Raw genomic sequence first — 53670 nt, 5'->3', positions numbered from 1 at the left:
CCTTCGGATCGCTGATCTCGCCGCGACCATCCATGTCGCTCTCCCGTGCATCATCTCAGCCCCGGACAACGACGGTCTGGAGCTTCAGTCGAAGTGAAAAGGTCGCGCATCCTAGCAATGCGATTGACAGCTGTATTTAGTCGTGATGAACTTTTGATAGAAAAATTTAGAAGCACTAAAGCCCACTCCTGTCCCTTTGCCGGGGATCTCGGGGCGCGGGAGACGGTGCCGCGTGCGACAACGGAGAGTGGTCATGGCGGACGACACCGGGAAGTTCGGCGTTGGGGCACTGCATCTCGGCAATCCGAATCGCCGTCAGATATTCCAGCTCGGCGCGGGCGCCGCGGCGGGATGGACGCTTTCAGGCAACGCATTCGCGCAGACCGAACGCCCGACCAATCCGCCCGACAAGCCGCGCGGGCAGGTGATCGCGGCGCTGTCGCAGGAGCCGACGGTCTTTCATCCCCTGATGCCGGGCATCGAAGTCGATCAGGGCATCTGGTGGCAGGTGTTCTCGCCGCTCTGGTTCATCGATCCCGACGGCCAGTTCGTTCCCGACCTCGCCCGCGAAGTCCCGACCCTCGAGAACGGCGGCCTGTCGGCCGACGGCCTGACCTGGAAGATCAAGCTCCGCAGCGACGTGAAATGGCACGACGGCACGCCGTTCACGGCCGACGACGTCAAGTTCTCGCTCGAGCTGATCAACAATCCCGATTTCCGCGCGCGCAGCCGCGTCGGCCATAGCCTCGTGAAAGACATCAAGGTCGTCGCGCCCGACGAGATTCACTGGCGCATGGAAGCTCCCTATTCGCCCTACATGTCGATCCTGGGATCGCTGACCTTTATCGTGCCCAAGCACATCCTGGAGAAGGTGACCGATCCGAACGCCTCGCCGTTCCACAACGCGCCCGTCGGCACCGGACCGTTCCGCTGGGGCGAGCGCGTGCCGGGCGACCACATTCAGTTGAATGCTCACACCGGCTATCACGGCAAGGGGCCGTACGTCGAACGCGTGGTGTTCAAATACATTCCCGATCTCACCGTCCTCTACACCCAGTTCCGCACCGGCCAGGTCGACTACACCGGCCTGCAAGGCATTCTGCCAAACTTCGTGCAGGAGGCGAAGACGCTGAAGGGCCGCAAGATCTTCGTCTCCTCGACGTCGTCGGTGGAGCACATCGCGCCCAATCTGGAGTTCGGCGCGTTGGCGGACCGCACCGTGCGCGAGGCGCTGTATCTCGCGATCAACAAGCAGGCGATTATCGACGCGCTGAACTACGGCTTGCCGAGGCAGACCGAAAGCTTCGTGCCGCAACAGGCCTGGTCGTTCCAGAAGGGACTGCCGCAGCACAAATACGATCCAGCCAAGGCCAACACGCTGCTCGATGCGGCCGGTTGGGTTCGCGGCGCCGGCGGGGTGCGCGAGAAAGGCGGCGTCAAGCTCGAATTCACCAATTCAACGACGTCGGGCAATGCGGTGCGCGAGCAGACCCAGCAGTTGCTGATCCAGGACTGGCGCGCAATCGGTGCCGCGATGCGCGTCAACAACATGCCGGCCGCGGTGATCTGGGGCGACTTCTGGCAGCAATCGAAATTCAACTCGGTGATCGTGGGGGTGAATTTCATGCTCGGCAGCGACCCCGATGTGACGCCCCGCTTCGGCTCCGGCGCCATTCCTGCCAAGGGTGGCCGCGGCTACAACACCTATCAGTATCGCAACCCGGAGGCGGATCGACTTCTCGCAGAAGGTGCCAAGCAGTTCGATCTGGCGCAGCGCAAGACGACCTATGGCAATCTGCAGAAGCTCATCCGCGACGACCTCGCGATCCTGCCGCTGTTCCAGGGCTTCATTGCCGAAGGCGTGAAGGAAGGACTCCAGGGTTTCCGCCCCAACATCAACATGTCGATCAACTGCTGGAACATCCGCGAATGGTATTGGGCCTGATGGTTCAGGTGCGCGAGATCGCCTGAGATGGCCGGTTACGTCGCCAATCGCCTGGCGCAGGCGATCATGTTGCTGGTGATCGTGTCCGCGATCGGCTTCGCCATCCTGCATCTGGCGCCGGGCGGCCCGCTCTCGCAATTCGCGGCGTCCGCGCAGATGACGCAGGAGGATCTCGATCGCGTCACCAGGCAGCTCGGCCTCGATCGTTCGCTGCCGATCCAGTATCTCGACTGGTTCGGCCGGATGCTGAGGGGCGATTGGGGCCGCTCGTATCGCGACGGCGAGCCGGTGCTGGCGGTGATCTCCTCGCATCTTGGCGCCACGCTGGAACTGATGGCGACTGCGACCATCATCGCGGTCCTGCTCGGCTGCTGGATCGGTGTGCTCGGTGCGCTGCGCCGCTATTCGCTGTTCGATTCGCTGGCGACCGTCGGCGCCATGATCGCGCTGTCCATCCCGACCTTCTGGTTCGGCCTCGTTACCATCTACGTCTTCTCGGTGAAGCTCGGCTGGCTGCCGGCGGGCAACCGGCAGACCGTCGGCGACGGCTCGCCGCTCGATCTGCTTCATCATCTCATTGCGCCGGCGCTGGTGCTGGCGCTGGTCGAGACCGCGATGTGGGGCCGCTTCATGCGCTCCTCGATGCTCGAAGTCATCAACCAGGACTACATCCGCACCGCGCGCGCCAAGGGCATGCCGGAATGGCGAATCCTTACCGTTCACGCCTTGCGCAACGCGCTGCTGCCGATGATCACGGTGGGCGGCCTTCAGTTTCCGACGCTGCTCGGTGGTGCGCTGGTCGCCGAGACCGTATTCACCTGGCCCGGCATGGGCCGGCTGTTCCTCGATTCCATCGGCTACCGCGACTATCCGGTGGTGATGGGCATCCTGATGTTCTCGGCGATCATGGTGCTGATCGGATCGCTGCTCGCCGACATCCTCTATGCCGTCGTCGATCCGCGCATCCGGGTGGGCTAGGCGATGACGAGCGCAGCCCTCACGACCGTTCAGCTCGCGCCGGGCCTGGCCGCCTGGCGGCGCTTCCGCCGGCACCGGCTCGCGCTCGCGGGCGCGTTGATCATTCTGCTTCTCATCCTCGCTGCGGCATTCGGCCCATACCTCCTGCCGTTCGACGACACCTATATCGACATCATGAAGCGGTTCGCACCGCCGCTGTCGGGCGCGCACATCCTCGGCACCGACGAGCTCGGCCGCGACGTGCTGGCGCGGCTGATGATGGGCGCGCGTGTCTCGCTGTCGATCGGCTTCGTCGCGATGGTGATGGCGATGGCGGTTGGCATCGTCGTCGGCGCCTTCGCCGGCTTCTATGGCGGCGTGGTCGGCGCGGTGCTGATGCGGCTCGTCGATGCGATGCTGTGCTTTCCGACCATCTTCCTGCTGCTTGCGCTCGCGGCGCTCATCGAGCCCGGCTTCGTCACCACCACGGTGCTGATCGCGGCAACCGCCTGGATGTGGGTGGCCCGCGTCGTCGAGGCCCAGGTGCGCTCGCTGCGGGAACGCGAGTTTGCGGTTGCTGCACTCGCGTTCGGCTCGTCGAACCTGCGGATCATGTTCCGCGAGCTCGTACCGAATGCGATTGCGCCGATCGTGGTGGCGGCGACGCTGAACGTCGCCAAGGCAATTCTGCTGGAATCCTATCTCAGCTATCTCGGTTACGGCATCCAGCCGCCGGCCGCGAGCCTCGGCAACATGCTCAACAACGCACAGATCTATCTCACCAGCGCGCCCTGGCTCGCGATTGCGCCGGGCCTTGCAATCACGCTGGCGGTGACGAGCTTCAACTTCCTCGGCGACGGCTTGCGCGACGCGCTCGACCCGCGGATGAACATCCCATGATCTGCAAACTGGCGACGAGCCGAGCTGTCTCGATCGAACTGAATATCTGGAGTGTCCCATGTCCCCGCCGCTCACCCGTATAAACAGTGACGAGCGCCTGCCGGCGCAGGTGGATGTCGTCGTCATCGGCGGCGGCGTCATCGGCGTTTCCGCGGCCTATCATCTCGCGAAGAAGGGCCTCTCCGTCGCCCTGATCGAGAAGGGCCATGTCGGCGGCGAGCAGTCGAGCCGCAATTGGGGCTGGTGCCGCCAGCAGGGTCGCGCGCGTGAGGAGATCCCGCTGGCCCGCGAGGCGCTGCGCCTGTGGGAGGACATGCAGAACGATGCCGGCGTCGATGCCGGCTTCCGCCGCACCGGCGTGCTGTTCCTGACCAAGAGCAAGGATGAGCTCGCGAGTTGGGAGCGATGGGCCGCAACGGCGCGCGAGATGCAGGTGCACTCGACCGTCCTGACGCCGGCCGAGGTCGCCGAGCGTCTGCCCGACAATTCCGAGACATGGGTCGGCGGCCTGCACACGCCCAGCGACGGGCGCGCCGAGCCGTCGATGGCTGTGCCCGCGCTTGCGACCGCCGCGCGAAAACACGGCGTCACCATTCACCAGGGCTGCGCCGCGCGTGGGTTGGAGACGCAAGGCGGACGGGTGAGCGCCGTCGTCACCGAGAATGGTACCATTCGCACGCAATCAGTGCTGCTGTCGGGCGGTGCCTGGTCGTCGCTGTTCTGCCGACGCCACGGCATCGAGCTGCCGATCGGTCTCGTCAACGCCACCGCATGCCGGACCACGCCGGGGCCGGAGATCACCTCCGGCGCGCTCGGCACCGACTTCTATTGCATCCGCCGCCGGCTCGACGGCGGCTTTACGCTGGCGTTGCGCAATCGCGGCACGGTCGAACTGTCGCCCGATCTGTTCCGCTACGCGCGGACCTTCTGGCCGACCTATCGTCATCGCAAGAACGGGTTGAAACTGTCGTTCGGCAAATCCTTCTTCGACCAGCTCATGCGGGGCACGAACTGGAGCTTGGATAAGCCGTCGCCGTTCGAGACCGAGCGGGTGCGCGATCCCGCGCCTGACATGTCGCTGGTCAATGCCGCGCTGGCTTCGCTGATCAAGTCGAACCCTGAATTGAAGGACATCGAGATCGCGGAAGCCTGGGGCGGGACGATCGACTGCACGCCGGATACCATTCCGGTCATCTCGTCGGTCGACGCCATGCCCGGCTTCTTCCTGGCCACCGGCTTCTCCGGCCATGGCTTTGGCATCGGTCCTGCAGCCGGCAAGCTCGCCGCCGACATCGTGACGGGCGCGACGCCGCTGGTCGATCCCGCGGCCTACAGCCACAGGCGCCTGATCGATGGCCGCCGGCTCGCACCGGTCAGCCCGTTCTGAGGGTTTGGTGGCATGACGGTTCTGTACAAAGCCAACATGGTTCGCGGCGCTGAGTGGGCGGGCTTCTTCGCCGAGCGCGCGCCCGATGTGCCGTTCCGGCTCTGGCCCGACATCGGCGATCCCGCCGACGTCCGCTATCTCGTGGCGTGGGTGCCGCCGGACGACATCGCGACGACCTTCCCAAATCTCGAGCTCGTCTTCTCGGTCGGTGCGGGTGTGGACCAGTTCGACGCGTCAAAAGTTCCGCCGCACATTCCGCTGGTTCGCATGCTGGAGCCCGGCATCGCCGAGACTATGGTGGAATACGTCACCATGGCGGTGCTCGCCCTGCATCGTGATCTCCTGCACTTCATCGGCCAGCAGAAGGCGCAGGTCTGGCGCGAGATCCGGATCACGCCGGCCAAACGTCGTCGCGTCGGCGTGATGGGTCTTGGCCTGCTCGGCCAGGCCGTGCTCGAACGCCTCACGGCGTTCGGCTTTCCGCTTCTCGGCTGGAACCGCTCACTCCGCGAGATCGACGGCGTCACCTGTTACGCGGGCATGGAGACGTTGCCGGATTTTCTTGCGCAGACCGACATTCTCGTCTGCCTCCTACCTCTGACCGATCAGACCCGGGGCATCCTGAATGCGGACTTGTTCGCGCGCCTGCCGCGCGGCGCGTCGCTCGTCAACGTCGGGCGTGGCCCGCATCTGGTCGAAGTCGACTTTCTCGCGGCGCTCGACAGCGGCGCATTGTCGGGTGCTGTCCTCGATGTCGCCGAGCCGGAGCCGCTGCCTGCGGGGCATCCTTTCTGGAGCCACCCGCGCATCCTGCTCACGCCGCACAATGCCAGCATGACTACGCCGGATACGGCGGTCGATTTCGTGCTGGACGTGATCGCGCGCCACCGCCGCGGCGAGGAGCTGCCTGGGCGTGTCGATCGTAGTCGTGGCTACTAGGACACCGGCATGAGCGTGGGCGCAAGCGGAGCTGATCAAGTCGCTGCCAACGCGCCGTCGCCGGTGCTGTCGGTTTCCGGCCTGACGACGTCCTTCCTACGTGAGCGGGAATGGAGTCCCGTCGTCCGCGACGTGTCGTTCGATATTGCCTCGGGGGAAACCGTTGCGATCGTCGGCGAGTCAGGTTCGGGCAAGAGCGTCACCGCGCTCTCGATCATGCGGCTCATTCCGAAGGAGAACGGCCGCGTCGAAGGCAGCGTCCGGCTTGCCGGTCGCGACCTGCTGACGCTGCCCGAAGCGAGCATGAAGGATGTTCGTGGCAACGACATCGCCATGATCTTCCAGGAGCCGATGACGAGCCTCAATCCGGTGCTGACCATCGGCTTCCAAATTGCGGAAGCACTGATCCAGCACCGCGGCCTGTCGCGCGCCGCGGCGGAGGTCGAGACCGTCCGCCTGCTCGACCGCGTGCGGATACCTGCGGCGAAATCGCGCTTCCACGAGCATCCGCACCGTTTCTCCGGCGGCATGCGCCAGCGCGTGATGATCGCGATGGCACTGGCCTGCAGGCCGAGGCTGCTGATCGCGGACGAGCCGACCACCGCGCTCGACGTCACGATCCAGGCCCAGATCCTGGAGCTCCTGAAGGAGCTTCAGCAGGAAGAGGAGATGTCGATCCTCTTCATCACCCACGACATGGGCGTGGTGGCCGAGATCGCGGACCGCACCGTGGTGATGTATGGCGGCCAGGCGGTGGAGACCGACCATACATCGCGTATCTTCGCAGCCCCTTCGCATCCTTATACAAGGGCACTGCTCGCGGCCGTGCCACGCCTCGGCTCGATGGATGGGCGGACGCGGCCGATGCGTTTTCCGATCGTGGACAAGCTAACGGGGACCTCGGACGAGCCGGCGGAGACGCCCGATACGGTTTCGATTGCCGAGCGACCGCTGCTCGAAGTCTCCAACCTCACGACGCGCTTTCCAATTCGCTCGGGCCTGTTCGGCAAGATCTCGGGCCGCGTCCATGCGGTCGAGAACGTCTCCTTCACCTTGCGCGCCGGGGAGACGCTTGCGCTGGTCGGCGAATCGGGCTGCGGCAAATCGACGACGGGCCGCTCCATTCTCAAGCTGACGGAGCCGGACAGCGGCACCGTTCTGATCGACGGGCAGGATGTGCTGGCCATGAATGCCCGCACCTTGCGTGACTTTCGCAAGCAGATGCAGATCGTGTTCCAGGATCCGTTCGCGAGCCTCAACCCCCGCATGTCGGTGGGAACGGCGATTGCGGCCCCATTGCTCGCCAACGGGCTCGCCACGGCGTCGCAGGCACGGGAGAAGGTCGCCGACCTGCTAGTTCGCGTTGGTCTCACCGCTGACATGGCCGCGCGCTTTCCGCACGAATTCTCCGGTGGCCAGCGCCAGCGCATCTGCATTGCCCGCGCGCTCGCGCTCGGACCGAAGCTGATCGTCGCGGACGAAGCGGTCTCGGCGCTCGACGTCTCGGTCAAGGCGCAGGTCGTCAATCTGATGCTCGATCTTCAAGCCAGCATGGGGCTTGCCTATCTCTTCATTTCCCATGATATCGCGGTGGTCGAGCGAATGAGCCATCGCGTCGCGGTGATGTATCTCGGCGAGATCGTCGAGACCGGTCCGCGCGCGGCCCTGTTCGGCAATCCGCAGCATCCCTATACGAAGAAGCTGATGGCGGCCGTGCCGGTGCCCGATCCATCGCGCCGCGGCACCAGGCGCGAGGTAGCGAACGACGAGATCAGAAGCCCGGTGCGCGCGCCCGACTACCAGCCGCCCGTTCGGCAATATCGCGAGGTGTCGCCGGGCCATGTCGTCCAGGCCTGGGGCGAGGAATGGTCCAACTGACGTGCGCAGACTGTGAGCGCAAGGCTCTGTCTATCCATCATTTCCAAAATGCACGATGGAATCGCGCAGCAATCTGTCGGGCAGGTCAACGGTGTTGTCCTTCGCCCTGCCGGGCCTGTGACATCACGCTGAAATCACAATGAAATCATCGCGGCGCAATCTGGTGCGAGGGCCGACCGCGCCAGCTTCGTGCTATGCGCTGCAGCTGGACCGTCGGCCGGCGAGCTCCGATAATGCGCGGACATCGGGAAGGCTGGCGAAGACGTGCCTTTACGGATGGATTTACTAAAATGACCCAAGCAGGCGTCTACGGGCAGAGGCTCGGGCAGGGCCTTCGCTCGAAGCAAGCACCGGTTCTGATCACGCGTTCGCTGCACAGCGCCGAGCTCGCGGTCACCGAAGTCCGCAACGACGATCCGACACCGGATATTTCCGGCTCGCTGGCTGCGGAAGATGCCTATCTCCTCAGCCTGAAACTCCGCGACTATCCGGATTGCGAATGCTGGGAGGAGGGCCGCTGTGTCACCAAGGCGGATGTTCGCGCAGGTGCGACCTATCTGTACGACCTCAAGCGCGACCCGCGCTATGTGATCGACAAGCCGTTTCACTCGCTCTTCTTCTATTTGCCGCGCTCGGCGCTCAACGGCATTGCCAGGCAACCGGACGGACCGCGCGTTGGCGAACTCAGCTACGAGCCCGGTGTCGGTCATGACGACGAGGTCGTTCGACATGTCGGTGCCTCGTTGCGGCAAGGGCTGTGTCGGCCCGACGAGACCAACCAGCTTTTCGTCGATCACATGATGCTCGCGCTCACCGCCCATGTCGCCCAGACCTATGGCGGGCTGGAGCCAGCCGCAGAACCAACCCGCGGCGGTCTCGCGCCATGGCAGGTGAAGCGTGCGTGTGACCGGCTCGATTCCGACCTCTCGGGCAAGATCGCGCTACAGCTGATCGCGACCGAGCTTGGCCTGTCAGTCAGCCACTTCTCACGCGCATTCCGGATATCCACGGGCCTGCCGCCGCATCAATGGCTGCTCCAGCAACGCGTCAAGGCGGCCAAGCAACTGATGACAGTCCGCGACCTGCCGTTGTCCGAGATTGCCATCTCGGCCGGATTTGCCAATCAGAGCCATTTCACCCGGGTGTTCTCGTCCATGGTCGGCGTCAGTCCGGGCGCGTGGCGCCGCGAAACGGATGGCGGACGGGAAAAGATCTAGTCAGCGCCGCGTTTCCAGCGAATAGGTGTAGGCCGTGCGGCGCGCGGCGCGCCGCAAAGATCTCGTCCGGCGGATGGCCGATGCCGTCGGCAAGATTGGCCGGATTGAAGATGGAGCCGTCGCAGGCCTCATTGGCCTCGAGGCTGGTGATGACGATGGTCCCGAGCCGCACCTGTTCACGGTTGTCCTCGTCCGGCCATCGCAGGGTCACGTCCATGGTGGGATCGTCGGGGCGGTCGAGCAAGGCCATCACGTTGAAGCGGACGTCGCCGGCTGCGATCCTTCGCGCGAGATCGTCATGCAGGAAATCGACCGACTTTGTCCTGGCTTCGTCTTCGCTCAAGGCGACGTCGCCGCCGACAGGCGCGACCTTGAACTTGATAAAGCGGGTCTCGCCCTTCGCGTTCGTCGCGGGAAAGGCGTGCACGCCCCAATAGGTCGTGCCGGAAAAACTGCCGGGCAGCCGGCGCGCCGCGATGTACTTCGCCTGGTTCAGCGTTTCAGGATTGGCCGCGGAAAAAGCCCGGACCTTCTCGATGTCAGGCTCGCCGTCCGCGCCCGGAATTCGCGCCTCGAGGAAGGCGAGCATCTGGTCGAGCGTCCGTGCAAAATGCACCGGAGCGGTTTCGGTCAGGATGTCGGAGCGATGGGCGTCGTCGCCAAGCCTGAAGCTGAAGCCGCGCAGCACGAGGTTGTTGGTGTCGGTCACCCCGGGATTGCCGCCGCCAACGGAGAAGCGCGCCAGCACGCGCGAGGGCTTGGTGAAGCTCAGCGATCGCGTGATCTCTGCGGCGCGGTCGGACGGGGCATAGGTGCCGCGCACGCATCGGCCCTTGGCGAAGCTCGCACGCACCTTCGGCGGATTGCCTGCGACCGTTTTGAGCGCGTCGACGATCGCGGCCGGAGTGGCGGCAGGGGGTGGCAATTCGGACATGGCTTGGCCTCCGGCGGGAGCGGCATGTCCGTGTTTTAGGTTTGGTGCAGGGTCGGCGTCTTTCCCAAAGCCGCGCTGCCTTGTCCGATCCTGCTGAAGAAATTTGGCGGAGCTTCAGGAGTTCACGTGCACGAAATCCCGCAGCAGCGGGTAGATCTCGTTGTTCCAGCGCTTGCCCGAGAACACGCCGTAATGGCCGACGCCGGCCTGCATGTGGTGCACACGGCGGTAGGCGCGCACGCCGGTGCAGAGGTCTTGCGCGGCCAGCGTCTGGCCGATCGAGCAGATGTCGTCCTTCTCGCCCTCGACCGTCATCAGCCCCATGCGGCTGACGGCCTTGGTGTCCACCGGACGTCCCCGATGCATCAGCTTGCCCTGGGGCAGAAGATGCTCCTGGAAAACGTCGCGCACGGTCTCGATGTAGAATTCCGCGGGCAGGTCCATCACGGCGAAATATTCGTCGTAGAAGGTCTTGATGCTGGCCGCCTTCTCCTTCTCGCCCTTGGCGATGTGATCGGCGAGATCGATGTGCTGCTTGATGTGGCGCTCGAGATTCATCGAGACGAAGGCGGTGAGCTGCACGAAGCCGGGATAGACTTTCCGCAAGGCACCGCGGCACTGCATCGGCACGTAGTTGATCAGGTTCTGCTCGAACCAGTCGATCGGCCTGCTCTTGGCGAATTCGTTGACCCTGGTCGGCAGGATGCGCGTGTCGATCGGCCCGGCCATCAGCGTCAGCGTCGCCGGCCGCGAAGGATGGTTGCCCTCGCACATGATCGCGGCGGCCGCGAGCGCCGAGACCGAGGGCTGGCAGATCGCGACCATATGCGGGCGCGGGCCCAATTGGCCGAGGAAGTCGATGAGATGCTCGGTGTAGTCGTCGAGCCCGAAACGGCCCTCGCTGCGGGGAATGTCGCGCGGATTGTGCCAGTCGGTGATGTAGACATCGTGATCCTGCAGCAGCGTCTTCACGGTGCCGCGCAGCAGCGTCGCGAAATGGCCGGACATCGGGGCCACCAGCAGCATGCGCGGCTGCTCGCCCACGCCCTCCTTCTTGAAACGCAGCAGCGAGCCGAACGGGGTCGCGTAAGCGATCTCCTCGGTCACGGCGACCTCGCGATTGCCGACCATGACGCTGTCGATACCGTAGGCGGGGCGGTGGTAGGTGAGGGTGGAGCGGGAGATCAGCTCCAGCGCGGCCGACAGACGGCCGACGACCTGATCCGACAAGCCCTGCGGCACCAGATTGAGGAATTTGAGCGCGGAGGAGGCCCCCGACCGCCACGGCGCCGTCAGGTCCATATGGTTCTGAAAGGCCTGATAATACATCGACATCATACTGAAACGCCCACCTGTCCCCGTGCTGTTATGCAATATCGAAGCCAAACCCGGGATGGGCCGCTCTCAAGATTGGCACGTCGCTTGCTGCTCTTTTCGCGGGAAGCACAGGCGGTGCGCACTCCCGCAGAGTCCGGGCAGGGTGCGAGTCACAGGCGTGAGGGAAGGCCACATGGCGAAGGCGACACTGACCATCAGCAGCAAGAACTATTCGTCCTGGTCGCTGCGTGGCTGGCTGCTGACGAAATTTTCCGGGCTCGATTTCGAGGAGATCGTCACCGCACCGGACGACGCGTCGGCGCGCGCCGAAATCCTGCTGTTGTCGTCTTCGATCCTGGTACCGTGCCTGCGGCACGACGGCGCGATCGTCTGGGATACGCTGGCGATCGCCGAATATCTCAACGAGGCGATGCCGGATGCCGGGCTGTTGCCCGCGGATCGCGTTCAGCGCGCGCATTGCCGCTCGATCTGTGGCGAAATCCATTCAGGCTTCACCACCTTGCGCGCCTCGCTGCCGGTCAACCTGAAGGGGCACTTCCCCGGCTTCAAGATCTGGTCGCGCGCGCAGGCCGACATCGATCGCGTCTGGGCGATCTGGCGCGACTGCCTGGACAAATCGGGCGGGCCCTTCCTGTTCGGCGAGACCCGCACCATGGCTGATGCGATGTACGCCCCGGTGGTGACGCGCTTCGTGACCTACAACGTCAAGCTCGAGCCGCAACTGCAGGCCTATGCCGATACCATCATGGCCATGCCGGAGATGAAGGAATGGATCGCGGCGGCACGGGATGAGCCGGCCGAGATCGAGGAGCTCGAGGTCGAATATTAGGCAGGCCGGGTGCTATCTGCCTGTTTTGGGAGCGAGCATCCAACCGTCACCCCCGCAGTCATGTCATTGAAGGTGTTAACGTTTGACGCCCGTGGTGGGCCGGGCCCGCTCAGGCGCTGCGCAGATATTGTGTGCGCGCGCTGGCTGGCTCCGACATGTAGCCGTGAACAGGCGCGTACGGGGGCTTACGGCTGATTCGGACGTGATTCGTTCGGGCCGCGTTCCGAAGGTTAAGCCGGGACGCGGCCCCGTTGCATTTTGAGACGGAAATCAGGGCTCAGGCCACGCCCGAATGCTTCATGCGCGGGACGCGCCAGCCGATGACGGTTGCTTCGACTGCGACGCCGGCCGCGTGGTTCTGCCAGCGTCCCTCGACATAGCGGCAGGCGAACGGCAGCTGATAAGTCCCGCTGTGGTCCTCGCACAGCACTTCGACTGCAAGGCCAGGCGGCGGTTCTCCGGCGCCGTCGAATTCCGCCAGTCGTCTGTCGCGCGTTGCCATCAAAAACTCCCCTAAACAAAGCCGCGGAAGGAGCGCCCATTTCCTCCGCGTGCAGATCATCGCTCCCCGTCCGAGGGAACAGCGCAAGCTCAACGCGAGAATGCGGTGCGAGTGTGGTAGCCTCGACAGGCTGCGTGCAAAAAGCGCACATTGCCGTGATTGATTTGACGAGGAACCTGCATGCTGCTTCGAAGCGCCGGCGTCTGTTTCGCGATGTTACTGCTCGCCACGCTGGCGATTGCGCCGGGCCGCGCGCAGGACGTGCCCGGCATCGAGATCTGCACCGTCGAGAAGACCATGGAGCGCCGCACCAGCTGCCTCCAGAGCAACGTCGACTTCCTCCAGAAGACGATCACCAGGCTGAACCTCGATCACCAGCAGAAGCTGGACGCCGCGGCTCGTCAGATCGATGCGTTGAAGACGACCGTGGCCGGCTTGCAGAAGATGCTCGGCGATCTCCAGGCCGCGCAGGCGAAGACCGCTGAGGATGTGAAGAAGAAACAGGATGCGCCGCCGCCGAAGGATGCGGCGAAATAGGCCGCGCTCAGGCGACGCGATATCGCTCCATCACGCTGCGGTCGGGCTCATAACCGAGCCCAGGTCCGGTCGGCACCGCGACATGGCCGGTGGCATCGACATCGGCGCGGCCGCCCCACAGGCAGGCCTCGCGCTTCAGGTAAAACATCTCGACCAACCCGTCGTCGCGCCCCGCCAGGAGATGCAACGTCGCCAGCAGGCCGGGGCCGAAATACGGGGAGTGCGGAACGATCTTGACGCCGACCCGATCTGCGAGCGCCCCAACCTTCAGGAATTCCGTGATGCCGCCGACCTTGGTCACCGACGGCTGGGCGTGGCTGACCGCGCCCGCATCCATTATCTGGCGGAATTGATATTCCGTGCAGGCGTTCTCGCCGGCGGCGACGCCGAGCCCGCCCTTGCTGCGGACCTCGGCGAGCGCCGCAAAATCCTCCGGCGGCCAGACCGGCTCCTCCAGGAACATCGGCTGCGCGTCCCGGCATGTCCTGGCGAACGCGATCGCCTCTTCGCCTGACAGCGGGCAGTTCATGTCGACCATCAGCGGAATGCCGGGTCCGATCGCCGCGCGCGCGGCAAACACCGCCGGCGCCGTGGTCTCGTGCAGCTTGATGGCGCCGTAGCCGAGCGCCAGCGCCTTCTTGCATTCGGCGGCGATGTTGTCGGGCGAGCCAATCCGCAACAGGCTCGCATAGGCCGGAATGGCCGGGCGCCTGGCGTCGCCGAGCAGGCGGTGCAGCGGCACGCCCTTGATCTTGGCGGCAAGGTCCCACAGCGCGATGTCGAGCCCGGAGATCGCGAACATGGTGATGCCGTATCGCCCGAACAGATGCAGATTACGCTGGATCTGCTCCATCACCGCGGGGATGCCGGCGGCATCGGGAACCTCCAGCCCACGCGCCTGCGGTGCGATCATTTCCTCGACGGCACTGCGCGTGGTGCGGGGGCAGACATAGGCGAAGGCATCGCCCCAGCCGGTCAACCCGGCGTCGGTGGTGACCTCGACCATCACCATGTCGAGGGCCGTGATGGCGGAGGCGCCCTGACGGAAGCTCGCGACACCGGCGTCATAGGGGATGCGGATATGGTGCGCCCGCACATCGGTGATCTTCATGACGCGGTTCCTCTTGCTTTCTCGTGAGCGGTTTCAAGGACGTCCCGAGTGTAGCCATGAACGCCCGGACGTTGCCAGTGGCTGGTCCGGCGTTATCCTCTTGCGGGACCGCAACGCCGATCAAGCGAAGCCTGCGGACTTCCGTGCATCATGATCGCGCTTCGAATGAGAAACGCCATGAACCCAGCCCAGCGCGCGCTCTGGTACGTCGAGAGCCATCTGGCCGAGCCGATGACGCTCGACGAGATCGCTGCGATATCGGGCGTGTCGCGGTTCCACATCGTGCGCGCGTTTGCCGCAGCCACCGGCGTGCCGGTGATGCGGTACGTGCGCGCGCGGCGGCTGAGCGAAGCGGCGCGCAGTCTTGCGAACGGCGCGCCGGACATCCTGTCGCTGGCGCTGGAGGCCGATTACGGCTCGCACGAAGCATTCACCCGCGCGTTCCGCGACCAGTTTGGCACCACGCCCGAAGCGGTGCGGGCCGCGCGATGCACCGGCCATCTCAAGCTTCAGGAGCCGATCCTCATGGACTCGACCATCTCCGACAAACTCGCCACCCCGCGCTTCGAAACCACAAAGGCCTTCCTCGTCGCAGGCATCAACGAGCGCATCTCCTGCGACAACGGCGCGGCCATTCCTGGGCTGTGGCAGCGCTTCCACCAGGAGGTCGCCGACATTCCCGCGCGCGTTGGACCGGTCGCCTATGGCGTCTGCTGCAACGGCGACGATGCCGGCAATTTCGACTACATCGCCGGCGTCGAGGTCGGCGATTTCTCCGAGCTGCCGCGCCGCTTCGGCCGTATCCGTATCCCCGAGCAGCGCTATGCGGTGTTCACCCACGCCGACCACGTCGCCTCGATCAGACGCACCGTCAACGCGATCTGGAATCAGTGGCTGCCGGCCTCCGGCCTGAAGGCTGCGGATGCGCCGAACTTCGAACGCTACGACGAGAAATTCGATCCCGCCACCGGCAATGGCGGCCTGGAGATTTGGATACCCGTGCGCGATTAGCGCGCAACGCTGGCATACCATCCCGCTTGCTTGGCAAGCCCCGGCGACTTTGTCATAACCGCAGGCAATCTTGCGTGTGGGGCCGTGCTGGACATCCCGTGCAAGTCATAACAAGCAGCCGGGAGGGTCCCACATGTCCAACGTCCGCGTTCTCGCCACCGACCTCGAATTTCCCGAAGGGCCGGTCGTGATGCCGGACGGCTCGGTGGTGCTGGTGGAAATCCGCGGCCAGCGCCTGACCCGAATCCATCCCGACGGGCGCAAGGAGATCGTCGCGAAGATTCCGGGCGGCCCGAACGGCGCGGCCCTCGGCCCCGACGGCAAGATCTACATCTGCAACAATGGCGGCTTCTCCTGGATCCCGACCCGCAACATGATCATGCCGGGTCCGCAGCCCGACGATTATCTCGGCGGCTCGATCCAGCGCGTCGATCTCCAATCCGGCAAGATCGAGACCGTCGTGACGAAATGCGGCGAGCACGATCTGCGCGGGCCGAACGATCTGGTGTTCGACAAGCAGGGCGGCCTCTGGTTCTCCGATCTCGGCAAGCGCCGCGCGCGCGAGATGGACGTCGGCGGCATGTATTATCTCAAGCCTGGCATGAAAGAGATCGTCGAGGTCGTGCACGGCATACTGCCGGCGAACGGCATCGGCCTGTCTCCGGACGAGGCCACCGTCTACATCGCGGAGACGCCCACCGGCCGGCTCTGGGCCTACGAGCTCTCCGCGCCCGGCACGCTGAAGCCGCGCGACGTGATCTATCGCGGCGAGCGCGGCAAACCGATCTGCGGCCTCGGCGGCTACCAGATGTTCGACTCGCTGGCGGTCGAAGCGAACGGCAATGTCTGCGTCGCCACCCTCGTCTCCGGTTGCATCTCGGTGATCGCGCCTGATGGTACGCTGGTCGAGCAGATCCCGACCGGAGACCGCGTCACCACCAACATCGCCTTCGGCGGTCCCGAGCTGAAGACCGCCTACATCACGCTCTCAGGCAAGGGCGAACTGATCGCGATGGACTGGCCGCGTGGCGGTTTGCCGCTCAATTTCCTAAACAAGTAAACGGTGCTAGTGACCGTCATTGCGAGCGAAGCGAAGCAATCCAGGAAAGCGTCCGCGGTGACAGTCTGGATTGCTTCGTCGCTTCGCTCCTCGCAATGACTAAAGAGAGAGTTTCAAATGCCCTGGCCTGATCCCATTACCCTGCGCGGACAGCATGCCGGTCTGGAGCCGTTGTCGCATCAGCACCGCGAGGGGCTGATCGAGGCCGTGAAGGACGGCGAGCTCTCCACCATCTGGTACACCGCGATTCCGACGCCGGACAACATGGGCAAGGAAATCGACCGCCGGCTCGGTCTTCAGGCCGCGGGCTCGATGCTCCCCTTCACCGTGTTCGATGGCAGCGGCAAGATCGTGGGCATGACGACCTACATGAACATCGATGCCGCCAACCGCCGCGTCGAGATCGGCTCGACCTGGTATGGCAAGAGCGCGCAGCGCGGCCCGCTCAACACGCAGTGCAAGCTGCTGCTGCTCACCCACGCCTTCGAAACCCTGGACTGCATCGCGGTGGAATTCCGCACCCACTTCTTCAATCACCAGAGCCGTCGCGCCATCGAGCGCCTGGGCGCCAAGCAGGACGGCATTCTGCGCAGCCACCAGGTCGCGCCCAACGGCACGCTCCGCGACACCGTGGTCTACAGCATCACCGCGGCCGAATGGCCGACCGTGCGAACGCATTTGAATTATCAACTCAACGACAAGCCGCGCTAGAGGCGGCCGAGGCACCATGGACAGATTTGATTATGTGATCGTCGGCGCGGGCTCCGCCGGTTGCGTGCTCACCAATCGGCTGAGCGAAGACCCTGCTACCAGCGTCTGTGTACTCGAGGCGGGCCCGAGCGACTGGCATCCCTACATCCATCTGCCGGCGGGCTTCATCAAGACCTTCCACATGAAGAGCATCAACTGGGCCTACCAGCAGGAGGTCGGACCCTGGACCGGCGGGCGCAGCATCTACGCGCCGCGCGGCAAGACGCTCGGCGGCTCGTCCTCGATCAACGGCCATATCTACAATCGCGGCCAGCGCATGGATTTCGACACCTGGGCGCAGATGGGCAATCGGGGCTGGGGCTATGCCGACGTGCTGCCCTACTTCCGGCGGCTGGAGAAGCGCGTCGGCGAGGGCGAGGACGTTTATCGCGGCCGCGACGGCAATCTCACCGTTACCACCATGAACTGGCGCGATCCGCTTTGCGAAGCCTTCATGGAAGGCGCGGTCTCGCTCGGCATCCCTCGCAACCCCGACTACAACGGCAAGACGCAGGAAGGCGTCTCCTACTGCCAGCGCACGATCGATAGGGGCTTGCGCGTCTCCGGCGCGACCGCGTTTCTCAAGCCCGCGATGAAGCGTCCGAACGTGCATGTCCACACCCACGCGCACGCCACCGAGATCATCTTCGAGGGCAAGCGCGCCGTCGGCGTGCGCTACATGAAGGGCGGCTCTGGCGGAACGCCGGTGGAAGTGCGCGCCAACAAGGAAGTGATCCTCTCCGGCGGCACTTATAATTCGCCGCAACTCTTGCAGCTCTCCGGCATCGGCTCGCCAGATTTGTTGAGCGCCCACGGCATCGCCGTGCGTCACGCGCTTCCGGTCGGCGAAGGCCTGCAGGACCATTACGCGCCGCGAACGGTCGCGCGCGTCAAAGACATCAGGACCATCAACGAGCTTCGCCGCGGCTGGCGTCTCTGGGTCGAGGCGATGAAATGGGCCACCGCGCGCAAAGGCCTGCTGTCGCTGTCGCCGACCATGGTCTATTGCTTCTGGCATTCCGGCGAGAGCGCCGACAGCTCCGACTTGCAGCTCACCTTCACGCCGGCGAGCTACAAGGAAGGCGTGCAGGGCCAGCTCGAGGACGAGCCCGGCATGACGGTGGCCTCCTGGCAGCAGCGCCCCGAGAGCCGCGGCTATGTCCGGATCCGCTCGTCTGATCCGTTCGCGCCGCCGATCATCCAGACCAACTATCTCGACGCCGAGCTCGACCGCCGCGTCATCGTCGGCGGCATGAAGCTGGCGCGGCGCCTGCTGAAGAGCGCGCCGCTGTCGCCCTATTACGCCTACGAGGATTTCCCGGGTCCTGACATCAACACCGACGACGAGTTTTTGGCCGCCGCCACCGAGCGCGGCACCACCACCTTCCACCCCGGCTGCACCTGCCGCATGGGCCCGGCGGACTCCACCTGGGCGGTGGTCGACGACCAGCTCCGCGTTCACGGGCTGCAAGGTCTCCGCGTCATCGACGCCTCCGTGATGCCACGCATGATCTCGGCGAATTTGAATGCATCCACGATGATGATCGCCGACCGCGCCTCGGACCTGATCCGCGGCAAGCAGCCGATGGAAGCCGCGCGCGTGCCGGATGCGGCGGTGGCGTAGCAAGGTCTCGTGCCCCGGACGCAGCGCACCGCTTCCCCGGCGATGCGAAGCGTCATTCGGTGCCGCGGTGCGCTGCAGAGCCGAAGGCTCATCTCACGCGACCTTGGTCCGCCTCCTAGGTCCCGGCTCTGCGCAGCAGCGCTTCACGCTGCAGCGCGTCCGGGACACGAGAGCGCGTTGTCTTGCTCAGTCATTGCGAGCGCAGCGAAGCAATCCAATCCAGCCTGTCACCGCGGAGGGATTCTGATTGCTTCGCTGCGCTCGCAATGACGAGGTGGAGAGAGTGCGCCACACTCTCGGTGTCATCGCCCGGCTTGACCGGGCGATCCAGTATTCCAGAGGCGGTTATGATTGAGTCGAGAAGCCGCGGCGTACTGGATTCCCCGCCTTCGCGGGGAATGACACCGGAAGGTGGGGCGGCAGCGGAGTGCGCTCGAACCTACACTTCCCGTCGGCTCAGGAACGCCAGTCGCTCGAACAGATGCACGTCCTGCTCGTTCTTGAGCAGCGCGCCGTGCAGCGGCGGGATCAGCTTGCGCGGGTCGCGCTCGCGCAACTGCTCGACGCTCATGTCTTCGTTGAGCAGCAGCTTGAGCCAGTCGAGCAGCTCCGAGGTCGACGGCTTCTTCTTCAGGCCGGGCACCTCGCGGACCTCGAAGAAAATGCGCAAGGCTTCCTCGACCAGCCGCTTCTTGATGTTGGGGAAGTGGACGTCGACGATCCGGGTCATGGTGTCGCCGTCGGGGAACTTGATGTAGTGGAAGAAGCAACGGCGCAGGAACGCGTCCGGCAGCTCCTTCTCGTTGTTGGAGGTGATCATCATGATCGGGCGCTGCTTGGCCTTGATCGTCTCGCCGGTCTCGTAGACATGGAATTCCATGCGGTCGAGCTCGAGCAGCAAATCGTTCGGGAATTCGATGTCGGCCTTGTCGATCTCGTCGATCAGGAGGACCGGGCGCTGCTCGGCGGTGAAGGCATCCCACAGCTTGCCGCGCTTGATGTAGTTCTTGATGTCGGACACGCGGGCATCGCCGAGCTGGCTGTCGCGCAGGCGCGACACGGCATCATATTCGTAGAGGCCCTGCTGCGCCTTGGTGGTGGACTTGATGTGCCAGGTCAAAAGCGGGGCGTTCAGCGCCTTCGCCACTTCCTCCGCCAGCACCGTCTTGCCGGTGCCGGGCTCGCCCTTGATGAGCAGCGGGCGCTCCAGCACGATGGAGGCGTTGACCGCGACCTTGAGATCGTCGGTCGCAACATAGTCCTTGGTGCCGGTAAATTTCATCGTGCGTCCTTGTTGGTCGTCGTCTCAGGAATTGCCAGTTTCATGGCCCTGGTCCAACAAACGGAACGGCCGCGCGTGGCGGCCGTTCCTGGTTCGGTCAGGCTTTCAGACCCGTTTTATCAGCGAAAGGATGACGAGCACAATCACCGCGCCGATCGTGGCATCCACGATGGCCCCGACCGTGCCGGTTGCGAGCTGGATGTGCAGCTGAGGCAGAATCCAGCTGGCCACGAGCGCACCGATGATGCCGACGACGATGTTGCCGATCAGCCCAAATCCCGCCCCATGGACAATCTTGCCGGCAAGCCAGCCTGCGATCGCGCCAATGATGAGCGCTGCGAGAATTCCCATTGCAAACGTCCCCAAAACAACCCCATGAGACCGCCAATTCTAGAGCAAAAAGCCTCCCGGTCCAGCGCAGAGCAGTGGCCTCCGCCCCTTGACGTTCGCCCCCCGACGGGCAATCTGTCACCCATGTTCCTGCAATTCTTCACTTCTCTGCGCGATGCGCAGGTCCCCGTGACGCTGCGCGAATACCTCACGCTGATGGAGGCGCTCGACGCTGACCTCGCGGACTACTCGGTCGAGAATTTCTACTATCTCTCGCGCACCTCGCTGGTGAAGGACGAGCGCAACCTCGACAAGTTCGACCGCGTCTTCGGCACCGTCTTCAAGGGGCTGGAAAGCCTGCTCGACGCCATGGAGGGGGCCGAGATCCCCGAGGAGTGGCTGAAGAAGCTCGCCGAGAAATACCTGACCGACGACGAGAAGAAGCAGATCGAGGCCATGGGCTGGGACAAGCTCATGGAGACCCTGAAGAAGCGCCTCGAGGAGCAGAAGGGCCGGCACCAGGGCGGATCGAAGTGGATCGGCACCGCCGGCACCTCGCCGTTCGGCGCCCATGGCTACAATCCCGAAGGCATCCGCATCGGCCAGGACAAGAACCGCAACAACCGCGCCGTGAAGGTGTGGGACAAGCGCGAGTTCAAGGATCTCGACGGCAATGTCGAGCTCGGCATCCGCAACATCAAAGTGGCATTGCGTCGCCTGCGCAAATTCGCGCGCACCGGCGCGCCTGACGAGCTCGACCTCGACACCACCATCCGCGAGACCGCCAATCACGGCTATCTCGACGTGCACATGCGGCCCGAGCGCCGCAACGCGGTGAAGCTGCTGGTGTTCTTCGACATCGGCGGCTCGATGGACGCGCATATCGAGCAGGTCGAGGAGCTGTTCTCGGCGGCGAAGAGCGAGTTCAAGCACATGGAGTATTTCTACTTCCACAACTGCCTCTATGAAGGCGTGTGGAAGCAGAACAAGCGCCGCTTCACCGACCGCACCCCGACCTGGGACGTGCTGCACAAATACCCGCACGACTACAAGATCGTGTTCGTCGGCGACGCCTCGATGTCGCCCTACGAGATCATGGTGCCCGGTGGCTCGGTCGAGCACGTCAACGAAGAGCCCGGCTCGGTCTGGCTCGACCGCATCATCCGAACCTATCCCCATTCGGTGTGGCTCAATCCCGTGCAGCAGAAGCACTGGGACTATTCGGAATCCACCACCATCATCAAACGCATCTTCGCCAACCGCATGTACCCGATCACGATCGAGGGGCTTGAGGGTGCGATGAAGGAATTGACGCACTAGCTCGCGCTCCTCGCGCCCCGGAAGACAACAAGAGGGAGAACGACGTGCCCCAGACCATCACCCGCGGCATCAAGGCGCTGATCGACGAGGCCAATGCCGAGATCGAGACGCTCACCGCCAAGGACGCCATCGAGATATCGAAGAACGGCGACGTTGTCATCGTCGATATCCGCGATCCCCGCGAGATCGAGCGCGACGGCCGCATCCCCGGCGCGTTCGCCTGCACCCGCGGCATGCTCGAATTCTGGATCGATCCGCAGAGCCCTTATGCGAAGCCGGTGTTCCAGGAGGACAAGAAGTTCGTGTTCCATTGCGCCGGCGGCTTGCGCTCTGCGCTCGCCGCCAAGACCGCGCAGGACATGGGTCTCAAACCCGTCGCCCACATCGCCGGCGGCTACGCCGCCTGGCGCGACGCCGGCGGGCCGACCCAACAGTGGGAGCCGAAGAAGAAGGGGTGAAGGTGCTGCGCTGCCGCTCCAATCTCCGGCGTCATTCCCCGCGAAAGCGGGGAATCCAGTACGCCGCGGCCTCTCGGCCCAATCACAATCGCCTCTGAATACTGGATCGCCCGTTCCTAGTGCGCAATTGCGCACTGGCCGGGCGATGACAGCGGAGTTGGATGCACACTGCTTCAACCTCGCTCACGTTGCGCTGGCCCGGAATGACAAGAAAGACCTCGCATGACCACCGATCCCCTCGTCTCCACCGAATGGCTCGCCGCCCACATCAACGATGCCAACGTCAAGGTGCTCGACGCCAGCTTTAAGCTGCCCGGCGTGCTGCGATTGCCGAAGGATGATTACCTCGCCGCGCATCTGCCAGGCGCAGTGTTCTTCGACGTCGACGCGGTCTCGGACCATTCCAACCCGCTGCCGCACATGTATCCGAGCGCCGAGCAGTTCGGCCGCGACGTCAGTCATCTCGGCATCTCCAATGCCGACACCGTCGTGATCTACGATGCCGGCGGCTGGGTCGCTGCTCCCCGCGCGTGGTGGATGTTCCTGGCTTTCGGCCACGGCAATGTGCGCATCCTCAATGGCGGCCTGAAGAAGTGGCGCGCCGAGGGGCGTCCGGTCGAGAGCGGCGAGGCGAAGCCGAAGCCAGCGACATTCAAGGCGAGCTACGATTCCAAGCGCGTGCGCAGCATGCAGCAATTGATCGCCAACGTCGAAAGCCGTGCCGAGCAGGTGATCGACGCGCGCGCCGCCGACCGGTTCGAGGGACGGGCGCCGGAGCCGCGCGCGGGCATTCGCTCCGGCCATATCCCGGGCGCGCGCAACGTGCCCTACAATCTTCTGTTCGACGCCGCGACCGGCACGATGAAGCCGCTCGATGATCTCCGCGCCGCCTTCACGGGCGCCGGCGTCAAGCTCGATGCCCCGATTGTGACGAGCTGCGGCTCCGGGGTCTCTGCCGGCGTGCTGACGCTCGCGCTCTATCGCCTCGGCATCACCGACACCGCGCTCTATGACGGCTCGTGGTCGGAATGGGGGCAGGAAAAGGGACCGCCGATCGCGACGGGGCCAGCGTAACCCTACTGACGTGCGCGCGCGGTCGTCGTCGCGGCGAGTGTGGGTTGCGGCTGCCCAAACGGATCGAGTTGCTGAACAGGCGGCGGCGGACGCCGGACAATGTGGCGGCGCTTCTTCACCCGATGCGCCCGCGGCTTGGTCGCCTTGCTCTCCGGCGAACCGCTGTCGGCCTTAGAGTCGGCCTTGGCCTTCGCCGGCGGATCCTTCCAGGCTGTGGTCGCCGGGTCGTTCAATGCGGCGAACTTCGCGCTCGCCATGTCGAACGTGGACGAAGCCGGGGCTCCGCTGGGGGCGGCAGGTGCTGGTTTGCTCGTGAGAGCGATCGAAACGGCGTTGGTCTCGGCGATGGATGCGCTGGCGTCGGCCGGAGTCAGCGTGTTGCTTGAGGCCGGCGCCGTGGCGTCCGTCGTCGTCTCGGCCTTGGCCTTGGCCTCGACATTGGCCGGTTCGGACGGAACGTCGGCCGGAGGTGCAGCGACCTGCGGCTGACCGTCGGTCTCGGTTGTCACCACGACCACCGGCTCGGGCTCGCTCATCGGCAGCGCGATGGTCGGGACTTGATCGCGCAGCGACGGCGTCGGATCGGTGGCTGCTTCCGGCTCGGCGCGCAGGACCGCGAGCACCGGCTGGGCCGGCTCGGGAGCCTGTGCAAACACCTGCTCCTGCGGACCATTCCGCCAGGAGGGGTTGCTGACATACTGCTCGTGGCTCGCCCGCAGCAGCGCGGCGGCGCCCAGGCCGAACACCAGGATGGAGGCTGACAGCAGGATCGCGGCAAACAGGAAGCGAAAGCCGGGAAGCATCGAGGGATTGCGAATTTCCGCCCCGGCGTCGAAGTGGCCAGGGCCCATGAGCCATCTGAACGCGGTGACGGTACTGCTTGCCGCGTTCGCCACGCGGGGATCGAAGCTCAAAGCGGAGGCGAATCAGGCTGATTCGAACATACCGCAACGATTCCGCGCCGTTCCGTAAAAAACGGAGCCGGCGACTCCTGCGATCTCGGGCGTGGGCTGATTTTCGTCCCCTGATGCAAGCAGGCAACGGTAGTCTTGCGGATCACAAATCGGCAAATCAGGCACAAATCCGCCTGTCATGTCTTGAATGTGCCGCTATCTTCCGTCATCTGGCCGTTAACGGTCCGGACGGGGCCCGGGGACTATACAAGAGCGATGATGATCAAACATTTTCTGACGATATGCGCTGCCGCAACAGTCGCTGCGGCGGGAACCTCGCTCGCGCAGGCCCAGAGCTATCCGGTCCAGCAGGCGCCGAGCTATGGCGCGCCGGCCGAATATCGGCCCGGCGACCGCGCGCCGAGTTTCGACGCGCTCGACGATGAAGACGATTCGATGCCGCAGGCAGCGCTGCCGCCGCCCGGCCCGGATCCGCGCTACGGCCGTCCGCCCGGCGCTCCCCCGGTGTATTCCGCCGCGCCGCCGCAGGGGCCGGTGATGTCGCCCGATGATCCCCGTTATGGCCGTCCCGCCGGCGCCCCCGTCTATTCGGCCGCGCCGCCGCAGGGGCCCGTGACATCACCCGACGATCCGCGCTACGGCCGCCCTGCCGGCCCGCCCGCGGTGATCTACGCCGATCGTCCGGCTCAGGCGCCCGGCAGTGACGGCCTGCGTCCGCCCGAGGCTGTCGGTGGTCCCGGCGCGACCGGAACGGTCCAGGCCGGGCAGCCGCCCGTGGGTGCCGACGGCCGGCCGATGGCGATCGCCTCGCTCCCGCCCGAGGAGCAGCCTGACGCTGCCCCGGCGCAGCTGCCGCAGAACCTGCGCCGCCAGGAAGTCTCGCTGGCGACCAAGGAGCCGGCCGGAACGCTCATCGTCGATACCCCGAATACGTACCTTTATTACGTGCTCGGCAACGGCCGTGCGATCCGCTACGGCGTCCGCGTCGGCCGCGACGGCTTCACCTGGACCGGCGTTCAGAAGATCACTCGCAAGGCCGAGTGGCCGGATTGGCATCCGCCGACGGAAATGATCGAGCGCCAGCCTTATCTGCCGCGCTTCATGGCCGGCGGTCCCGGCAATCCGCTCGGCGCCCGCGCGATGTATCTCGGTTCGACCGTCTACCGCATCCACGGCACCAACCAGCCCTCGACCATCGGCAAGTTCGTGTCCTCCGGCTGCATCGGCATGCTGAACGAGGACGTCTCCGACCTGTTCGATCGCGTCAAGGTCGGCACCCGCGTGGTCGTGATGCCGGGTGGTCCGCCGCCGGGAACTGCGACCGCATCCGCCGCGCCCGTGCCCGGCGCCGCCGGGCCCGCGCCGATGGCCGCACAGGCCGGCCCGGTCGGAGGCACCCAGCCGACAGTGGTGCCGCCGCTGCCCGCGCCCGTCACCGTGCGCTGAACTGGCCTCGCAAGAATTGATCTAGCAAGAATTGATCTGATGACGGCGCGTGGCCTTCGGTCACGCGCCGTCATCATTTGGCGCATGCGAGCATGTCTCGCTTGCGTATGCGCATGCCTTGCTTGAACGGCTCCGCACCTCGATTACGTCCGGGAGGATTGCAACGAATTGAGGAGCACAGGATGCGCATCTTTGTTGCGGGCGCGACCGGCGCGGTCGGTCAGTATCTTGTTCCGGCGCTGGTCGCCGCGGGTCATTCCGTGATCGGCACGACACGGAGTGCGGCAAAAACAGACCTTGTGCGGCGATTGGGTGCGGAGCCGATCGTCGCCGACGGCCTCGATGCCGACAGCATGCGCGCTGCGGTGATTGCGGCAAAGCCCGACGCCGTCATCCACCAGATGACAGATCTCGCGGCCGCCACGGACCTCCGCCATTTCGATCGGGCTTTCGCGCGAACCAACGAGCTCCGCACCCGCGGAACCGACATTCTGCTGAATGCCGCACGCGAGGCCGGCGCCAGGCGCTTCATCGCGCAAAGCTTCTGCGGCTGGACCTTCAGTCGCGCCGGGGGAACGGTGAAGACCGAGACCGATGAACTTGACCCGCATCCGCCGCGAGAGCTGCGACGCACGCTTGAGGCGATCCGGTATCTGGAGCAAAGCGTCACCGCTTCGACGACGCCGCAGGGCATCGTGCTGCGCTATGGATTCTTCTATGGACCCGGCACGGGCACGCTCTCGCTGGCGATGATCGACCAGCTGCGCCACCGGCGTGTGCCGGTGATCGGCGATGGCGGCGGCACGTGGTCGTTCATTCACACCGAAGATGCCGCTTCTGCCACGCTCGCCGCGCTTGAATGCGGACGCGCCGGCAGCATCTACAATATCGTCGACGATCATCCGGCGCCGGTGAAGGACTGGTTGCCCGCGCTGGCCGAATTGCTTGGTGTCAAGCCGCCGCGTCACATTCCCGCCTGGCTCGGGCGCCTGCTTGCGGGCGAGCATATGGTTGCGATGATGACGGAGGTGCGCGGAGCATCCAACGCCAAGGCCAAGCGCGAACTCGGCTGGCTGCCGGCGCATGCCTCCTGGCGCGACGGCTTTGCCGATGCAGCGCGGCAGCCCGCCAGCCACCGCACGGCGGCCTGAGGCTTCAGGCCAGCTTCCGCGGCAGCCCGCTGCCCTTGGTGAAGGCGTCGATCGCCTCGACCATCTGGCCGTAATGGATGCGCAAGCCGTCCTCGGTGGCGTAGCCGAGATGCGGCGTCAGCACGAGGTTGTCGAGCTTGCGGAAGGGATGGTCCGTCGGCAGCGGCTCGACCGAGAACACGTCGATGCCGGCGCCTGCAATCCTCTTCTGCTGCAACGCCTCGAGCAGCGCCTGCTCGTCCACGATCGGCCCGCGCGCGGTGTTGACGACGAAGGCCGTCGGCTTCATCCGCGCGAGATCGGCAGCCCCGACCAGCCCGCGCGAGCGCTCGCTCAACACCACATGGATGCTGACGATATCGGCCTTGGAGAACAGCTCCTCCTTGGTGGCGTAGCCGACGCCGGCGTCCTTGCACTTCTCCGGGGTCAGGTTCGGGCTCCAGGCGATCACGTTCATGCCGAACGCCTTCGCGATATCAGCCATCTTGCTGCCGAGCTTGCCGAGCCCGACGACGCCGAGCGTCAATCCCTCGATCTCGACGCCGGCAAAGGCCTGCCAAGGCTCGCCCGCATGCATGCGTGCGTTCTCGCGGCCGATGCCGCGGGTCAGTTCCAGGATCAAGCCCATGGTGAGGGGCGCAGTCGGATCGCGCGAATATTGCGTGCCGCCGATCGTGATGCCGCGCGCCTTGGCGGCCTCCATGTCGATCGAGGCGTTGCGCATGCCTGATGTCAGCAGCAGCTTCAGCTTCGGCAGGCTTTCGAACAGGCTCTTCGGGAACGCGGTGCGCTCGCGCATCGCACAGACGATCTCGAAATCGGCCAGCGCGCTCGCCGCGGCCTGCTCGGAGGCGAAGGGGTGGCTGAACACGGTGACGTCGATCCGGTCGGACAGGCTTTGCCAATCGGCGACGTCGAGGGCGAGGTTGAAATAGTCGTCCAGAATTGCACAGCGCAGCCGCGTCATCAGCGTTCTTCCATGGCGAGAGGTGGAACCAGGCCATGGTTGCGCGCAATCAGGACCGTGCGCAAGCCGTTCGCGTCTTCAAAAATCCGACAGCTGATAAAGGCTCAGAGGTCGCGGGGCTTGAGCCGGAACGGCGCATTCATGCCGTGCTTGGCACGCCAGGCGGGGCCGGGGCCGCGCATGTAGTGCAGTTCGGGGCGGTAGGGATTGAAAGCGGTGGCGAAGAAGCGCTTCCAGAAGCCCTTGATCTCCGAGGCAAATGCGGAGGCGCTGCCGGCTTCCGCCGGAACGGGAAGGGAATGGGTCTCGATCATGGCCATGACGCTGTCTCGCTATGCTCCCGTTCATTCTGAGCGGGTGGCGCTGTTTCCGCGCGAAAACGAGCTTTGGCCTGATTTATTAAAAGATGGTTTCAATTGTCCGGATCAGCGGCGGTATGGTGTCCGTCCCGTATTCATCCGTGGTGAACGGAGGGAAAACATTGCCCTTTGGGGGCGGGATCGCTACATCGGCGGCAAGCAAATTTCCTCAAATCGAAGGTTTTCGGGACCGATGGCGCGCCAGTTCATCTATTTCATGCAGGGCCTGACCAAGAGCTACCCGACCCGGAAGGTGCTCGATAACATCCATCTGAGCTTCTACCCGGACGCCAAGATCGGCGTGCTCGGTGTCAACGGCTCGGGCAAGTCGACGCTGCTCAAGATCATGGCCGGCCTTGACAAGGAGTACAACGGCGAGGCCTGGGTCGCCCAGGGCGCCCGCGTCGGCTATCTCGAGCAGGAGCCGCATCTCGATCCGGCACTCAGCGTGCGCGAGAACGTCATGCTGGGCGTTGCCAAGCAGAAGGCTATCCTCGATCGCTACAACGATCTGGCGATGAACTACTCCGAGGAGACCGCCGACGAGATGACCAAGCTGCAGGACGAGATCGAGGCCCAGGGCCTCTGGGATCTCGACAGCAAGGTCGACCAGGCCATGGATGCGCTGCGCTGTCCGCCCGACGATGCCGACGTGTCGAAACTCTCCGGCGGTGAGCGCCGTCGCGTCGCACTGTGCAAGCTGCTGCTCGACCAGCCTGAGTTGTTGCTGCTGGACGAACCGACCAACCATCTCGACGCGGAATCGGTGTCGTGGCTGGAAGGCCATCTGCGCAACTATCCCGGCGCGATCCTGATCGTCACCCATGACCGCTACTTCCTCGACAACGTCACGAGCTGGATTCTCGAGCTCGATCGCGGCAAGGGCATTCCCTACGAGGGCAATTACTCGTCCTGGCTGCAGCAGAAACAGAAGCGGCTCGAGCAGGAGGGCCGCGAGGACGCTGCGCATCAGAAGACGCTCGCCCGCGAGCAGGAATGGATCGCGTCCTCGCCGAAAGCCCGCCAGGCCAAATCCAAGGCGCGTTATCAGCGCTATGACGAGCTCCTGAAGCAGGCGAGCGAAAAGCAGACACAGACCGCGCAGATCACGATTCCGGTGGCCGAGCGCCTAGGTCAGAACGTGGTCGACTTCGAAGGGCTCAGCAAAGGTTTCGGCGATCGCATGCTGATCGACGATCTCACTTTCAAGCTGCCGCCCGGCGGTATCGTCGGCGTGATCGGCGCCAACGGCGCCGGCAAGACCACGCTGTTCAGGATGATCACCAAGCAGGAACAGCCGGACAAGGGCACCATCACGGTCGGCGAGAGCGTTCATCTCGGTTACGTCGACCAGTCGCGCGACGCGCTCGATGGCAGCAAGAACGTGTGGGAGGAGATCTCCGGCGGCAACGAGCTGATCCTGCTCGGCAAGAGGGAAGTCAATTCACGCGGCTATTGTTCGTCGTTCAACTTCAAGGGCGCCGACCAGCAGAAGAAAGTCGGCGCGCTCTCCGGCGGCGAACGCAACCGCGTGCACCTTGCGAAAATGCTGAAATCCGGCGCCAACGTTCTGCTGCTCGACGAGCCGACCAACGACCTCGACGTTGACACGCTGCGAGCGCTCGAAGAGGCGCTGGAGGATTTTGCCGGCTGCGCCGTTATCATCAGCCATGATCGCTGGTTCCTCGACCGTATCGCGACCCACATCCTGGCCTTCGAAGGCGACAGCCATGTCGAATGGTTCGAGGGCAACTTCCAGGACTACGAGAAGGACAAGATGCGCCGCCTCGGCCAGGACAGCATCATTCCGCATCGCGTGAAGTACAAGAAGCTGACGCGGTGATCTCAGCATGATGCGGCGGGTGCTCATAGCTGCGGTGATCGCTATCACCTGCGGCCTGTCGCCCGCCCGCGCTGCCGACGCCGCTTTCACGCAGTTCATCGCCTCGCTGTGGCCGGAGGCGGAGACCGCTGGCGTGTCGCGCGCGACGTTCGAGCGAGAGACGCGCGGCCTCGAGCCTGACTACAAGCTGCCGGATATGATCCTGCCGGGGCGCCCAGCGACCGGTGCGCCGTCGCAGGCCGAGTTCGTGCAGGTGCCGGCCGATTACGTCAAGGAAGCCTCGATCGCGCGGCTTGCGGGCGAGGGGCAGCGGCTGCTGCAAAAATATCGTCCGGCCCTGACCGAGATCGAGAAGAGCTCGGGCGTGCCGGCCACCGTCATGCTGGCGATCTGGGGCCGCGAGACCGACTATGGCCGCTACACACTGCCTTACGATCTCGTGCGCGTGCTGGCGACGCAGGCCTATGTCGGCCGCCGCAAGGACACCTATCGCAACGAGTTCATCCTCTCGCTGAAAATTCTCGGTGACGGCGTGGTGACACGCAAGGACATGCGCTCGTCCTGGGCCGGCGCGACCGGGCTCACGCAATTCCTGCCGTCCGAATATTACAAGCACGGCGTCGATTTCGACCGCGACGCCCGCATCGACATCTGGCATTCGGTGCCGGATGCGCTGGCCTCCGCCGCGCAGCAGCTCGTCAACAAGGGCTGGCAGAGCGGCGTGCGCTGGGCTTACGAGGTGCAGGCACCGGCCAAGGTCGATTGCACCGCTGGCGTGCCCGAGGTGACGAAGCCGATCGGCCAGTGGCTGCGCGAAGGCTTTGTGCCGGTGCGTGGACAAAAGCTCACTGCCGCCGAGCAGGCCCAGCCGGCCTCGCTGCTGCAACCCGAAGGCATCTACGGCCCGTCCTTCCTGACCACGAAGAACTACTTCGTCATCAAGGAATACAATTTCTCCGATCTCTACGTGCTGTTCGTCGGCCATCTCGCCGACCGCATGACGAGCCCGCAACCGTTCGCGACGCCGTGGTCTGCCTCGAAGCAATTGCGAACCAGGGATGTCGAGGCGATGCAGCGCGGGCTCACGCGCGCGGGACTCTACAAGGACAAGATCGACGGCAAGGCGGGCATGCAGACGCGCGCTGCGCTCGGCGCCTACCAGAAGTCCGCAGGCCTCAAGGTCGATTGCTGGCCGAGCGAAGAGGTGCTGCGCTCGATCCAGGCGGCGCCGTAGGCACAGGGCCAGCTAAAAGAAAAGAAGCCCGGCCGAGGTGCTCGGCCGGGCTTCGATCGCGGCGCTCATGTGCGCCATGCGATCAGATCAGTAGCAAACGCGAACCGGGCGGACGGTCCAGCCGTAGCCGTCCCAGTAGCGCTGGCGCTGCCAGTAGCAGGGCGGCGGCGGCGGGCCGGGCTCGGCCACGTAAACCGGTCCACCATAGGCGGGACGGCTCGATGCGATTGCGCCGCCGACGATCGCGCCGCCGATCAGGCCGGCTGCGATGCCGACGCCGACGCCGTCATGGGCCTGGGCGGATGGCGTAGCGCTCACCAGCGAACCGGCGATCGTCGCAACCGTGAGGGCGGCAACTAAAGTCTTCTTCATACTCTTGGCTCTCCTGAGAGATGGATGCTCCTTGTTAGGAGCGCCCGGGGTTCAAAGGTTCACGCAGACTCTGATGGAATTGGCCTTGCAGCTAGGAAGCGCGCAAATGGTCAATCCGCGGTAAACGCGCACGGAGCTGTGACGAGAAAAAGCGGTCTTTTTCAGGCCCCTAGATGAACGGCGCATCTGGAATGAACCGGCTTGGGGCGACTTCAGCCACAGACTCTGGCGCGGCGGACGCGCCAGGCATAACCGTCCCAGAAGCGCTGCTTCTGCCAGACGCAGCCGTTGCCGTAATAGTCGTCGGCGACGTAGCCCGGGCCCGGCGCGTAGTAGCGCGGCGGATATCCCGGACCATATGCGTAGCCGGGGCCAGGGCCGGGCCCGTAATAGTACGGAGAGGCCAGCGCCCCACCGACAATGGCGCCCCCGATGATTCCGGCTGCCACGCCCGCGGCAACGCCGCGTTGCGCCTGGGCTGGTGTAGCGGCGCTAAGGGCCACAGCGGCGACGGCAGCGATTGCCAGGAGCGACTTCTTCATTGACTGACCTTTCGAGCAAAACACGCGGGAACTCTTTGGGGGTAAAGTTCCATATTTCGATTGAATGATCAATGAACGGCACCTTTGCCGGGGGCGACCAATTAACATGGACCGCAGCTCTGCCAGGGAAAGGCGATGATGGGCAACGCGATGATAAATGCTTTGATCGCTGCCGGGATCGTCGTCGCGATCGGCTACGGCTGGATCACCCATCTCCAGAACCGCGGCCAGCGGCGCTCCCGCGCCGGGGCCAGCGGCAATAGCGGTGGCGACACCTCCGCGGGCACGAGCGACGGCTTCTCATTGGGGAGCTGGTTTTCCAGCGACAGTTCCGGCAGCGCGACCGACGGCGGCAGCTGTTCCAGCAGCGATGGCGGCAGTAGTGGCGGAGATTGCGGGGGCGGCGGCGATGGTGGAGGCGGCGGAGGCGACTAGATCCGCCGCAATCTTGATCCAGCGCAAGGCCCTATTTTAGAGCCGTTCTAGGCTGTTTCCGGGCTAGTTTGGAATAGCTTCAAATTCCGCTTTTTCCTTTTGCATCCGGCCGGCCCCTTAAATATCGATGATGGCGCATCACCAAAAGGGCCTGCCGCTTCCATGATCGTTTGTTCCTGTAACGTGCTGAGCGATGACGACATCCGCGCCGCCGTCGCCGAGTCCGACGACGCCGTGCGCCATGCCAAGCAGGTCTATGGATGTCTCGGCTGTAGCGCCGAATGCGGCCGCTGCGCTCGGACGATCAAGACCATTATCGACGAAGCGCTTGGCCCTTGTGCCTCGTCCTGCTGCTCCGGCTGCCCGCACAACCACACTGTGGCTGCCAATGACGAAACGGCCCAGCCGGCCGAGTTCGCCCTCGCGGCCTGCTGAAATCTTCCGCAACCCTGGCTGAGCTTTTCCCCGGCTGCGTCCCCGTAGCCGGTTGCCCCAGTCCTTAAACTCATTTAGAAGCGTTCTAAATTCGGTTTACGGCCGATTTGGACTGCAAAAGCTGGAGTGAACCATGCAGGGCGACGCAAAAGTTATCGACTATCTCAACAAGGCACTGCGTCACGAGCTGACTGCGATCAACCAGTACTGGCTGCACTACCGCTTCCTCGACAATTGGGGTCTGCGGGACATGTCCAAGGTCTGGCGCAAGGAGTCCATCGAGGAGATGGAGCACGCCGACAAGCTCACCGAGCGGATCCTGTTCTTCGACGGCTTCCCGAACATGCAGGTGCTCGATCCCTTGCGTATCGGCCAGAACGTCAAGGAGATCATCGAATGCGATCTCGCCGCCGAGATGAGCGCGCGGGCGCTCTACCAGGAAGCGGCGACCTACTGCCACAGCGTCAAGGACTACGTGACACGCGACCTGTTCGAGAAATTGATGAGCGACGAGGAGCACCACATCGACTTCCTCGAGACCCAGCTCGACCTGATCGGCCGCATCGGCCTCGAACTCTATACCCAGAAGCACGTTGGCGGGCTCGAGGGCGAGGGGCACTAGTTCGGCGCGTAATCGCTGCCACAAACTCCGTGCCGGTCTGATGCACAATTGCGCGCCAGGCCGGGACGGCAGTCCAGGACGCCAGCTACAACTGCGTCTTGTAGAGCTCTTCCACGATCTCCTGGCTCTGCGGCTCACCAAGGCCGGTCTGCTCGTGGACCACCTCGACGATGCTCGGCATCACCGAGCGCGGCACCTTCTCGGATGACCACAGCTTTGAGCGCATCAGTGCCTTGCCGCAGTGGAAATAGACTTCGCTGACGGCGACGTTCAGCACCGCGCGCGGCGCCTTGCCAAACTCCACCATCGAGGCGAGCAGGTCCGGATCGGCCGACAGCGTGCCGCGGCCGCCGACGCGCAGCGTCTCGTCGATGCCGGGGACGAAGAACAACAGATGCACGAAGCCCGAGCCCTCCACCACATTCCGAAAACTGTCGATCCGGTTGTTGCCGGAGCGATCAGGCATCAGCAGCTGGTTGGGGCCGGCGACGTGGACGAAGCCAACGCCGCCGCCGCGTGGTGAGGCATCCACGCTGCCATCGGCTCCCGACGTCGCGAGCACGCAAAACGGCGACATCTCGATGAATTTCTTCGCGTGCGCATCGATCGCGGGGCGCGCTTTCGCGATCACGCGCGGGCTCGGCTGGGCATAGATGGTAGCGAGGTCTTCGGCGCAAAGATCAGTCACGAAGGTCTCCCTGGTGGAATGTCTGAGAATATCATCTCCCGGCGCGATCGCTATCCCCCTTGTCGCGCCGCCACGGCCAGTCGACCACGCCGGCGCAGTACAGAGCCCACCAGATCAAGACCGGCTGCAGCGCCAGCCGCGGCCCGTGATAGAGCCAGCTGTTGGGGATGGGTGGAAGGTCGATGCCCTCCAGGGCATGCTTGATGTTGGCCGGCCACACGCAAAGCGCATAGAGCGCGAGCGCAACGCCTGCCCACCAGCGCAGCGGCTTCGTCACCAGCGCAACCGCTCCTGCGATCTCGCAGACGCCAGTGATCAGGATCAGCTGTGTTGCAAACGGAACCCAGGCCGGCGTGATCGCAAGCAGCTTGTCGGGAACCCGCAGATGCGCGATGCCGGCCACGATGTAAAACGCTGCCAGCACAAAGCGCATCACAGCGCGCGTTCTGTCGTTCGCAGGAGCCATCGGCCGAACTAGCACGCGCGGCGCCGAGGCGCTATCGCGCGCTACACCGCATCGGCCGGCACGAAGCAACTAATGATGACGGCGCCGCGGTGACGGACGTACCACACAACGGCCTGACCCACCGGATTGCCGCGGTCGCGGATGATGGCGCGCTCGGGCACCTCCATCCATTGTCCCTCGATCGGCACCCAATAGGCACCGCTGCGCACGTCGTACTCCGTGCGATGGCCGTCGGAGACGTCACAGCAGGGCACGCCATTCGGTGCGATCACGCTCTTGAACCAGGCGCCGATGTCGGGCGGGACGTGATCATATTGCCCGTTGTCGAACGCGAACGCGGCGCCCGTCAGTGCCGCGAGCCAAACGCACAGTGCGAGCCTGTGCATGCGATCCTCCTCATCGCCTGTCGTGCCGTTGGCGCGTGATTTTCCCACGCGTCGATTCGGACATCGACGCAATTAAGCCCGAGCCGTCAGCGTAATGCATGCTCAAATAATATGCGGGCTAGACGACCGTTGATGCGATGCAAAATCAGCGGCGCGCAGATTCGATCGTTTGCTGCGGCGCGGCTTGCAGAAATTGCTGGATCTGCTCGCTGTAGAATTTGGCGTTTCCGGTGGTGCCGTGGCCGCGCGTCTCGGTGCTTGCCGGGATGAGATACAGTTTGCTGTTCTTGACCCGCGCCATCGCAGCGTCCGTGATGCCGGTCTCAGGCGGATTGCGTTCGTCGTCGGCTGAATTGATCAGCAGCAGCGGCGCTTCGATGGCCCCCAGCTTCTCGCCGGCATTGTAGTCATGCGAGGACTCCCACTGGTAGACGAAGTCGTTGGCATCTGCCGTGATCGGCATGGCCAGCCGCTCGTCGACGATCTTGTCGGCCTTCGTCGCCGTCGGTGCCTGCGATTGATAGGCCAGCGTTCCACCGATGCTCGCGATGCCGTAGGCGGTGATGGCGTATTTCATCATGCGCGGCTGGCCGGTGTAATTGCCGCCATTGTAGTCGGGGTCGCTGCGGATGGTGTCGAGCATGATCCGCCGCAGCATCCAGTTGCGCGACGCCATCTCGGTCGGCTGCGAGGCCATCGGGATCAGCGCGTCCATCGCCTTCGGATATTTCTCGCCCCACAACCAGGTGTGCATGCCGCCCATCGAATTGCCGATGACGAGCCGCAGGTGCTTGACCCCGAGCCCTTCCGTCACCAGGCGATACTGAGCTTCGACCATGTCGTCGTAATCGTATTTCGGGAAGCTCGTCTTCATCCCGTCGGACGGTTTTGACGATTTGCCATGGCCGATATTGTCGGGGATGATGATGTAATATTTGGAGGCATCGAGTGGCTGCCCGGCGCCGAACAGCTCGCCGCCAAAGGCGGGTGACAGCATGCTCGCGCCCGAGCCGCCGGTGCCGTGCAGCACCAGGACGGGCTGGCCGCTCGGCTCACCCACCGTGATGTAGTGCAGCTTCAGCTCCGGCATGGTCTCGCCGGTGTGGAACTTGAAATCCCTGGCGACCCAGTCGCCCTGTTTCGGCGCCGGATAATCGGCCGCCCATGCGGATGTCGAGATGGCCGACAAAGAGACGGACAACAGAATGGCTGACAGCGCCGCGCAGGAAGCTTTCATGTCTATTTCCCCCGTGCGGCTCTGGTCGGCGGCCGCGTTGCGGCGGAACTTAGCAGAACTGTGCGGAAGGATGTAGGATTTCGTTTTCGCCGGTCGTCCTTGAGGGAAAGGTCAGGAGAGACTGCATGTGCCGCAACATAAAGACGCTGTTCAACTTCGAGCCGGAGGCGACGGAGGATGAGATCCACGCCAGCGCGCTCCAGTTCGTCCGAAAACTGTCCGGCTTCAACAAGCCGTCGCAGGCCAACGAGGCGGCCTTCGACCGTGCGGTGGCGGAGGTCTCGGAGGCTGCGCGAAAACTTCTGACGTCGCTGCACACCCATGCCCCGGCACGCGACCGTGAGGTCGAGGCGGAAAAGGCCAAGGAACGTTCGCGGCTGCGGTTCGGTTAGGCGGCTCGCGCGTCCGTTCCGTGACCTGGCTCACGGTGAAAACGGTCTCAACGCGCGATGATGTTCGCCGGGCCTTTGACACCCGGGAGCACGACCATGAGCCGCCCTCTTCTTCCGCTGAAAGCAGGTGCCATCGTCTTCACGCTGCTGTGGACCGCGTGGATGACGTGGTGGAGCGGCTCGTTCTCGAGCGCGAACGTCGTGATCCTGGCCTTGTGCGGCGCAGCGGTCGGCTATCTCTGGTACCGCGCCATGCGCTGGCAATTCGAGCGCATGGGCATGCTGCCACGACGCGAGAATGGGACGAAATAGATTCGTCCGTCACTCCTTGTGGCCGTGCTTCTTCTTTTTCTTCTTCTTCCTGTGATTGTCGTCTTCGCTGCTCTCGTCCTCATCGCCGAAGGGTGCGTCGTCGGTTTCCTGCACGGCCGCTTCCAACGCGTCGCGCTCGGCGGCTTCACGCTCGCGCTGCCGGCGGCGCTCGTCCCAGGCGTCGAACAGCTGATCGAGCCACGGCAGCACCTGCTCGATCGACGGCAATGGGCCGGGCGGCCCGGCCTCGCCGCGCGGGCCTTGCGGCCCCGCCGGCCCTTGCGGTCCGACAGGTCCCGGTGCACCGGCCGCCCCGCGCGGTCCGGCTTCGCCCTGCTTGCCTTGCGGACCGGGCTTGCCCAGAGGTCCGGGCTTCCCGATCGGCCCCGGCTTGCCGTGAGGTCCTGGCTTGCCGCGCGCGCCATCCGGCCCGCGCTTGCCTGGATGACCCTGCGGTCCCGGCCGCCCCGGTTCGCCCTGCCGTCCGCGCGGTCCCTGAGGTCCCTGCCGTTTTTGTTCGTCTGCCACGCCGCTGCTCCTCAACCGGAAGCAAGCTAATTAGCGGCGTTTGACGACAGCGGCAATTCCGCCCGGGCCCGCGCCTGCGCATGATCAACACCAATCGGCCGCACGTCGCGCGCTAGTCGTGATAGGCCGGCACCTCAATGCCGGACGCGGCATAGAGCCTGATCTTGTTGCGCAGCGTGCGCACCGAGAGGCCGAGCACGCGCGAGGCGCGCGTGCGATTGCCGTCGCAGCGCGCGAGCGTCTGCAGCACGAGCTCACGCTCGACCTCGTCGACGGTGGCGCCGATCAGCAGCGGAACGATCTGGTTCGGTGAAAGGACATACGCGCCCGGTTCGGACGCAGCGACATGAACAGTGGTCATCGACACACTCCCCGATCAACGCCCGCTTCCGTCTTTGGAAGCGGATCGAGAACAAACGACCCCCAAGCCGTAGATCTACGGTGGGCGGGTTTGGTTAACGAAAGGTTAACCGCAGGCGATCGCACGAATTGACCTTGGGAATGCCGCCGCACCGCCGCGATTGGCACGGATTGCATATTCCTGCGAGCATACCCTGCGTTACGGAGCGGGCATCACCCCGCTCACACCGTCCGGTATCCGCCGTCCACCATTACGATCGTTCCCGTGACGTAGGACGACATATCCGACGCAAGGAAGATCGCGGGACCCACGATGTCCTCGGCCTTGCCGGTGCGCGCCAGCGGGGTGTGATCGACGAAGGCCTGCACCAGCGCCGGATTGGTCGCGCGCACATTGGCGTTGATATTGGTCTCGATGAAGCCCGGCCCGATCGCATTGACGCGCACGCCCTCCTTGCCGAGTTCGACCGCGAGCGCCTTGGTGAAGCCGAGCACGCCGTGCTTCGAGGTGGTGTAGGCCGCCGAGCTCGGCGTGCGCAGATGCACGAAGGACTGGATCGAGCCGATATTGACGATGCGGCCCTTGGCTGCACGCAAGGGGCTGAGGAACGCCTGCGTCATGTTGAAGACGCCGTTGAGGTTGAGCGAGATGATGTCGTTCCAGTCCTTCGCCACTGTCTCCGGCTCCGCGGTGAAGGCGTTGCGGCGGGTGATGCCGGCATTGTTGACGAGGATCGAGACCTGCCCGACCTTGTCGGCGACTTGCTTGGCGAGCGCAAAGCAGTCGTCGCGCTTGGTCACGTCGAGCGCAAAGCTCTCGGCCTTGCCGCCGGACTTGCGAATCTCCACGGCGGCTTCCGCGACCGTGTCGGCATCGACGTCGAGCAGCACCACCTGCGCGCCCTCGCGGGCGTAGCCGGAAGCGATGGCCCGGCCGATTCCGGATCCGGCGCCCGTGATGACGGCGAGATGGTTTTCGAGGAGAGGCATGGGCGTTTCCTTGGCTGGGTTTTCAACGTTGCCGGCAAGACTAGTTGAAAACGGAAGCGGCAGAAACGCCATGCCGCGCTGACGCCTTATGCAATCGGGCGTCGCGGTGACTTCGGTGGACGTGGCAAAGATGCCACGGCACGGCACGAACATCGCCAGTTCGTTCTTGTCTGATCCGCCGTCGCTTGGGTCCAAGAAGTTTGGCGCCGTCAGCGTCACATCTGTCTCGAATATTTGGGGCGGCGGCGATTCCGCGCGGACGGGGTATTGGGCATGAAGAAATTGAGGGGCGGAAGCGCGGCTCTGGTCGCGTTCGTAGCGACGGTGCCTGCCTTGGCGGCGGATATCGGGGGCGCGCCGACGTACAAGGTCCCATCGGCGGTCACGTCACTCTGGGGCGGATTTTATGCGGGTCTTGGGCTTGGTTTCCGTGGTTCGCGCACGGACGCCACGGCGACATCGGAGACGGTCGCCGGCGCCCCGCAGAATTTGGCGGACGGTCGGCCGACAAGTGCGTCCTTCGACGGACTGGGCTTCCGCACCAGTGCCTTTAGCGGCTTCAACTGGCAATTGGCGCCGCAATGGATTGCGGGCCTCGAAGGCGATGTCGGCTTCGCCGACCAGTCCACCACGCGCCAGTCGCTGGCCTTCTCCCCCGGCTTCGTCCGCTTCGCCTTGCCGCCCGACAGCCTGACCGTAAAGACCGAGTGGGACGCCAGCCTGCGTGCCCGTCTCGGCTTCCTGCTCACACCTGCCACGCTGGCCTATGCGACCGGTGGCATCGCCTGGCAGCGTAGCTACATCAATTCGAACTGCGCCAACTGTCCCGGCTTTACATTTTCGCCCGCCGTGATTTCCGCATCGTCTATCCAGGTTGGTTGGACCGTCGGTGGCGGCATCGAGACCGCGCTGGGCGGCAATTGGTTTGCACGCGCCGAATATCGCTACGCTGATTTTGGCGCTACACCGTTCACCATTGCTCGGACCGCCGTGCCCGCTTCGGGCTTCAATTCGACCGCGGACAAATTCGATCTCAAGATCCAGACTCACGCCGCCTCGTTCGGCCTGGCCTACAAGTTCGGGGACCCGATCGTGGCAGGAGCGCAGGCAGCGATGATCACCAAGGCAGCGCCGATCGCGATGTCGTGGACCGGCCCCTATCTCGGTCTTGGACTCGGCGTCCGCGCGCAGCAGGTGGATACGGCGGCAACGTCGGAACTGTTTGGCGTTGCACTGATCCCGCTCGAGAAGAACACCGTGCCGTTCAACGGCACCGCCTTCCGCGCCAGTCCCTATGCCGGCGTCAACTGGCAATTCGCGCCCAAATGGGTCGCCGGCATCGGGGGCGACGCCGGCTTTGCCGACCGGACCGTCACGCTGAGCGGATATCCGGTGTCGCCGGCGTTCGGCACCTTCCACGAGAGCGCCGATTCCCTAGTGGTGAAGTCAACATGGGACGCGAGCCTGCGCGCGCGTCTCGGCTTCCTGGTGACGCCGGCGACGCTGCTATTCGCGAGCGGCGGTGCGGCGTGGCAGCATGACGAGGTGATCTCGACCTGCGGGAGCGCGCCCTGCCGGACCTTGTTTAATTTATCGCCGTCGGTGATAACGAACTCCACGACGAAACTGGGCTGGACCCTCGGCGGTGGCCTGGAGACGGCGCTGGGCCATCACTGGCTGGCGCGCGCCGAATACCGCTTCGCCGATTTCGGCACGTCGACTTACGCAATCAGCCGAACGTCGCACTTCGCGCCCAGCAACACCGTCGATACTTTCGATGTCACACTGCGCACCCACGTTGCGACTTTCGGTCTCGCATATCAGTTCAACTGATCCGTGCCGGGTCTGGCGGCCCATCCGGCGGAGGCGTAACGACCGCGATGGGTCTGCGCGCAGCTGCGACAATTTCCTTCAGGATTCGTTTCTAAGTTTCATGAAAGGCTAACTCGAAATTAAGGGGTCGGAAACGGCGGCCTTGGCATACTGGTCTTGATTGCTAAACGTTGCGCGCATGATGGAACGGCTTGAATCCTGGAAACTCGCACTCGAACGCCTGCGGTCGGCGGACGGCGCCGATTGGGCCGAGGCCGGACGGCTCGTGGCCGAGATCGCGCGGATGAGCACCGATACCATGCTGCGTCAGGCCGCCGAGCAGGCGCTTCCGGTGCTGCGCCAGGCCGTGGACAATGACGATCACAGCGTCACGCTGGCGGCACGGCGCCGTCTCGGCGTGGTGCTCGATGTCGTTCACGACCTGACCGCGCCGCGCTTCGGCCGCCGCAATGCTGCGCCGAAAAAATTGTCCAGCGAGGATCGCGCCCGCAAGGTGCTCGGCCTGCCGCTTGCGGTGCAGCTCACCTGCGAGGACATCAACCAGGCCTATCGCCGCGCCGCCAAGGGCATGCACCCCGACCAAGGCGGCAGCGCGCAGGCGTTCATCGACCTCGCCGCCGCGCGCGATATCCTGATCCATCCCCGCGCGTACAAGGACGCGTGAGGGCTCAGCTCTTGTTCACGCAGCTCGGATAGGGCGCGGCTTCGCCTGCTACGATCGCGCAGAGCTCGATCGGGCTGAGTGCGCGCAAACGCGCCTGCCAGCGGTCGTCGTTCACCGGCGGCTCGTCGCTTTCGGGGCCGCGCTCGGCCCACTGGATCGTGTAGTAGTCGGTCGTACCCTTCAGCGTGACCAGGAGCGCGGTCTCGCTGTGCCGGGTCGGGCCGCCGTCGACGCGGCCGCAGCCGATCACGGCGACGAAACCTTCGAAGCGGCCGAACGCGGTGGCGCCAAGCGACCTTGCCGCAAAGCTGTCGGGGCAGGCGGATTTGAAACCGCCTGCGATCGAGCCCGCGAATTTTTCCGGCGATGAACCGGGAGTGGTCGTCATGCCCTTCTCGCCGGTCACGGTGATCATCTCGGTCCAGCGTTCGGGCGTCTCGCCCTTCAGCACGGCCTCGCGGATGTAGTGGCCGCCCTTGGTGTTCTCGAACACCGCGGAAAAATTCGAAGGCATCGCGAAGCTGACAAGCTGGCCGAACAGCGGCGAGATCACGCGGAAGGATTGCGGGGCCTGTGCGTTCGCCGTTGCGGCGAGAAGCAGCGATGCGGCCAGAACCGTGGCTGTCGTCGGCGCGCGCATCGATTGGCTCCAAAGCCAGGAGGTGAAAAAACAAGCGGGCAAAAACAAGCGGGCAAGGATGCTGGTTGGCGCGGGGCGCTGGGGGGCGCCCCCGACAAGATGTGAGTAGGTCCGCCAACGGGCCAGGTTCAAAGCGCGTGCGCGGAAAATGCGCGATGTCGGCCGAAAAACCAATGGCGCGTCCAAAAAGAAAAGGACGGACCGCTCGCGCGATCCGCCCCTTGAAATCCGGTCTGTCGCCTCACGCCTAGAGCGTGCAGCGGCGCTCCGCGCGCAGCTTGATCTGGAGCTCCGAGGCGGCCGTGAAGGTCGGGAGCGGCTTGCTGACGACCTTGTAGGTCGACACGCCCCATTGGAACGGCTTGTACTTCAGGTCCTCGTTCCAGACCTGGCAGATGCCGGTGTTGTCCCAGCGGATCACGTAATAGCCGACCGCCGCGGAGGCCGGCACGGCGAACACGGAGGTGGCGATGCCGGCAACGGCACAGAGGGCGAGAACGCGACGCATGAAATATCTCCTGATGGGAACGTGAGACGGAAACTGGTGCGGCAAAATGGTGCGGCTGGCAAGCGGGGCGGCGACCGTTCACGGATATGTCAGCCGTTCGTCGGCTGTTCGGACGACCCTTATCCCTTGACTATCGCCTGACGAGCACACGTCTACCCCTTGGCCAGCGACGCCACGGCCTCGATCTCGATCAGCATCTTCGGATCGGGCAGCGCGTGGACCACGCAGGTGGTGCGGGCGGGGTAGGGCGGCGGGCCGAAGGCGCCGGCATAGAGCGCGTTCATGGCGGCCACGTCGGAGGCGCGGGTCAGCAGCACGTTGACCTTGACGAGATCGCGGATCTCGGCGCCGGCCTCTGCCAGCACGCGCTTTATGTTGACGGCGACGTTGGCGAACTGCGCCTCGAAGCCGTCCGGCAGCGCGCCGCTCGCGTCGAAGCCGGGAATGCCGGAGACGAACAGGAGATCGCCGGCGCGCGTGGCGAAGGACAGCGGCGGCGCCTTGACGTGCGGCGGGGGTGCGAAATGCTGGATCGGCATGGATCACCTCGGGTGAACAGCTGGAAGCGCAAGCGTAGCGGCAGGTCGGGGCGCCTCCAACAAAAAACGCGAAAACAACCCCATGCACGGTAGGCATCCGGCGGAAATCATTGATGTTCCTTTTGACTTCGGGAAAAGCAAAATATCATTTGCTCCGTCGGGCAAAACAGGGGCAGAATGGCATGGTGGCGAGTGAGCGTCTCGTTGCGCCAATCTCCGTCGTCATGCCCCGGCTCGACCGGGGCATCCAGTACGCCGCGGCGTCTCGGTATCCCACCGCGATCTCTGCAATACTGGATCGCCCGGTTAAGCCGGGCGATGACAGTTGAACGCGTTGCTAAAGACCGCGACTCACGCCCAGCCCATCATGTTGCCGCCCCGATCCATCGGATACATTCGCGGCGTCTGATTCGTTTTCCTCCTTGAAGAATAGCCCCCCGGAGACCCCCATGAAGTTCGCATCAACCTTCCGCGCCGCACTGCTCGGCGTCGCCGCGCTGGCCGGCCTCTCGACCTCGGCGCTGGCCGACGGCGGCACCGTGGTGCTGACGATCTACAAGGCGGGCTGGATCATCGGCGGCTCCGGCGGCTCGGGCGTGATGAACTTCCGCGGCCGCGCCTATTCGCTCTCGACCGGCGGTCTCGACTACGGCCTCGTGTTCGGCGGCTCCAAGACGGTGCTGCGCGGCCGCGTGTCCAACATCAACCGGCCCTCCGACATCGCCGGCGTCTACGGCGCCGCCGGTGCCGGCATCGCAGTGGGCAGCGGCGCCCGCGCCATCGTGCTGACCAACCAGAAGGGTGCCGTGCTCGAGCTGTCCGGCACGCAGGTCGGCCTGATGGCGAATGCGGATCTGAGCGGGCTCGCGATCACGATGCGGTAGCACGGCGATCACCGCAATTCGTAACCCGCATGAGCGTAAGCAACATGCGCGACTGCTCTCAAGCCCGGATGTCGCTGTCGCTCATCCGGGCTAAGCTCCCGTTACCGCTGCATGAATCCGCTCGCAATGCGCGACGAGATTCTTCTGCGCATCGACGAACGACTTGAGCGGCGTCGGGATCGGAAAGTAATAGATGTTGGCGATGAAGCCGTAGATGCCGGCATCGATGCTGGTCGGCGCCTGGCCGTGGACGAAGCCGCTCGCCGGCACGATCTCCGCCAGCACTTGCAGATCGGCGAGCCCCCGCGCGTAGGCCTGCTCGGGCGTGTAGCGGCCGATGCCCTGGTAGTGATAGCGCTGCGCGTTGTAGGCCTTGGCCTTCTCGAACCCTGCCGCGTCGATCTGCGGATGTTGCGCGATGAAGGCGTCGCGGAACGCGGGATAGAAGCGCTCGTCCTTCCAGCGCGAATACGAGATCACCCAGTAGAGATCGTCGAGCATGCGCGTGACGAAATGATCGGTGCGGCGCTGCTCCGGTGAAAGCCCCGCATCGATGGTGAGGCGGTATTTCGCGGTCGCGTGCGCGATGATGGTCTCGCTGTCGCCGATGGTCTCGCCGTCATCCACGATATAGGGCAGCTGCCCGCGCGGCGCGGTGGAGGCATCGAACACGTGCTCATGCACAAACGGCACGCACGCGAGCTTCAGGAAAGCATAGACCTTGAGGCCGTAACCGTTGTTGTCGGCTACGCCGAACAGTTCTGGATAGGAATAGAGGGTCAGCATGGGCGGGCTCCTCAAGCTGAAGTCGTATCGCCGCAGTGACGCCCTTGCAACAGTCTCGCGCCTTGTGCGCCGCCTCCTTCGATCGGAGGACGATTGGCGTCGCCCGTTCGCAGTATGGAATCGCTCGACATTCCTGCAGCGACCCAAGGCCCGACATGCGACGTTCATCGACCCGCCGAATGATTGCCGCCCTGCGGTGTGGCACGGCAATTTTGGCCGGACTGGCTCTCGTAGCACCCGCGAAGGCCGCAGACATCGCGCCAAAACCATACACGAAGGCGCCGCCGCTGGCGGCCTCGTCCTGGACCGGCTTCTACGCCGGGCTCGGCCTCGGCTTTCGATCGATCAGCGCCGATCTCACCACCACATCAGTGCTGCAAGACGGCGTTCCCCGCGACTTGACCGGCGCTGTGCTGACCCAGCCGTTCGACGGTGCCGGCTTTCGCGTCAATCCCTATGCCGGCTTCAACTGGCAGGTGGCACCCAGCTGGGTCGTCGGCATCGAAGGCGATGTCGGCTTCGGGGACAAGACCACGGCACTTCCCGGGTTTCGCGCCTCGCCCTGGGCCGGCTCGTCCACCTTCGGGATCGACAGCGTTTCAGTCAAAGCCGGTTGGGACGCGAGCCTACGCGGCCGCGCCGGTTATCTGCTGACGCCGGCGACGCTGGTCTATGCCACCGGCGGCCTCGCCTGGCAGCACTATGACGTCACCTTGATCTGCGTCAGCGCCAGCTGTGCCAGCAACGGCCTGGCACCCAATTTGATCTCGAATTCCACGACCAGGACCGGCTGGACTTTAGGTGCCGGCATCGAGACCGCGCTGTGGGGCAACTGGCTCGTGCGCGCCGACTATCGCTACGCGGATTTCGGCGCTGCGCCGTTCAATTTCACGCGCACGGCGACTGCAGGGCCGGCGCTCACGGTCGACAATTTCGACGCGAGCTTGCGGACGCACACCGCAAGCGTCGGCCTCGCCTGGAAGTTCGGCGAGCCCGTCACCGGCGGCCGTTCGCATCCGCTGGCTGCGCAGGCCGCGATCCTGCCGTCCTGGACCGCCGCGTATGTGGGCTTGGGTCTAGGTGCGCGCGCCACGCGCACCGATCTCATCACGACGTCCGAATCGCGTGCCGGCTTCCCCGAGGATCTGACGCGTCGCGCCAACATTCGCCCGATGGACAACACCGCGTTCCGCGTCAACCCCTATGCCGGCTATCTCTGGCAGTTCGCCCCGCAATGGACCGCGGGCGTCGAAGGCGATTTTGGCTTTGCCGACAGCACCACCACGCGCGAAGGCTTCACCAACATATCGCTCGCCGATTTCCAGTCGCGCGGCGGGAGCACGGCGGTCCGCGCCAAATGGGACGCCAGCCTGCGGGGCCGGCTTGGCTATCTCGTGACACCGCGGACGCTGCTCTACGCGACCGGCGGCGTGGCCTGGCAGAATGTTCAGCTGACCTCGACCTGCGTCAGCGTCACCTGCAGCGTTTTCGGGTTGACGCCGGCGATCATCACGGGATCGACCACAAAAGCAGGGTGGACAGCCGGCGCCGGCATCGAAACCGCGCTCTTCGGCCATTGGCTGGCGCGTGCCGAATACCGCTATGCCGACTACGGCAGTTCGTCCTTCACGGTCGCGAGATCCGCCACCGACGCCAGCCGCAATCCCACCGTCAACACCTATGACGTGACGATGCGAACGCATCTGGCGACGTTCGGGGTGACGTATCGGTTTGATTGAGAAGAGCGACAGCCGCTTGCTGTGATCCCGCGGCGCTGGTTTGTCCCCGACAACGCCGCCTGAAATCGCTACACTCTGCATCCTGGTGACGTCAGCAGGATGGGATCCCATGGCGAAAGAGTTGGAAGGCAAGGTTGCGGCCGTGACCGGGGCTGCGTCGGGCATCGGATTGGCCAGCACCGAGGCGATGCTGGCCGCGGGCGCGCGCGTGGTGATGGTCGATCGCGACGAGGCCGCGCTGAAGGCGCTCTGCGACAAGCACGGCGACGCAGTGATGCCGCTGCTGGTCGACCTGCTCGACCCAAAAGACTGCGCAAGGCTGCTGCCGCGCGTTCTGGAGCAGGCCGGTCAGCTCGACATCCTGCATGCGAATGCCGGCACGTATGTCGGTGGCGATCTGGTCGATGCCGACACCATGGCGATCGACCGGATGCTGAACCTGAATGTCAACGTCGTGATGAAAAACGTGCACGACGTGCTGCCGCATATGATCGCGCGCGGGACCGGCGACATCATCGTCACGAGCTCGCTGGCGGCGCATTTTCCGACGCCATGGGAGCCGGTCTATGCGTCGTCGAAATGGGCGATCAACTGCTTCGTCCAGACGGTGCGGCGCCAGGTCTTCAAGCACGGCATCCGCGTCGGCTCGATCTCGCCCGGCCCGGTCGTCAGCGCGCTGCTCGCGGACTGGCCGCCGGAGAAGCTGAAGGAAGCGAGGGACTCGGGAAGTCTGCTGGAGGCCAGCGACGTGGCTGAGGTCGTGATGTTCATGTTGACGCGGCCGCGCGGCATGACAATTCGTGACGTGGTGATGCTGCCGACCAATTTCGATCTTTAGAGCGCTGCGGGTTACGCTTCGCTAACTGCCCTGCGAACCCTTCGATGCGGCGGTGAAAACCGCCAATTGAGCGTCGAAAGCGCGCCTGAAGGCCGGCCGCGCTTCGCCGCGGGCGACATAGGCGGCGATATCTGGATGTTCGTTCAGCAGGCCTGATGCGTTCAACCGGCGCAGCACCGTCACCATCATGAGATCGCCGGCGCTGAACGCGCCGTCGAGCCAGTCGGCATCGCCGAGGCGGCGGGACAATTCGCCGAGCCTGACACGGACGCGATCCTGCAGCATGGGCAGCCGCTCCACGTACCAGCTCTTGTCGCGCTCGAACAGCATGGCCATCCCGAGCTCGACGATCGGCGGCTCCAGCGTGCTCAGCGCGGCAAACATCCACGCGATCGCGCGTGCCCGGGCGTTCGGCTCGGTCGGCAGCAGCCCGGCATGACGCTCGGCGATATGGAGCACGATCGCGCCGGACTCGAACAAGGCGAGATCGCCGTCCTCATAGGTCGGAATCTGCCCGAACGGATGCAGGGCGAGATGGGCGGGCGCCTTCATGTCCTCGAACGAAACCAGACGCACGTCGTGGGGCTGGCTGACCTCCTCGAGCGCCCAGCGTACCCGCATGTCGCGAGCTTGTCCGCGGCCACGGTCGGGTGAGCTTTGGAAGGCGGTGATGGTGGGGGGCATGGGAGGTCTCCATTCGTCGTCATTGCGAGCGCAGCGAAGCAATCCAGACTGGCGCCGGGGAGACGGTCTGGATTGTTTCGTCGCAAGGGCTCCTCGCAATGACGGGGTTTGTGGCAGCGCGCCCCTCACAGATCACGATGCCAGCGAGGTGTTCGGTTCAGCGCTTTGCGTCCAGAGGACGAACGACCGGCGCGGATTCCGACAGATTATCTCTTTTTTTGCTCGCGCACTGTCGGGGTTGAAAAATTCCACGTCTCATGTCGGAACGTCCCTCGCAGCCTCGTCCTTGGAACACCGGGCGCCCTGCCGCGCGTCCAGCCCGAGGCAAAAGGATATCCGTTCATGACTTCCATCACGCCGTTTCTCTGGTTCGACAACAACGTGCCGGAGGCCGTCGCCTTCTACAAATCGGTGTTTCCCAACGCCAAGGTCGAGACTGTCAGCCACTTCATGGCGGTGTTCGAGCTCGAAGGCCAGCGCTTCAACGCGCTCAATGGCGGGCCGCAATACAAGTTCAACGAGGCGGTGTCGTTCTTCATCAGCGTGGAGACGCAGGCGGAAGTCGATTATTTCTGGAACAGGCTCACCGCCGACGGCGGCGAGGAATCCCGCTGCGGCTGGCTCAAGGACAAGTTTGGGCTCTCCTGGCAGGTGATTCCATCAGCGCTCGGCCGCTACCTCGGCGACCCCGACCGCAGCAAGGCGAACCGCGTCATGCAGGCGATGATGCAGATGAGAAAGATCGTGATTGCGGATCTGGACAGGGCGTATGCGGGGTGAGGGGCTGAAGGATGTAGTTTGCAGACGCGAGGTGGTGGGTTACGCTGCGCTCACCCACCCCGCGAACCCCAGGTCCGAGACCTGCCCATGCTGGATAGTTTCGTATGGCCCGAGCCGGACGGGGCTCCCGACGAGATACTGTTCCGCAACGTTCGGGAACACGGCTGCCATCTGATGGGCATCGCCGCTGCGGCGCAGACCCCGGCTTATGTTTTCTCGATTGGCCTCTACCTCAACTACGCGCACGCCGAACTGGTCTTGTTCGGGCTCGACCCCAAAGACGCTTACGCCGTCATCAACGCCGTTCGCGACCGAGCCGCAGCGGGACGGCGCTACGTCGCGGGCGACGTCTGCGACGACCTTCCGCTCGAGCGTAAGGTCTGCTTCGTCGAGGTGCCGCTCAGGGCCTACGAAGCCTATCTCGGCACGGCGATCTGGTTCTATGCAAGATTGCTGCGGCCGTTTCCCTGCCTTCAGATCGTATGGCCGGATCGCGAGGGACGGTTTCCTTGGGAAGCGGGGTACGATGTGAGTCTCAAAACGCATCAACCGGTGTTGAGATCGTTTTCCTGAAGCTTGCCGATCCACTCGGCCAAATCGTGCCACGGCTCCAATGTCCAGTGCCCGGACGCAGCGCCAGACGGCGAGGGCAGCACGAACATTTCGGGCAAACTCTCATCCAGCTGCTGCCGCCCCAGCGCAATCACGCTCGACGGCCTGCCATAAAACAAGCTCGCAGCCTTCTTGCTCGTGAACGCAATCGTCCGTGGCCGAAACTTCTCGATCTTGGCCTTAAATCCCGGCACGTCGATCGTGTCAGCCGCGATCTGGTGATCCATCCCGGCGCCCGACTTGGACAGGTCGGTGAAGCCGATCCCGAGCTCGATCAGCGACGCAAACTCGCTGGGTTGATAGCGCCGCGGCGTGATCCCGGCCTCATGGATCGCACGCCAGAAGCGGTTGCCGGGATGGGCGTAGTAGTGCCCGAGCTCGGCCGAGCGCGTGCTGGCGGCGGTGCCGACGAAGACGAGGCGGAGATTGGGGCGGAGTTGATCCGGGAGGCGGTGGGGGAATGTATCGGGCACGTCAATTATCCGCGGCTGTAGCCCGCATGAGCGGAGCGATATGCGGGATGGCAAAGACCCGGACGTCGCTGCGCTCATCCGGGCTACGCTTGCTGGCGTTAGTCCGATTTGCGCGTCACACGCACCGCCCGAGCCGCTTCTAGTTCATAAATTCCGGTGGTGCAGTGTCCTGTCAGAAGATCGAGGCTGAATGATATCCAAGAGTCTCCAATGGGAGATCATGCCTCGCCGGTGAGCATGGTTTCTTGAACATTTATCTTGCGGAAGCCATCCCACGAAATCTGCGGACTATTCCATCGCAAATTATCCGACCGAACTGCGCTGAAATCGACCGACCCTTGGAAAACGACTAATCCAAGAGCCGGTACGGCAATTGCACGCGCAGTGTCACTTGCAATGCGATCTCGAATGGCGTGGTGTTCCGGATCGATAATGCAAGTATCGCCGCGAGCGACAACGATCACGTCTCTTCCGTTGGGATGATCGAGCACAGTGGTGTAATCGAAGATGCCTCCCACGAAATTGCCGATCCATGGATCGGAATCGTTGGGATAGAAGCGGACTACCAAACCTTCCCGAAATTCGCGCTCACCGCGCCCGGTTAAAGAGATGGCCGGAGGTCCGTACGGTGGTAGTCCTGGTAGTATTTCAAACCGCATGGGCTGTTCGTATTGCGTTTCCAACTTTGGGGGCGACGACCGTCGCCCCCAGAATTCGCACGGGCGCCCCTCACAACACCCGATTACTCTCCTTCACCTTCTCCGCATCCAGGTACAAGTTCTCGCCCATCTCCTTGAACTTCGCGCTCATCTGCTTCATGCCGTCTTCGGCCGTCCCGCTCATCGACATCCCCACGCCGTTGGGATCGTTCAGCGTCGCCGCATAGTCCCGCACGTCCTGCGTGATCTTCATCGAGCAGAATTTTGGACCGCACATCGAGCAGAAATGCGCGACCTTGTGGGCTTCCTTCGGCAGGGTCTCGTCGTGGAAGTTCTTTGCGGTCTCGGGATCGAGGCCGAGGTTGAACTGGTCGCTCCAGCGGAAGTCGAAACGGGCGCGGGACAGCGCGTCGTCGCGCAGCTGGGCGGCCGGGTGACCCTTGGCCAGATCGGAGGCGTGGGCGGCGATCTTGTAGGTGATGACGCCGACCTTGACGTCGTTGCGGTCGGGTAGCCCAAGATGCTCCTTTGGCGTGACGTAGCAGAGCATGGCGCAGCCGAACCAGCCGATCATGGCCGCGCCGATGCCTGAGGTGATGTGGTCGTAGCCCGGCGCGATGTCGGTGGTCAGGGGCCCGAGGGTGTAGAACGGCGCTTCGCCGCACTCCTTGAGCTGCTTGTCCATGTTGATCTTGATCTTGTGCATCGGCACGTGGCCGGGGCCTTCGATCATGACCTGGCAGCCCTTGTCCCACGCGATCTTCGTGAGTTCTCCGAGCGTCTCCAGTTCGGCGAACTGCGCGCGGTCGTTGGCGTCGGCGATCGAGCCCGGACGCAGGCCGTCGCCGAGCGAGAACGAGACGTCATACTTGCGCATGAGGTCGCAGATCTCGTCGAAATGGGTGTAGAGGAAGCTTTCCTTGTGATGCGCCAGGCACCACTTCGCCATAATGGAACCACCACGAGAAACAATGCCGGTGACGCGGCTGGCGGTGAGGTGGATGTATTGCAGGCGCACGCCGGCGTGGATGGTGAAATAGTCGACGCCCTGCTCGCACTGCTCGATCAGCGTGTCCTTGTAGAGCTCCCAGGTCAGCTTGACCGGATCGCCGTCGCACTTCTCCAGCGCCTGGTAGATCGGAACGGTGCCGATCGGCACCGGCGCGTTGCGCAAAATCCACTCGCGGGTGGTGTGGATGTTGCGGCCCGTGGAGAGGTCCATCACGGTGTCGGCGCCCCAGCGGATCGCCCACACCATCTTCTCGACCTCTTCCTCGACCGACGACGTCACTGCCGAATTGCCGATATTGGCGTTGATCTTGGTCAGGAAGTTGCGGCCGATGATCATCGGCTCGAGTTCGCTGTGATTGATGTTGCAGGGGATGATGGCGCGGCCGCGCGCGATCTCGGAGCGGACGAACTCCGGGGTGATGAAGGCGGGGACTTCCGCGCCAAAGCTTTCGCCGTCGGCAAGGGCTGCTTCCGCACGCTCTAGCTGCTCCTTGCGGCCGAGGTTTTCGCGCGCGGCGACGTAGATCATCTCCTTGGTGATGATGCCGGCGCGGGCGAATTCGAGCTGCGTGATCTTGTGGCCGTCGAGGCCGCGCAGCGGCTGGTGATAGGCCGAGAAGGCGCGCGCGGCCTTGTCGGTGGAGACGCTGCCATTGTCCTCCGGCTTGATCTGCCGGCCCTGATATTCCTCGACGCCGCCGCGCTCCAGCACCCAGGCCTTGCGGCCGCGCGCGAGACCGGCGTTGACGTCGATGGTCACGCTCGGGTCGGTGTAGGGGCCGGAGGTGTCGTACACCGGCAGGTTCGGTTCGCCGGCGCCCTCAGAGAGGATGATCTCGCGCAAGGGCACGCGGATATCAGGCGCGGCGTCGGGCGAGGCGAAGATTTTTCGCGACGAGGGCAGCGGGCCGGTGGTGACGGCGGGGACGGTCTTGTCGGGGTTGGAGCGGATGTTCATGGGATCCTCCTTGAGTTCGTTGATGTCGTTGCGCGTGCGTCAATTGCGACTGTCATCCCCGCGAAGGCGGGGATCCAGTACTCCGAGACGGTGCGGCTCAAGCCGAGAAGCCGCGGCGTACTGGATCGCCCGGTCAAGCCGGGCGATGACGACGGAGTGTGTGGATGGCCTGGGAGGTGAAGCATCACGCGGCCTCCTTGGACAGGCCGAGCCATTGCCGCACCCGCGCATCCGGGTCGGCATTCTGGGTGATGTCTGAAACAACGGCGATGGAATTTGCGCCCGCGGCAAAGATCTCCGCGGCGTGCTCGAACTTGATGCCGCCGATCGCGACCAGCGGGATATTGCCGATGCGCTTTTTCCATTCCGTGATCTTCGGAATGCCCTGCGGCTCGAAGCGCATCGACTTCAAGGTGGTGAAGAAGATCGGGCCCAGCGCGACATAGTCGGGCTCGGCGGCGAGCGCCGTTTCAAGCTCGTCCTCGTCATGGGTGGAGACGCCGAGCGACAGGCCGGCCTCGCGGATGGAGTTGAGGTCCGCGTCGGCAAGGTCCTCCTGGCCGAGATGCAGGTACTTTGCACCCGCGACAATCGCCGCGCGCCAATAATCGTTGACGACGAGTTTTGCTTGCGTGCCCGCGGTGATCGCGAGCGCATCGGTGACCATCTGGAGCGACTGCGAATCGTCGAGGTCTTTCGCACGCAGCTGGATGGTGCCGACGCCGAGTTTCGTCAGGCGCTCGACCCAGGCGAGGCTGTCGACGACGGGATAAAAGCGATCAGGATACGGCATGCCAGAACGGGGTCCCAACAACAGGGGTGGAAGGGGAGGCGAAATCGCGGGCGTTCATCAGCCCGGCCTCAAAAGCGGTGCGGCCGGCCTCGATACCGAGGCGGAAGGCGTTGGCCATGGCGACGGGATCGGCCGCCTTGGCGATGGCCGTGTTGAGCAGCACGGCGTCGTAGCCGAGCTCGAGCGCTTCGGCCGCATGCGACGGCG

The 53670-nt window shown here is 64.4% G+C and carries 61 protein-coding genes (2 of these 61 running past the window's edge); 32 read left to right on the top strand and 29 right to left on the bottom strand.

Annotation, left to right across the window (positions count from 1 at the left end; genetic code table 11):
* Nucleotides 1-34: the 5' end (the start) of a cupin domain-containing protein gene (locus IVA75_RS32360; RefSeq protein WP_027570599.1), read on the bottom strand. It extends 599 nt beyond the left edge of the window; the window shows 34 of its 633 coding nt (coding positions 1-34); its start codon is at nt 32-34; the stop codon falls past the left edge of the window.
* Nucleotides 35-253: 219 nt separating this feature from the next.
* Here IVA75_RS32360 and IVA75_RS32355 point away from each other — a divergent pair, with 219 nt between their 5' ends.
* The 7 genes from IVA75_RS32355 (at nt 254) to IVA75_RS32325 (ending at nt 9223) form a co-directional block, all read left to right on the top strand.
* Nucleotides 254-1945 carry a peptide ABC transporter substrate-binding protein gene (locus IVA75_RS32355; protein WP_247287887.1) on the top strand — a complete coding sequence of 564 codons (1692 nt, stop codon included), beginning with the start codon at nt 254-256 and terminating at the stop codon, nt 1943-1945.
* 27 nt (nt 1946-1972) lie between these two features.
* A complete protein-coding gene (locus IVA75_RS32350; protein WP_247287889.1) occupies nt 1973-2923 on the top strand; it encodes an ABC transporter permease in 951 nt (316 codons plus the stop codon).
* 3 nt (nt 2924-2926) lie between these two features.
* Nucleotides 2927-3802 carry an ABC transporter permease gene (locus tag IVA75_RS32345; RefSeq protein ID WP_247287891.1) on the top strand — a complete coding sequence of 292 codons (876 nt, stop codon included), beginning with the start codon at nt 2927-2929 and terminating at the stop codon, nt 3800-3802.
* 58 nt (nt 3803-3860) lie between these two features.
* Nucleotides 3861-5189: an FAD-binding oxidoreductase gene (locus tag IVA75_RS32340; RefSeq protein WP_247287893.1), complete on the top strand. Its 1329-nt coding sequence runs from the start codon at nt 3861-3863 to the stop codon at nt 5187-5189.
* A 12-nt stretch (nt 5190-5201) separates the two neighbouring features.
* On the top strand, nt 5202-6128 hold the full coding sequence (locus IVA75_RS32335; protein ID WP_247287894.1) for a glyoxylate/hydroxypyruvate reductase A: 927 nt from the start codon (nt 5202-5204) through the stop codon (nt 6126-6128).
* A gap of 9 nt (nt 6129-6137) precedes the next feature.
* On the top strand, nt 6138-8006 hold the full coding sequence (locus IVA75_RS32330) for an ABC transporter ATP-binding protein (RefSeq protein ID WP_247287895.1): 1869 nt from the start codon (nt 6138-6140) through the stop codon (nt 8004-8006).
* A gap of 290 nt (nt 8007-8296) precedes the next feature.
* On the top strand, nt 8297-9223 hold the full coding sequence (locus IVA75_RS32325; RefSeq protein ID WP_247287896.1) for an AraC family transcriptional regulator: 927 nt from the start codon (nt 8297-8299) through the stop codon (nt 9221-9223).
* Here the strand turns inward: IVA75_RS32325 and IVA75_RS32320 are convergent.
* Nucleotides 9171-10157, bottom strand: coding sequence for a catalase family peroxidase (locus tag IVA75_RS32320; protein ID WP_247287897.1), 987 nt, complete (start codon nt 10155-10157; stop codon nt 9171-9173). The genes IVA75_RS32325 and IVA75_RS32320 overlap by 53 nt on opposite strands.
* A 114-nt stretch (nt 10158-10271) precedes the next feature.
* A complete protein-coding gene (phaZ, locus tag IVA75_RS32315) occupies nt 10272-11495 on the bottom strand; it encodes a polyhydroxyalkanoate depolymerase (protein ID WP_027519727.1) in 1224 nt (407 codons plus the stop codon).
* A gap of 172 nt (nt 11496-11667) precedes the next feature.
* Here phaZ and IVA75_RS32310 point away from each other — a divergent pair, with 172 nt between their 5' ends.
* Nucleotides 11668-12324, top strand: a complete 657-nt coding sequence (locus IVA75_RS32310) for a glutathione S-transferase family protein (protein WP_018454112.1) — start codon at nt 11668-11670, stop codon at nt 12322-12324.
* A gap of 277 nt (nt 12325-12601) precedes the next feature.
* Here IVA75_RS32310 and IVA75_RS32305 read toward each other — a convergent pair whose 3' ends face one another.
* Nucleotides 12602-12826 (bottom strand): hypothetical protein, encoded by a 225-nt coding sequence (locus IVA75_RS32305; RefSeq protein ID WP_027570609.1) that lies wholly within the window; start codon nt 12824-12826, stop codon nt 12602-12604.
* 180 nt (nt 12827-13006) lie between these two features.
* On the opposite strand from IVA75_RS32305, the gene IVA75_RS32300 reads away from it, so the two are divergent.
* Nucleotides 13007-13363 carry a hypothetical protein gene (locus tag IVA75_RS32300; protein WP_247287898.1) on the top strand — a complete coding sequence of 119 codons (357 nt, stop codon included), beginning with the start codon at nt 13007-13009 and terminating at the stop codon, nt 13361-13363.
* Nucleotides 13364-13370: 7 nt separating this feature from the next.
* Here IVA75_RS32300 and IVA75_RS32295 read toward each other — a convergent pair whose 3' ends face one another.
* A complete protein-coding gene (locus IVA75_RS32295) occupies nt 13371-14474 on the bottom strand; it encodes a mandelate racemase/muconate lactonizing enzyme family protein (RefSeq protein WP_247287899.1) in 1104 nt (367 codons plus the stop codon).
* Nucleotides 14475-14651: 177 nt separating this feature from the next.
* Between IVA75_RS32295 and IVA75_RS32290 the strand changes: the two genes are divergently transcribed.
* The 4 genes from IVA75_RS32290 to IVA75_RS32275 all read left to right on the top strand — a co-directional run bounded on the left by IVA75_RS32290 (nt 14652) and on the right by IVA75_RS32275 (nt 18919).
* Nucleotides 14652-15485, top strand: a complete 834-nt coding sequence (locus IVA75_RS32290; protein WP_247287900.1) for an AraC family transcriptional regulator — start codon at nt 14652-14654, stop codon at nt 15483-15485.
* A 133-nt stretch (nt 15486-15618) separates the two neighbouring features.
* The gene (locus IVA75_RS32285) at nt 15619-16545 is read left to right on the top strand and encodes an SMP-30/gluconolactonase/LRE family protein (RefSeq protein ID WP_247287901.1); all 927 of its coding nucleotides are present in this window, start codon (nt 15619-15621) and stop codon (nt 16543-16545) included.
* 117 nt (nt 16546-16662) lie between these two features.
* On the top strand, nt 16663-17256 hold the full coding sequence (locus tag IVA75_RS32280) for a GNAT family protein (RefSeq protein ID WP_247287903.1): 594 nt from the start codon (nt 16663-16665) through the stop codon (nt 17254-17256).
* A gap of 16 nt (nt 17257-17272) precedes the next feature.
* The gene (locus tag IVA75_RS32275; protein ID WP_247287905.1) at nt 17273-18919 is read left to right on the top strand and encodes a GMC family oxidoreductase N-terminal domain-containing protein; all 1647 of its coding nucleotides are present in this window, start codon (nt 17273-17275) and stop codon (nt 18917-18919) included.
* A gap of 439 nt (nt 18920-19358) precedes the next feature.
* On the opposite strand, the gene IVA75_RS32270 is transcribed toward IVA75_RS32275, so the two are convergent.
* On the bottom strand, nt 19359-20201 hold the full coding sequence (locus IVA75_RS32270; RefSeq protein WP_247287906.1) for a MoxR family ATPase: 843 nt from the start codon (nt 20199-20201) through the stop codon (nt 19359-19361).
* A gap of 105 nt (nt 20202-20306) precedes the next feature.
* Complete coding sequence (locus IVA75_RS32265; protein ID WP_007613712.1) at nt 20307-20552, bottom strand: GlsB/YeaQ/YmgE family stress response membrane protein; 246 nt, start codon at nt 20550-20552, stop codon at nt 20307-20309.
* A 123-nt stretch (nt 20553-20675) separates the two neighbouring features.
* Between IVA75_RS32265 and IVA75_RS32260 the strand changes: the two genes are divergently transcribed.
* The 3 genes from IVA75_RS32260 (at nt 20676) to sseA (ending at nt 23383) form a co-directional block, all read left to right on the top strand.
* Complete coding sequence (locus IVA75_RS32260; RefSeq protein WP_106945269.1) at nt 20676-21851, top strand: VWA domain-containing protein; 1176 nt, start codon at nt 20676-20678, stop codon at nt 21849-21851.
* A 44-nt stretch (nt 21852-21895) separates the two neighbouring features.
* Nucleotides 21896-22309, top strand: a complete 414-nt coding sequence (locus IVA75_RS32255) for a rhodanese-like domain-containing protein (protein ID WP_018454122.1) — start codon at nt 21896-21898, stop codon at nt 22307-22309.
* A gap of 222 nt (nt 22310-22531) precedes the next feature.
* Nucleotides 22532-23383, top strand: a complete 852-nt coding sequence (gene sseA, locus IVA75_RS32250; RefSeq protein ID WP_247287907.1) for a 3-mercaptopyruvate sulfurtransferase — start codon at nt 22532-22534, stop codon at nt 23381-23383.
* A gap of 2 nt (nt 23384-23385) precedes the next feature.
* Here sseA and IVA75_RS32245 read toward each other — a convergent pair whose 3' ends face one another.
* The gene (locus IVA75_RS32245) at nt 23386-24234 is read right to left on the bottom strand and encodes a hypothetical protein (protein ID WP_247287908.1); all 849 of its coding nucleotides are present in this window, start codon (nt 24232-24234) and stop codon (nt 23386-23388) included.
* Between the two features lie 321 nt (nt 24235-24555).
* On the opposite strand from IVA75_RS32245, the gene IVA75_RS32240 reads away from it, so the two are divergent.
* Together IVA75_RS32240 and IVA75_RS32235 are read left to right on the top strand one after the other, a co-directional pair.
* Nucleotides 24556-25743: a L,D-transpeptidase gene (locus IVA75_RS32240; RefSeq protein WP_247287909.1), complete on the top strand. Its 1188-nt coding sequence runs from the start codon at nt 24556-24558 to the stop codon at nt 25741-25743.
* A 182-nt stretch (nt 25744-25925) separates the two neighbouring features.
* Entirely contained in the window at nt 25926-26894 is a 969-nt protein-coding gene (locus tag IVA75_RS32235; protein ID WP_247287910.1) for an NAD-dependent epimerase/dehydratase family protein, read from the top strand.
* A 4-nt stretch (nt 26895-26898) separates the two neighbouring features.
* Here IVA75_RS32235 and IVA75_RS32230 read toward each other — a convergent pair whose 3' ends face one another.
* Both IVA75_RS32230 and IVA75_RS32225 read right to left on the bottom strand, forming a co-directional pair.
* Nucleotides 26899-27861: a D-2-hydroxyacid dehydrogenase family protein gene (locus IVA75_RS32230; protein ID WP_247287911.1), complete on the bottom strand. Its 963-nt coding sequence runs from the start codon at nt 27859-27861 to the stop codon at nt 26899-26901.
* Nucleotides 27862-27965: 104 nt separating this feature from the next.
* Nucleotides 27966-28181, bottom strand: coding sequence for a hypothetical protein (locus IVA75_RS32225; RefSeq protein ID WP_027519710.1), 216 nt, complete (start codon nt 28179-28181; stop codon nt 27966-27968).
* A gap of 232 nt (nt 28182-28413) precedes the next feature.
* Between IVA75_RS32225 and ettA the strand changes: the two genes are divergently transcribed.
* Entirely contained in the window at nt 28414-30063 is a 1650-nt protein-coding gene (gene ettA / locus IVA75_RS32220) for an energy-dependent translational throttle protein EttA (RefSeq protein ID WP_247287912.1), read from the top strand.
* Between the two features lie 7 nt (nt 30064-30070).
* The gene (locus IVA75_RS32215) at nt 30071-31297 is read left to right on the top strand and encodes a lytic murein transglycosylase (protein ID WP_247287913.1); all 1227 of its coding nucleotides are present in this window, start codon (nt 30071-30073) and stop codon (nt 31295-31297) included.
* A gap of 87 nt (nt 31298-31384) precedes the next feature.
* On the opposite strand, the gene IVA75_RS32210 is transcribed toward IVA75_RS32215, so the two are convergent.
* Both IVA75_RS32210 and IVA75_RS32205 read right to left on the bottom strand, forming a co-directional pair.
* Nucleotides 31385-31669, bottom strand: a complete 285-nt coding sequence (locus IVA75_RS32210; protein WP_247287915.1) for a hypothetical protein — start codon at nt 31667-31669, stop codon at nt 31385-31387.
* Nucleotides 31670-31881: 212 nt separating this feature from the next.
* The gene (locus IVA75_RS32205) at nt 31882-32211 is read right to left on the bottom strand and encodes a hypothetical protein (RefSeq protein WP_247287916.1); all 330 of its coding nucleotides are present in this window, start codon (nt 32209-32211) and stop codon (nt 31882-31884) included.
* A 135-nt stretch (nt 32212-32346) separates the two neighbouring features.
* Here IVA75_RS32205 and IVA75_RS32200 point away from each other — a divergent pair, with 135 nt between their 5' ends.
* The 3 genes from IVA75_RS32200 (at nt 32347) to bfr (ending at nt 33703) form a co-directional block, all read left to right on the top strand.
* Nucleotides 32347-32646 carry a hypothetical protein gene (locus IVA75_RS32200; RefSeq protein ID WP_027570625.1) on the top strand — a complete coding sequence of 100 codons (300 nt, stop codon included), beginning with the start codon at nt 32347-32349 and terminating at the stop codon, nt 32644-32646.
* A 162-nt stretch (nt 32647-32808) separates the two neighbouring features.
* Nucleotides 32809-33081: a (2Fe-2S)-binding protein gene (locus tag IVA75_RS32195; RefSeq protein ID WP_027570626.1), complete on the top strand. Its 273-nt coding sequence runs from the start codon at nt 32809-32811 to the stop codon at nt 33079-33081.
* 133 nt (nt 33082-33214) lie between these two features.
* A complete protein-coding gene (gene bfr, locus IVA75_RS32190; RefSeq protein ID WP_007600720.1) occupies nt 33215-33703 on the top strand; it encodes a bacterioferritin in 489 nt (162 codons plus the stop codon).
* 85 nt (nt 33704-33788) lie between these two features.
* On the opposite strand, the gene IVA75_RS32185 is transcribed toward bfr, so the two are convergent.
* The 4 genes from IVA75_RS32185 to IVA75_RS32170 form a co-directional block, all read right to left on the bottom strand.
* Nucleotides 33789-34391 carry an MSMEG_1061 family FMN-dependent PPOX-type flavoprotein gene (locus tag IVA75_RS32185; protein ID WP_247287917.1) on the bottom strand — a complete coding sequence of 201 codons (603 nt, stop codon included), beginning with the start codon at nt 34389-34391 and terminating at the stop codon, nt 33789-33791.
* Between the two features lie 31 nt (nt 34392-34422).
* Entirely contained in the window at nt 34423-34857 is a 435-nt protein-coding gene (locus IVA75_RS32180; protein WP_247287918.1) for a DoxX family protein, read from the bottom strand.
* A 41-nt stretch (nt 34858-34898) separates the two neighbouring features.
* A complete protein-coding gene (locus tag IVA75_RS32175; protein WP_247287919.1) occupies nt 34899-35243 on the bottom strand; it encodes a hypothetical protein in 345 nt (114 codons plus the stop codon).
* A gap of 145 nt (nt 35244-35388) precedes the next feature.
* Entirely contained in the window at nt 35389-36480 is a 1092-nt protein-coding gene (locus tag IVA75_RS32170) for an alpha/beta fold hydrolase (protein WP_247287920.1), read from the bottom strand.
* Between the two features lie 125 nt (nt 36481-36605).
* Between IVA75_RS32170 and IVA75_RS32165 the strand changes: the two genes are divergently transcribed.
* On the top strand, nt 36606-36872 hold the full coding sequence (locus tag IVA75_RS32165) for a DUF2277 domain-containing protein (protein ID WP_018454139.1): 267 nt from the start codon (nt 36606-36608) through the stop codon (nt 36870-36872).
* A gap of 96 nt (nt 36873-36968) precedes the next feature.
* A complete protein-coding gene (locus tag IVA75_RS32160; RefSeq protein ID WP_018454140.1) occupies nt 36969-37184 on the top strand; it encodes a hypothetical protein in 216 nt (71 codons plus the stop codon).
* Nucleotides 37185-37193: 9 nt separating this feature from the next.
* On the opposite strand, the gene IVA75_RS32155 is transcribed toward IVA75_RS32160, so the two are convergent.
* The 3 genes from IVA75_RS32155 to IVA75_RS32145 all read right to left on the bottom strand — a co-directional run bounded on the left by IVA75_RS32155 (nt 37194) and on the right by IVA75_RS32145 (nt 39062).
* On the bottom strand, nt 37194-37712 hold the full coding sequence (locus tag IVA75_RS32155; protein ID WP_247287921.1) for a collagen-like protein: 519 nt from the start codon (nt 37710-37712) through the stop codon (nt 37194-37196).
* A gap of 112 nt (nt 37713-37824) precedes the next feature.
* On the bottom strand, nt 37825-38073 hold the full coding sequence (locus IVA75_RS32150; RefSeq protein WP_018454141.1) for a helix-turn-helix domain-containing protein: 249 nt from the start codon (nt 38071-38073) through the stop codon (nt 37825-37827).
* A 221-nt stretch (nt 38074-38294) separates the two neighbouring features.
* The gene (locus tag IVA75_RS32145; protein WP_247287922.1) at nt 38295-39062 is read right to left on the bottom strand and encodes an SDR family oxidoreductase; all 768 of its coding nucleotides are present in this window, start codon (nt 39060-39062) and stop codon (nt 38295-38297) included.
* Between the two features lie 273 nt (nt 39063-39335).
* On the opposite strand from IVA75_RS32145, the gene IVA75_RS32140 reads away from it, so the two are divergent.
* Nucleotides 39336-40895 carry an outer membrane beta-barrel protein gene (locus IVA75_RS32140; protein ID WP_247287923.1) on the top strand — a complete coding sequence of 520 codons (1560 nt, stop codon included), beginning with the start codon at nt 39336-39338 and terminating at the stop codon, nt 40893-40895.
* Between the two features lie 178 nt (nt 40896-41073).
* Nucleotides 41074-41559 (top strand): J domain-containing protein, encoded by a 486-nt coding sequence (locus IVA75_RS32135; RefSeq protein WP_247287924.1) that lies wholly within the window; start codon nt 41074-41076, stop codon nt 41557-41559.
* A gap of 4 nt (nt 41560-41563) precedes the next feature.
* Here IVA75_RS32135 and IVA75_RS32130 read toward each other — a convergent pair whose 3' ends face one another.
* From IVA75_RS32130 to IVA75_RS32120, 3 genes are all read right to left on the bottom strand, one after another.
* Nucleotides 41564-42199 (bottom strand): hypothetical protein, encoded by a 636-nt coding sequence (locus tag IVA75_RS32130; protein ID WP_247287925.1) that lies wholly within the window; start codon nt 42197-42199, stop codon nt 41564-41566.
* A 247-nt stretch (nt 42200-42446) separates the two neighbouring features.
* Complete coding sequence (locus tag IVA75_RS32125; RefSeq protein WP_007613673.1) at nt 42447-42707, bottom strand: hypothetical protein; 261 nt, start codon at nt 42705-42707, stop codon at nt 42447-42449.
* A gap of 152 nt (nt 42708-42859) precedes the next feature.
* On the bottom strand, nt 42860-43246 hold the full coding sequence (locus IVA75_RS32120) for a RidA family protein (protein WP_247287926.1): 387 nt from the start codon (nt 43244-43246) through the stop codon (nt 42860-42862).
* A gap of 449 nt (nt 43247-43695) precedes the next feature.
* Here IVA75_RS32120 and IVA75_RS32115 point away from each other — a divergent pair, with 449 nt between their 5' ends.
* A complete protein-coding gene (locus tag IVA75_RS32115; RefSeq protein ID WP_027570637.1) occupies nt 43696-44130 on the top strand; it encodes a hypothetical protein in 435 nt (144 codons plus the stop codon).
* Nucleotides 44131-44220: 90 nt separating this feature from the next.
* Here IVA75_RS32115 and IVA75_RS32110 read toward each other — a convergent pair whose 3' ends face one another.
* Nucleotides 44221-44916, bottom strand: a complete 696-nt coding sequence (locus IVA75_RS32110) for a glutathione S-transferase family protein (RefSeq protein WP_247287927.1) — start codon at nt 44914-44916, stop codon at nt 44221-44223.
* A gap of 179 nt (nt 44917-45095) precedes the next feature.
* Here IVA75_RS32110 and IVA75_RS32105 point away from each other — a divergent pair, with 179 nt between their 5' ends.
* Both IVA75_RS32105 and IVA75_RS32100 read left to right on the top strand, forming a co-directional pair.
* Entirely contained in the window at nt 45096-46655 is a 1560-nt protein-coding gene (locus tag IVA75_RS32105) for an outer membrane beta-barrel protein (protein ID WP_247287928.1), read from the top strand.
* 109 nt (nt 46656-46764) lie between these two features.
* Nucleotides 46765-47493 (top strand): SDR family oxidoreductase, encoded by a 729-nt coding sequence (locus IVA75_RS32100; RefSeq protein WP_247287929.1) that lies wholly within the window; start codon nt 46765-46767, stop codon nt 47491-47493.
* Between the two features lie 21 nt (nt 47494-47514).
* Here IVA75_RS32100 and IVA75_RS32095 read toward each other — a convergent pair whose 3' ends face one another.
* Nucleotides 47515-48177, bottom strand: a complete 663-nt coding sequence (locus IVA75_RS32095) for a glutathione S-transferase family protein (RefSeq protein WP_247287930.1) — start codon at nt 48175-48177, stop codon at nt 47515-47517.
* 342 nt (nt 48178-48519) lie between these two features.
* Here IVA75_RS32095 and IVA75_RS32090 point away from each other — a divergent pair, with 342 nt between their 5' ends.
* Entirely contained in the window at nt 48520-48957 is a 438-nt protein-coding gene (locus IVA75_RS32090) for a VOC family protein (RefSeq protein WP_247287932.1), read from the top strand.
* Between the two features lie 87 nt (nt 48958-49044).
* The gene (locus tag IVA75_RS32085; protein ID WP_247287934.1) at nt 49045-49530 is read left to right on the top strand and encodes a DUF4262 domain-containing protein; all 486 of its coding nucleotides are present in this window, start codon (nt 49045-49047) and stop codon (nt 49528-49530) included.
* Here IVA75_RS32085 and IVA75_RS32080 read toward each other — a convergent pair.
* From IVA75_RS32080 to IVA75_RS32060, 5 genes are all read right to left on the bottom strand, one after another.
* Nucleotides 49503-50042 carry a mismatch-specific DNA-glycosylase gene (locus tag IVA75_RS32080; RefSeq protein WP_247287935.1) on the bottom strand — a complete coding sequence of 180 codons (540 nt, stop codon included), beginning with the start codon at nt 50040-50042 and terminating at the stop codon, nt 49503-49505. The genes IVA75_RS32085 and IVA75_RS32080 overlap by 28 nt on opposite strands.
* Nucleotides 50043-50260: 218 nt before the next feature.
* On the bottom strand, nt 50261-50701 hold the full coding sequence (locus tag IVA75_RS32075; RefSeq protein WP_247287936.1) for a hypothetical protein: 441 nt from the start codon (nt 50699-50701) through the stop codon (nt 50261-50263).
* Between the two features lie 70 nt (nt 50702-50771).
* Nucleotides 50772-52670, bottom strand: coding sequence for a phosphomethylpyrimidine synthase ThiC (thiC, locus tag IVA75_RS32070; RefSeq protein ID WP_247287937.1), 1899 nt, complete (start codon nt 52668-52670; stop codon nt 50772-50774).
* Between the two features lie 184 nt (nt 52671-52854).
* Entirely contained in the window at nt 52855-53463 is a 609-nt protein-coding gene (locus tag IVA75_RS32065; RefSeq protein WP_247287938.1) for a thiamine phosphate synthase, read from the bottom strand.
* On the bottom strand, nt 53450-53670 hold the 3' portion of the coding sequence (locus IVA75_RS32060) for a thiazole synthase (RefSeq protein WP_247287939.1). 562 nt of this gene lie beyond the right edge of the window; 221 of the gene's 783 nt are visible here — the last part of the coding sequence; its start codon lies beyond the right edge, outside the window — the gene reads right to left on this strand; its stop codon occupies nt 53450-53452. Before IVA75_RS32060 ends, IVA75_RS32065 begins: the two co-directional genes overlap by 14 nt.

Source organism: Bradyrhizobium sp. 134 (genome assembly GCF_023074155.1).
In the GTDB taxonomy this organism is placed as follows: Bacteria; Pseudomonadota; Alphaproteobacteria; order Rhizobiales; family Xanthobacteraceae; genus Bradyrhizobium.
Note: the sequence above shows the minus strand (reverse complement) of the source record. Positions and strands in the feature narration are given on the sequence as shown.

What these genes read in the sequence shown, in the direction of transcription:
- IVA75_RS32355 (WP_247287887.1), top strand. Translation starts at nt 254, where the DNA reads ATGGCGGACGACACCGGGAAGTTCGGCGTTGGGGCACTGCATCTCGGC.
- IVA75_RS32350 (WP_247287889.1), top strand. Translation starts at nt 1,973, where the DNA reads ATGGCCGGTTACGTCGCCAATCGCCTGGCGCAGGCGATCATGTTGCTG.
- IVA75_RS32345 (WP_247287891.1), top strand. Translation starts at nt 2,927, where the DNA reads ATGACGAGCGCAGCCCTCACGACCGTTCAGCTCGCGCCGGGCCTGGCC.
- IVA75_RS32340 (WP_247287893.1), top strand. Translation starts at nt 3,861, where the DNA reads ATGTCCCCGCCGCTCACCCGTATAAACAGTGACGAGCGCCTGCCGGCG.
- IVA75_RS32335 (WP_247287894.1), top strand. Translation starts at nt 5,202, where the DNA reads ATGACGGTTCTGTACAAAGCCAACATGGTTCGCGGCGCTGAGTGGGCG.
- IVA75_RS32330 (WP_247287895.1), top strand. Translation starts at nt 6,138, where the DNA reads ATGAGCGTGGGCGCAAGCGGAGCTGATCAAGTCGCTGCCAACGCGCCG.
- IVA75_RS32325 (WP_247287896.1), top strand. Translation starts at nt 8,297, where the DNA reads ATGACCCAAGCAGGCGTCTACGGGCAGAGGCTCGGGCAGGGCCTTCGC.
- IVA75_RS32320 (WP_247287897.1), bottom strand. Translation starts at nt 10,157, where the DNA reads ATGTCCGAATTGCCACCCCCTGCCGCCACTCCGGCCGCGATCGTCGAC.
- phaZ (WP_027519727.1), bottom strand. Translation starts at nt 11,495, where the DNA reads ATGATGTCGATGTATTATCAGGCCTTTCAGAACCATATGGACCTGACG.
- IVA75_RS32310 (WP_018454112.1), top strand. Translation starts at nt 11,668, where the DNA reads ATGGCGAAGGCGACACTGACCATCAGCAGCAAGAACTATTCGTCCTGG.
- IVA75_RS32305 (WP_027570609.1), bottom strand. Translation starts at nt 12,826, where the DNA reads ATGGCAACGCGCGACAGACGACTGGCGGAATTCGACGGCGCCGGAGAA.
- IVA75_RS32300 (WP_247287898.1), top strand. Translation starts at nt 13,007, where the DNA reads ATGCTGCTTCGAAGCGCCGGCGTCTGTTTCGCGATGTTACTGCTCGCC.
- IVA75_RS32295 (WP_247287899.1), bottom strand. Translation starts at nt 14,474, where the DNA reads ATGAAGATCACCGATGTGCGGGCGCACCATATCCGCATCCCCTATGAC.
- IVA75_RS32290 (WP_247287900.1), top strand. Translation starts at nt 14,652, where the DNA reads ATGAACCCAGCCCAGCGCGCGCTCTGGTACGTCGAGAGCCATCTGGCC.
- IVA75_RS32285 (WP_247287901.1), top strand. Translation starts at nt 15,619, where the DNA reads ATGTCCAACGTCCGCGTTCTCGCCACCGACCTCGAATTTCCCGAAGGG.
- IVA75_RS32280 (WP_247287903.1), top strand. Translation starts at nt 16,663, where the DNA reads ATGCCCTGGCCTGATCCCATTACCCTGCGCGGACAGCATGCCGGTCTG.
- IVA75_RS32275 (WP_247287905.1), top strand. Translation starts at nt 17,273, where the DNA reads ATGGACAGATTTGATTATGTGATCGTCGGCGCGGGCTCCGCCGGTTGC.
- IVA75_RS32270 (WP_247287906.1), bottom strand. Translation starts at nt 20,201, where the DNA reads ATGAAATTTACCGGCACCAAGGACTATGTTGCGACCGACGATCTCAAG.
- IVA75_RS32265 (WP_007613712.1), bottom strand. Translation starts at nt 20,552, where the DNA reads ATGGGAATTCTCGCAGCGCTCATCATTGGCGCGATCGCAGGCTGGCTT.
- IVA75_RS32260 (WP_106945269.1), top strand. Translation starts at nt 20,676, where the DNA reads ATGTTCCTGCAATTCTTCACTTCTCTGCGCGATGCGCAGGTCCCCGTG.
- sseA (WP_247287907.1), top strand. Translation starts at nt 22,532, where the DNA reads ATGACCACCGATCCCCTCGTCTCCACCGAATGGCTCGCCGCCCACATC.
- IVA75_RS32245 (WP_247287908.1), bottom strand. Translation starts at nt 24,234, where the DNA reads ATGGGCCCTGGCCACTTCGACGCCGGGGCGGAAATTCGCAATCCCTCG.
- IVA75_RS32240 (WP_247287909.1), top strand. Translation starts at nt 24,556, where the DNA reads ATGATCAAACATTTTCTGACGATATGCGCTGCCGCAACAGTCGCTGCG.
- IVA75_RS32235 (WP_247287910.1), top strand. Translation starts at nt 25,926, where the DNA reads ATGCGCATCTTTGTTGCGGGCGCGACCGGCGCGGTCGGTCAGTATCTT.
- IVA75_RS32230 (WP_247287911.1), bottom strand. Translation starts at nt 27,861, where the DNA reads ATGACGCGGCTGCGCTGTGCAATTCTGGACGACTATTTCAACCTCGCC.
- IVA75_RS32225 (WP_027519710.1), bottom strand. Translation starts at nt 28,181, where the DNA reads ATGGCCATGATCGAGACCCATTCCCTTCCCGTTCCGGCGGAAGCCGGC.
- ettA (WP_247287912.1), top strand. Translation starts at nt 28,414, where the DNA reads ATGGCGCGCCAGTTCATCTATTTCATGCAGGGCCTGACCAAGAGCTAC.
- IVA75_RS32215 (WP_247287913.1), top strand. Translation starts at nt 30,071, where the DNA reads ATGATGCGGCGGGTGCTCATAGCTGCGGTGATCGCTATCACCTGCGGC.
- IVA75_RS32210 (WP_247287915.1), bottom strand. Translation starts at nt 31,669, where the DNA reads ATGAAGAAGACTTTAGTTGCCGCCCTCACGGTTGCGACGATCGCCGGT.
- IVA75_RS32205 (WP_247287916.1), bottom strand. Translation starts at nt 32,211, where the DNA reads ATGAAGAAGTCGCTCCTGGCAATCGCTGCCGTCGCCGCTGTGGCCCTT.
- IVA75_RS32200 (WP_027570625.1), top strand. Translation starts at nt 32,347, where the DNA reads ATGATGGGCAACGCGATGATAAATGCTTTGATCGCTGCCGGGATCGTC.
- IVA75_RS32195 (WP_027570626.1), top strand. Translation starts at nt 32,809, where the DNA reads ATGATCGTTTGTTCCTGTAACGTGCTGAGCGATGACGACATCCGCGCC.
- bfr (WP_007600720.1), top strand. Translation starts at nt 33,215, where the DNA reads ATGCAGGGCGACGCAAAAGTTATCGACTATCTCAACAAGGCACTGCGT.
- IVA75_RS32180 (WP_247287918.1), bottom strand. Translation starts at nt 34,857, where the DNA reads ATGGCTCCTGCGAACGACAGAACGCGCGCTGTGATGCGCTTTGTGCTG.
- IVA75_RS32175 (WP_247287919.1), bottom strand. Translation starts at nt 35,243, where the DNA reads ATGCACAGGCTCGCACTGTGCGTTTGGCTCGCGGCACTGACGGGCGCC.
- IVA75_RS32170 (WP_247287920.1), bottom strand. Translation starts at nt 36,480, where the DNA reads ATGAAAGCTTCCTGCGCGGCGCTGTCAGCCATTCTGTTGTCCGTCTCT.
- IVA75_RS32165 (WP_018454139.1), top strand. Translation starts at nt 36,606, where the DNA reads ATGTGCCGCAACATAAAGACGCTGTTCAACTTCGAGCCGGAGGCGACG.
- IVA75_RS32160 (WP_018454140.1), top strand. Translation starts at nt 36,969, where the DNA reads ATGAGCCGCCCTCTTCTTCCGCTGAAAGCAGGTGCCATCGTCTTCACG.
- IVA75_RS32150 (WP_018454141.1), bottom strand. Translation starts at nt 38,073, where the DNA reads ATGACCACTGTTCATGTCGCTGCGTCCGAACCGGGCGCGTATGTCCTT.
- IVA75_RS32145 (WP_247287922.1), bottom strand. Translation starts at nt 39,062, where the DNA reads ATGCCTCTCCTCGAAAACCATCTCGCCGTCATCACGGGCGCCGGATCC.
- IVA75_RS32140 (WP_247287923.1), top strand. Translation starts at nt 39,336, where the DNA reads ATGAAGAAATTGAGGGGCGGAAGCGCGGCTCTGGTCGCGTTCGTAGCG.
- IVA75_RS32135 (WP_247287924.1), top strand. Translation starts at nt 41,074, where the DNA reads ATGATGGAACGGCTTGAATCCTGGAAACTCGCACTCGAACGCCTGCGG.
- IVA75_RS32130 (WP_247287925.1), bottom strand. Translation starts at nt 42,199, where the DNA reads ATGCGCGCGCCGACGACAGCCACGGTTCTGGCCGCATCGCTGCTTCTC.
- IVA75_RS32125 (WP_007613673.1), bottom strand. Translation starts at nt 42,707, where the DNA reads ATGCGTCGCGTTCTCGCCCTCTGTGCCGTTGCCGGCATCGCCACCTCC.
- IVA75_RS32120 (WP_247287926.1), bottom strand. Translation starts at nt 43,246, where the DNA reads ATGCCGATCCAGCATTTCGCACCCCCGCCGCACGTCAAGGCGCCGCCG.
- IVA75_RS32115 (WP_027570637.1), top strand. Translation starts at nt 43,696, where the DNA reads ATGAAGTTCGCATCAACCTTCCGCGCCGCACTGCTCGGCGTCGCCGCG.
- IVA75_RS32110 (WP_247287927.1), bottom strand. Translation starts at nt 44,916, where the DNA reads ATGCTGACCCTCTATTCCTATCCAGAACTGTTCGGCGTAGCCGACAAC.
- IVA75_RS32105 (WP_247287928.1), top strand. Translation starts at nt 45,096, where the DNA reads ATGATTGCCGCCCTGCGGTGTGGCACGGCAATTTTGGCCGGACTGGCT.
- IVA75_RS32100 (WP_247287929.1), top strand. Translation starts at nt 46,765, where the DNA reads ATGGCGAAAGAGTTGGAAGGCAAGGTTGCGGCCGTGACCGGGGCTGCG.
- IVA75_RS32095 (WP_247287930.1), bottom strand. Translation starts at nt 48,177, where the DNA reads ATGCCCCCCACCATCACCGCCTTCCAAAGCTCACCCGACCGTGGCCGC.
- IVA75_RS32090 (WP_247287932.1), top strand. Translation starts at nt 48,520, where the DNA reads ATGACTTCCATCACGCCGTTTCTCTGGTTCGACAACAACGTGCCGGAG.
- IVA75_RS32085 (WP_247287934.1), top strand. Translation starts at nt 49,045, where the DNA reads ATGCTGGATAGTTTCGTATGGCCCGAGCCGGACGGGGCTCCCGACGAG.
- IVA75_RS32075 (WP_247287936.1), bottom strand. Translation starts at nt 50,701, where the DNA reads ATGCGGTTTGAAATACTACCAGGACTACCACCGTACGGACCTCCGGCC.
- thiC (WP_247287937.1), bottom strand. Translation starts at nt 52,670, where the DNA reads ATGAACATCCGCTCCAACCCCGACAAGACCGTCCCCGCCGTCACCACC.
- IVA75_RS32065 (WP_247287938.1), bottom strand. Translation starts at nt 53,463, where the DNA reads ATGCCGTATCCTGATCGCTTTTATCCCGTCGTCGACAGCCTCGCCTGG.